Source organism: Streptomyces sp. NEAU-W12 (assembly GCF_026242095.1).
In the GTDB taxonomy this organism is placed as follows: Bacteria; Actinomycetota; Actinomycetes; order Streptomycetales; family Streptomycetaceae; genus Streptomyces.
The window spans coordinates 59066-116736 of sequence record NZ_JAPJDM010000016.1 but is presented as its reverse complement, the minus strand read 5'-3'; the positions used below and the strand labels follow the sequence as shown (position 1 = coordinate 116736).

At 72.1% G+C, this 57671-nt stretch carries 49 protein-coding genes (1 of these 49 cut by a window edge); 5 read left to right on the top strand and 44 right to left on the bottom strand.

Features of this window, described 5'->3' with window-relative positions; translation table 11 throughout:
* The 5 genes from ORI94_RS21235 to rpe all read right to left on the bottom strand — a co-directional run.
* Positions 1–1101 carry the 5' portion of an MFS transporter gene (locus tag ORI94_RS21235; RefSeq protein WP_266078055.1) on the bottom strand. The gene continues 141 nt to the left of window position 1, outside the view, so the window shows 1101 of its 1242 coding nt (coding positions 1–1101); its start codon is at positions 1099–1101; the stop codon falls past the left edge of the window.
* A gap of 129 nt (positions 1102–1230) precedes the next feature.
* The gene (locus tag ORI94_RS21230; RefSeq protein ID WP_042174027.1) at positions 1231–1683 is read right to left on the bottom strand and encodes an Lrp/AsnC family transcriptional regulator; all 453 of its coding nucleotides are present in this window, start codon (positions 1681–1683) and stop codon (positions 1231–1233) included.
* 97 nt (positions 1684–1780) lie between these two features.
* Complete coding sequence (locus ORI94_RS21225; protein WP_266078188.1) at positions 1781–3223, bottom strand: GuaB1 family IMP dehydrogenase-related protein; 1443 nt, start codon at positions 3221–3223, stop codon at positions 1781–1783.
* 526 nt (positions 3224–3749) lie between these two features.
* Complete coding sequence (locus ORI94_RS21220) at positions 3750–4796, bottom strand: sugar-binding transcriptional regulator (RefSeq protein ID WP_266078052.1); 1047 nt, start codon at positions 4794–4796, stop codon at positions 3750–3752.
* Positions 4797–4875: 79 nt separating this feature from the next.
* Entirely contained in the window at positions 4876–5562 is a 687-nt protein-coding gene (gene rpe / locus ORI94_RS21215; RefSeq protein WP_266078050.1) for a ribulose-phosphate 3-epimerase, read from the bottom strand.
* A 176-nt stretch (positions 5563–5738) separates the two neighbouring features.
* Between rpe and ORI94_RS21210 the strand changes: the two genes are divergently transcribed.
* Positions 5739–7868: an MMPL family transporter gene (locus tag ORI94_RS21210; RefSeq protein WP_266078186.1), complete on the top strand. Its 2130-nt coding sequence runs from the start codon at positions 5739–5741 to the stop codon at positions 7866–7868.
* Here ORI94_RS21210 and ORI94_RS21205 read toward each other — a convergent pair.
* Complete coding sequence (locus ORI94_RS21205; protein ID WP_266078048.1) at positions 7849–9258, bottom strand: RsmB/NOP family class I SAM-dependent RNA methyltransferase; 1410 nt, start codon at positions 9256–9258, stop codon at positions 7849–7851. The genes ORI94_RS21210 and ORI94_RS21205 overlap by 20 nt on opposite strands.
* Before the next feature lie 110 nt (positions 9259–9368).
* Complete coding sequence (gene fmt / locus ORI94_RS21200) at positions 9369–10301, bottom strand: methionyl-tRNA formyltransferase (protein WP_266078046.1); 933 nt, start codon at positions 10299–10301, stop codon at positions 9369–9371.
* Positions 10302–10693: 392 nt separating this feature from the next.
* Between fmt and ORI94_RS21195 the strand changes: the two genes are divergently transcribed.
* Positions 10694–11260, top strand: coding sequence for a hypothetical protein (locus tag ORI94_RS21195; RefSeq protein ID WP_266078043.1), 567 nt, complete (start codon positions 10694–10696; stop codon positions 11258–11260).
* 312 nt (positions 11261–11572) lie between these two features.
* Here ORI94_RS21195 and ORI94_RS21190 read toward each other — a convergent pair whose 3' ends face one another.
* The 14 genes from ORI94_RS21190 to pyrR form a co-directional block, all read right to left on the bottom strand.
* Positions 11573–13729, bottom strand: coding sequence for a primosomal protein N' (locus tag ORI94_RS21190; RefSeq protein ID WP_266078042.1), 2157 nt, complete (start codon positions 13727–13729; stop codon positions 11573–11575).
* Between the two features lie 148 nt (positions 13730–13877).
* Positions 13878–15086, bottom strand: a complete 1209-nt coding sequence (gene metK / locus ORI94_RS21185; protein ID WP_042174039.1) for a methionine adenosyltransferase — start codon at positions 15084–15086, stop codon at positions 13878–13880.
* A gap of 247 nt (positions 15087–15333) precedes the next feature.
* Positions 15334–16536: a bifunctional phosphopantothenoylcysteine decarboxylase/phosphopantothenate--cysteine ligase CoaBC gene (coaBC, locus tag ORI94_RS21180; RefSeq protein WP_266078039.1), complete on the bottom strand. Its 1203-nt coding sequence runs from the start codon at positions 16534–16536 to the stop codon at positions 15334–15336.
* A 159-nt stretch (positions 16537–16695) separates the two neighbouring features.
* Positions 16696–16968, bottom strand: a complete 273-nt coding sequence (gene rpoZ, locus ORI94_RS21175) for a DNA-directed RNA polymerase subunit omega (protein WP_028814064.1) — start codon at positions 16966–16968, stop codon at positions 16696–16698.
* 73 nt (positions 16969–17041) lie between these two features.
* On the bottom strand, positions 17042–17635 hold the full coding sequence (gene gmk / locus ORI94_RS21170; RefSeq protein WP_266078034.1) for a guanylate kinase: 594 nt from the start codon (positions 17633–17635) through the stop codon (positions 17042–17044).
* Between the two features lie 37 nt (positions 17636–17672).
* Positions 17673–17996 carry an integration host factor gene (locus ORI94_RS21165; protein WP_003977346.1) on the bottom strand — a complete coding sequence of 108 codons (324 nt, stop codon included), beginning with the start codon at positions 17994–17996 and terminating at the stop codon, positions 17673–17675.
* Between the two features lie 257 nt (positions 17997–18253).
* Positions 18254–19102: an orotidine-5'-phosphate decarboxylase gene (gene pyrF / locus ORI94_RS21160; protein ID WP_266077992.1), complete on the bottom strand. Its 849-nt coding sequence runs from the start codon at positions 19100–19102 to the stop codon at positions 18254–18256.
* Positions 19099–20205 carry a quinone-dependent dihydroorotate dehydrogenase gene (locus ORI94_RS21155; RefSeq protein WP_266077990.1) on the bottom strand — a complete coding sequence of 369 codons (1107 nt, stop codon included), beginning with the start codon at positions 20203–20205 and terminating at the stop codon, positions 19099–19101. Before ORI94_RS21155 ends, pyrF begins: the two co-directional genes overlap by 4 nt.
* A 96-nt stretch (positions 20206–20301) precedes the next feature.
* On the bottom strand, positions 20302–23625 hold the full coding sequence (carB, locus tag ORI94_RS21150) for a carbamoyl-phosphate synthase large subunit (RefSeq protein ID WP_266077987.1): 3324 nt from the start codon (positions 23623–23625) through the stop codon (positions 20302–20304).
* Positions 23618–24772, bottom strand: a complete 1155-nt coding sequence (carA, locus tag ORI94_RS21145) for a glutamine-hydrolyzing carbamoyl-phosphate synthase small subunit (RefSeq protein ID WP_266077984.1) — start codon at positions 24770–24772, stop codon at positions 23618–23620. The genes carB and carA overlap by 8 nt, the downstream gene beginning before the upstream one ends.
* Positions 24769–25350, bottom strand: a complete 582-nt coding sequence (locus tag ORI94_RS21140) for a hypothetical protein (protein ID WP_266077982.1) — start codon at positions 25348–25350, stop codon at positions 24769–24771. The genes carA and ORI94_RS21140 overlap by 4 nt, the downstream gene beginning before the upstream one ends.
* Entirely contained in the window at positions 25347–26660 is a 1314-nt protein-coding gene (locus ORI94_RS21135) for a dihydroorotase (RefSeq protein WP_266077980.1), read from the bottom strand. Before ORI94_RS21135 ends, ORI94_RS21140 begins: the two co-directional genes overlap by 4 nt.
* Before the next feature lie 4 nt (positions 26661–26664).
* On the bottom strand, positions 26665–27645 hold the full coding sequence (locus ORI94_RS21130; protein WP_266077978.1) for an aspartate carbamoyltransferase catalytic subunit: 981 nt from the start codon (positions 27643–27645) through the stop codon (positions 26665–26667).
* A 108-nt stretch (positions 27646–27753) separates the two neighbouring features.
* On the bottom strand, positions 27754–28311 hold the full coding sequence (pyrR, locus tag ORI94_RS21125) for a bifunctional pyr operon transcriptional regulator/uracil phosphoribosyltransferase PyrR (RefSeq protein WP_266077976.1): 558 nt from the start codon (positions 28309–28311) through the stop codon (positions 27754–27756).
* A 276-nt stretch (positions 28312–28587) separates the two neighbouring features.
* Here pyrR and bldD point away from each other — a divergent pair, with 276 nt between their 5' ends.
* On the top strand, positions 28588–29091 hold the full coding sequence (bldD, locus tag ORI94_RS21120; protein WP_042174065.1) for a transcriptional regulator BldD: 504 nt from the start codon (positions 28588–28590) through the stop codon (positions 29089–29091).
* A 246-nt stretch (positions 29092–29337) separates the two neighbouring features.
* On the opposite strand, the gene nusB is transcribed toward bldD, so the two are convergent.
* The 19 genes from nusB to ORI94_RS21025 all read right to left on the bottom strand — a co-directional run bounded on the left by nusB (position 29338) and on the right by ORI94_RS21025 (position 48740).
* Complete coding sequence (gene nusB / locus ORI94_RS21115) at positions 29338–29772, bottom strand: transcription antitermination factor NusB (protein WP_266077972.1); 435 nt, start codon at positions 29770–29772, stop codon at positions 29338–29340.
* 2 nt (positions 29773–29774) lie between these two features.
* A complete protein-coding gene (gene efp / locus ORI94_RS21110) occupies positions 29775–30341 on the bottom strand; it encodes an elongation factor P (protein ID WP_042174070.1) in 567 nt (188 codons plus the stop codon).
* A 57-nt stretch (positions 30342–30398) separates the two neighbouring features.
* Complete coding sequence (locus tag ORI94_RS21105) at positions 30399–31505, bottom strand: aminopeptidase P family protein (protein ID WP_266077969.1); 1107 nt, start codon at positions 31503–31505, stop codon at positions 30399–30401.
* A gap of 269 nt (positions 31506–31774) precedes the next feature.
* A complete protein-coding gene (locus ORI94_RS21100) occupies positions 31775–32620 on the bottom strand; it encodes a Pro-rich N-terminal domain-containing protein (RefSeq protein WP_266077967.1) in 846 nt (281 codons plus the stop codon).
* Between the two features lie 249 nt (positions 32621–32869).
* The gene (gene aroB / locus ORI94_RS21095) at positions 32870–33964 is read right to left on the bottom strand and encodes a 3-dehydroquinate synthase (protein ID WP_266077965.1); all 1095 of its coding nucleotides are present in this window, start codon (positions 33962–33964) and stop codon (positions 32870–32872) included.
* Positions 33961–34443: a shikimate kinase gene (locus ORI94_RS21090; protein ID WP_266078184.1), complete on the bottom strand. Its 483-nt coding sequence runs from the start codon at positions 34441–34443 to the stop codon at positions 33961–33963. Before ORI94_RS21090 ends, aroB begins: the two co-directional genes overlap by 4 nt.
* 26 nt (positions 34444–34469) lie before the next feature.
* A complete protein-coding gene (gene aroC, locus ORI94_RS21085) occupies positions 34470–35654 on the bottom strand; it encodes a chorismate synthase (RefSeq protein WP_266077964.1) in 1185 nt (394 codons plus the stop codon).
* 57 nt (positions 35655–35711) lie between these two features.
* Positions 35712–36188 (bottom strand): hypothetical protein, encoded by a 477-nt coding sequence (locus tag ORI94_RS21080; protein ID WP_266077962.1) that lies wholly within the window; start codon positions 36186–36188, stop codon positions 35712–35714.
* Positions 36189–36239: 51 nt separating this feature from the next.
* Positions 36240–37076, bottom strand: a complete 837-nt coding sequence (locus ORI94_RS21075) for a shikimate dehydrogenase (protein WP_266077960.1) — start codon at positions 37074–37076, stop codon at positions 36240–36242.
* Positions 37066–38874, bottom strand: a complete 1809-nt coding sequence (gene mltG / locus ORI94_RS21070) for an endolytic transglycosylase MltG (protein WP_266077958.1) — start codon at positions 38872–38874, stop codon at positions 37066–37068. Before mltG ends, ORI94_RS21075 begins: the two co-directional genes overlap by 11 nt.
* Before the next feature lie 124 nt (positions 38875–38998).
* Entirely contained in the window at positions 38999–39463 is a 465-nt protein-coding gene (ruvX, locus tag ORI94_RS21065; protein WP_266078182.1) for a Holliday junction resolvase RuvX, read from the bottom strand.
* Between the two features lie 35 nt (positions 39464–39498).
* Complete coding sequence (gene alaS / locus ORI94_RS21060) at positions 39499–42171, bottom strand: alanine--tRNA ligase (RefSeq protein ID WP_266077956.1); 2673 nt, start codon at positions 42169–42171, stop codon at positions 39499–39501.
* Positions 42171–42542, bottom strand: coding sequence for a hypothetical protein (locus ORI94_RS21055; protein ID WP_266077954.1), 372 nt, complete (start codon positions 42540–42542; stop codon positions 42171–42173). The genes alaS and ORI94_RS21055 overlap by 1 nt, the downstream gene beginning before the upstream one ends.
* Before the next feature lie 7 nt (positions 42543–42549).
* Positions 42550–43050 (bottom strand): DUF948 domain-containing protein, encoded by a 501-nt coding sequence (locus tag ORI94_RS21050; RefSeq protein WP_176726233.1) that lies wholly within the window; start codon positions 43048–43050, stop codon positions 42550–42552.
* 336 nt (positions 43051–43386) lie between these two features.
* The gene (gene rpsD / locus ORI94_RS21045; RefSeq protein WP_042174091.1) at positions 43387–44001 is read right to left on the bottom strand and encodes a 30S ribosomal protein S4; all 615 of its coding nucleotides are present in this window, start codon (positions 43999–44001) and stop codon (positions 43387–43389) included.
* Between the two features lie 331 nt (positions 44002–44332).
* Entirely contained in the window at positions 44333–45688 is a 1356-nt protein-coding gene (locus ORI94_RS21040) for a replication-associated recombination protein A (protein ID WP_266077950.1), read from the bottom strand.
* Between the two features lie 113 nt (positions 45689–45801).
* Positions 45802–46461, bottom strand: coding sequence for a vitamin K epoxide reductase family protein (locus ORI94_RS21035; protein WP_266077948.1), 660 nt, complete (start codon positions 46459–46461; stop codon positions 45802–45804).
* A gap of 288 nt (positions 46462–46749) precedes the next feature.
* Complete coding sequence (hisS, locus tag ORI94_RS21030; RefSeq protein WP_266077946.1) at positions 46750–48012, bottom strand: histidine--tRNA ligase; 1263 nt, start codon at positions 48010–48012, stop codon at positions 46750–46752.
* An 11-nt stretch (positions 48013–48023) separates the two neighbouring features.
* Positions 48024–48740: an MBL fold metallo-hydrolase gene (locus ORI94_RS21025; protein WP_266077944.1), complete on the bottom strand. Its 717-nt coding sequence runs from the start codon at positions 48738–48740 to the stop codon at positions 48024–48026.
* A 181-nt stretch (positions 48741–48921) separates the two neighbouring features.
* Here ORI94_RS21025 and ORI94_RS21020 point away from each other — a divergent pair, with 181 nt between their 5' ends.
* Positions 48922–49743, top strand: coding sequence for a peptidylprolyl isomerase (locus tag ORI94_RS21020; protein ID WP_266078180.1), 822 nt, complete (start codon positions 48922–48924; stop codon positions 49741–49743).
* 136 nt (positions 49744–49879) lie between these two features.
* Entirely contained in the window at positions 49880–51109 is a 1230-nt protein-coding gene (locus ORI94_RS21015) for a DUF349 domain-containing protein (protein WP_266077942.1), read from the top strand.
* A 106-nt stretch (positions 51110–51215) separates the two neighbouring features.
* Here the strand turns inward: ORI94_RS21015 and ORI94_RS21010 are convergent, their stop codons facing one another.
* The 4 genes from ORI94_RS21010 to secD all read right to left on the bottom strand — a co-directional run bounded on the left by ORI94_RS21010 (position 51216) and on the right by secD (position 57483).
* A complete protein-coding gene (locus ORI94_RS21010) occupies positions 51216–53792 on the bottom strand; it encodes a RelA/SpoT family protein (RefSeq protein ID WP_266077940.1) in 2577 nt (858 codons plus the stop codon).
* 218 nt (positions 53793–54010) lie between these two features.
* Complete coding sequence (locus ORI94_RS21005; RefSeq protein ID WP_042174106.1) at positions 54011–54559, bottom strand: adenine phosphoribosyltransferase; 549 nt, start codon at positions 54557–54559, stop codon at positions 54011–54013.
* Positions 54556–55677 (bottom strand): protein translocase subunit SecF, encoded by a 1122-nt coding sequence (gene secF / locus ORI94_RS21000; protein WP_266077937.1) that lies wholly within the window; start codon positions 55675–55677, stop codon positions 54556–54558. Before secF ends, ORI94_RS21005 begins: the two co-directional genes overlap by 4 nt.
* 3 nt (positions 55678–55680) lie before the next feature.
* Positions 55681–57483 (bottom strand): protein translocase subunit SecD, encoded by a 1803-nt coding sequence (gene secD / locus ORI94_RS20995; protein WP_266077935.1) that lies wholly within the window; start codon positions 57481–57483, stop codon positions 55681–55683.
* Positions 57484–57671 lie beyond the last annotated feature (188 nt).

Genomic DNA, 57671 nt, shown 5'->3' with positions numbered 1-57671 from the left:
GCTCTGAGAGGCGATCAGGGCGTAGCCGGCGAAGACGGCGACGGTGGCCAGCTCGGTGCCCAGGCCTGCGAGCGAGGTCAGGGTCGCCCGTCCGGTGTCCCCGATGCGCCGCTGGAGCCGTGCGTCGGCCAGCACGGTCGCCGCCTGGAGACCGCCGAAGGCGAGGGCGACCAGGATCAGCCCGGCGGGCGTACCGGCGAGCGAGCCGACGGCGAGGGCGAGTCCGGCGCCGGCGAGCAGGGCCGCGAGTCCGGTCGTGCCGAGGCGTTCGCCCTCCCCGGCCAGCAGGCTTCCGGCGGTGGCACCGGCCCAGATCAGCAGCAGGAGGTACGGGACGGTCCGGTCCGCGACGCCGGTGTCCCGCACCAGCAGCGGCGTGTACTCGTCGAGGGCGCCCCACACCGCGCCGACGGCCGGTACGAGCAGCAGGGCGCCGCGCACCGAGCGGTCGGCCCGGGCCTCGGCGAGCCCGGCGCGCAGGGTGGCGGTCCAGCCCTGCCGGGCGGCCGCCGGGTGCCGGTGCTCCGGGAACCGGAGGGCGGTGGCCGCGGTCAGCAGGCACGCCAGAATGCTGGCGGCGCCGACGGCGGTGTGGCCTCCCCGTCCGAGCACCGGGCCGGCGAGTCCCATGGCCGCCATCACGGCCACCAGGCCTGCCGCGCGGGCGCGGCCCATGATCCGGGCGTAGCGGCCGGCCGCGTCGAGCCGGTCGAGTTCGTCGTAGACCAGGGCCTCCAGTGCCCCCGAGACGAGTGCTCCGCCGACGCCCCACAGGACGAAGCCGGCCGCGAAGGCGCCGTACGAGGGCAGCAGCACCCAGAGGGCGAAACCGGCGGCGGAGAGCAGCGGGCCGAGCCACAGGAGCAGCCGGCGGGAGACGGCGTCCGCCCAGACGCCGGAGGGGACCTCCAGCAGCACGCCGGTGACCGACCAGAGGGCGAACAGGGAGGAGATCTGCCAGACGGTGAGGCCGGTGTCGCTGAACAGCAACGCGTACACCGGGTAGAGCAGCACGAAGTCCTCGAGGAACGCGTAGCCGTACAGCGTGGTCGTCAGCCGTCGGACGCGGGGGTCGTGCGCACGCGGGGGCGTGGAAGTCATGAGGCCTTCCCGTAAGGGCGGTTCGGACACCGGACGTGGAGGACGTACGGCATCCGGGGTGGCCCCCGGGAGGCGTTACCGGTGGATCAATGTCGCCAGGTCATGACCCGATGGTAGCCGGACCGGCGGTCAGGCGGGCGGTCCTGAGGAGAACCGTCGCAGCAGCGGGGACAGCACCAGCACGGACTTGGTGCGCTCGACGAAGGGCTCCCCCGCGATCCGTTCCAGGACCCGTTCGAAGTGCCGCATGTCGGCGGCGAAGACCTGGGCGACCGCGTCCGCCTCCCCGGTGACGGTGGAGGCGGACACGACCTCCTGGTAACGCTCCAGGCCACGCTGGATGGTCTCCGGGGAGGTGTTGCCGCGGCAGTGGATCTCGACGAACCCCTCGGTCTCCCAGCCGAGGGCGGCGGGGTCCACCCGTACGGTGAAGCCGGTGATGGCGCCGGTGGCGCGCAGCCGGTCCACGCGCCGCTTGACGGCGGGCGCGGACAGGCCGACGAGCTTGCCGATGTCCGCGTAGGAGCGTCGGGCGTCCTCGGCGAGGGCGTGCACGATGCGTTCGTCGAGATCGTTCAGCACTGTGTGCGGTTCACTTCGCTTCTCGAGGACTTCTGGGCGCTTCTGGGAGGGGAGGGCCGCCCGGGGGACCGGGCGGCCGCGACGGCCGGGGCCCCGGTCAGGTCCAGCTGGCGTGCAGCGGCTTGCCCTCGGCGTATCCGGCGGCGCTCTGGACGCCGACGACGGCCCTCTCGGCGAACTCCTCCAGGGAACCCGCACCCGCGTAGGTGCAGGAGGAGCGGACGCCCGCGATGACCGAGTCGATCAGGTCCTCGACACCGGGCTGGGCCGGGTCGAGGAACATGCGGGAGGTGGAGATGCCTTCCTCGAACAGCGCCTTGCGGGCCCGGTCGTACGCCGACTCCTCCGAGGTGCGGTTGCGTACGGCGCGCGCGGAGGCCATGCCGAAGGACTCCTTGTAGGGGCGGCCGTCCGCGTCGTGCTGGAGGTCGCCAGGGGACTCGAAGGTCCCGGCGAACCAGGAGCCGATCATCACGTTGGACGCGCCGGCCGCGAGCGCCATGGCCACGTCGCGCGGGTGGCGGATGCCGCCGTCGGCCCACACGTGCTTGCCGTACTTCCTGGCCTCCGCGGCGCACTCCAGGACCGCGGAGAACTGCGGCCGGCCGACGCCGGTCATCATGCGGGTGGTGCACATGGCGCCGGGGCCGACGCCGACCTTGACGATGTCGGCGCCGGCCTCGATCAGGTCGCGGACGCCGGCGGCGGAGACCACGTTGCCCGCGGCGACCGGGACCTGCGGGTCGAGGTCGCGGACCAGCTTGAGAGCGCTGATCATCGACTCCTGGTGCCCGTGCGCCGTGTCGATGACGAGCGTGTCGACGTCCGCGTCCAGCAGCTGCTGGGCCTTGCCCGCGACGTCGCCGTTGATGCCGACGGCCGCGGCGATGCGCAGCCGCCCCCGGTCGTCGGTGGCCGGCGTGTAGAGGGTGGCGCGCAGGGCCCCCTTGCGGGTGAGGATGCCGGCGAGGCGGCCGTCCTTGTCCACGGCGGGGGCGTAGCGCCGGTTGGCGCCGTCGAGGGTGTTGAAGGCCTCGCGCGGGTCCATGTCGGCGTCGACGAGCAGCAGGTCGCGGGACATGACCTCGCTGAGCTGCGTGAAGCGGTCCACACCGGTCAGGTCGGCGTCGGTGACCACACCGACCGGCCGGTGCCCGTCGTCGACGACGACGCCCGCGTTGTGCGCGCGCTTGGGCAGCAGGGCGAGCGCGTCGGCGACGGTCCGGTGCGGGGCCAGCACGATCGGGGTGTCGAGGACCAGGTGGCGGCTCTTGACCCAGGCGACGACCTCGGTGACGACCTCGATCGGGATGTCCTGCGGGATGATCACGAGTCCGCCGCGGCGGGCCACCGTCTCGGCCATGCGGCGGCCGGCGATGGCCGTCATGTTGGCGACGACGAGCGGGATGGTGGTGCCCGTGCCGTCCGGGGAGCCGAGGTCCACGTCCTGACGCGAGCCGACGGCGGAACGGTTCGGCACCATGAAGACGTCGTCGTACGTCAGGTCGTACGCGGGCTGGATGTCGTTGAGGAAACGCACGTGCTGCACATCCCAGTCGATCAGAGGTGGCCCCCGGACAGGTCAGCCAGGGGGAAGAGCACGTACCTCATTGTCCCATGAGGACCGGATCGCCCGTGCCGGTGCGATCGTCCAGGCAGCTCGGCGCGCACCTCCCGCCCGGTCTCTCCCCGGGGCGTGGGCCCGCTGGGACAGCAGCAGCCCTTCGAAGCTGCCGAAAACGGAGCCGTCCTGGTCGTACGGGAAGGGACCGCCCGTGCCGGGGGGATCCGGCGTGTACCGCGATCCGGCGTGTGCCGCGCCTCCCTGGGGAGGCCTGGCTCCCGAACGGCGGCCGTGCCGTCGGCCCGGGCGGGGGCGCGTCGTCCGCACCGGCGGGCGAGCAGCCCGCGAGGAGCGGACCGCCGGCAGCACGGGCAGGCAGGCCGGGGGCGGGCGTGACAGCACCGTACGGCGGTGCTGCCACGCCCCCGGCCGGCCGGCCCGGGGGGGGGGTGCCCCCCCCCGACCGGGGGGGCCCCCCCCCCCGCCCCCGTCCCCCGCCCGGTCAGGAACCGTCCGGGTCCGACCGGTTGAGGGCGGACCTGGGCGCGGGTCCCGCCGCCATCAGGTAGTCGGCGGCGGAGGTGTCCGTCACCAGGCTGGTGACCAGGCCGGAGCGCAGCACCGCGTCGATCGCGGGGCCCTTGCGCTGCCCGCCGGCGATCGCGACGACCTCGGGGACCTTGCGGAGCTGGTGGGTCTTGACCGTGATGCACCGCTCCCCCAGGTCCCGGCCGACCCGGCGCCCGTCGGCGTCGAAGAGGTGCGCGGACATCTCGGCGGCGACGCCCAGGGAGGCGTAGTGCTCCCGTTCCTCGTCCGAGAGCATGTCGTGCACCGTCGAGATGCCCGGCTCCCAGGAGCCGATGGAGACGCAGGCGACCGTCACCTTGTCGAAGTACTCGAAGGCCCGTGCGATACCGGTCTGGTGGCGCAGCGCCTCGGCGGTCGCCACGTCCGGGAGCAGCATCGGCGCGTAGATGGGGTGGGCGTCCCCGCCCGACACCTGCGCGGCCCGCCGTACGGCCTCCACCGAGCCGCGCTCGGCGGTCCCGGCGTCGTACACGCCCGTCAGCTGCACGACCGTGCAGGGCGCCAGCCGGTCCAGGGCCGCCGCCATGTGGATGGTGGACCGGCCCCAGGCCAGGCCCAGTACGTCTCCTTCGTTGACCAGTTCGCCGAGCAGGTCGGCGGCCACCTCTCCCAGGTTCTCGGGGTCGGGTGTCTCCGCGGCCTCGGCCGGGGACTCCACCACGACGGCGTGCCTGAGGCCGTAGCGGGCGCGCAGCGCGTCGGAGCGCTCCGCGTCCAGCTCGGCCGGCACGCGGATCTCGATGCGTACGAGATCCCGTTCGAGGGCGGTCTCCAGGACCCGGGCCACCTTGAAGCGGCTGACGCCGAACTCCTCGGCGATCTGGATCTTGGACTTGCCCTCTAGGTAGAAGCGGCGGGCCATGGCCGCCGCCTGCACCAGCTCAGCGGGTCCCATCCGCATGGCTGAACGGCCCGCCGCCGACATACCCGACACGGCGATCTCCTCACTGCTGTTCACATTCTGGATTCGCCGTTCATCCTTGCAGATCCGGCGCGGTCGATCAGCCCTGCTGGGGAGCCGTTCACGTTCTCGTGGCTCAGTGGTCGCACGCCCAGGATGCCTTGCCCGTGGCGGTCTCGGCCTGCGTGCGCAAGGCACGTACCGCCTCGGCCGGGTCCTGTGCCCCGTACACGGCGGAGCCCGCGACGAAGACATCGGCCCCGGCGTCGGCGCACTGCTCGATGGTGGACGCCGAAACGCCGCCGTCGACCTGGAGCCAGAGGTCCAGACCGTGTTTGCTGATCAACTCGCGGGTGCGGCGGATCTTCGGAAGCATGATGTCGAGGAAGGCCTGGCCCCCGAAACCCGGCTCGACCGTCATGACCAGCAGCATGTCGAGCTCGGGGAGCAGGTCCTCGTACGGTTCGATCGGCGTCGCGGGCCGCAGGGCCATGGAGGCTTTGGCCCCCTTGGCCCGGATCTCCCGGGCCAGCCGCACGGGCGCCGCGGCCGCCTCGACGTGGAAGGTGACGGAGCCGGCCCCCGCCTCGACGTACTGGGGCGCCCAGCGGTCGGGGGCCTCGATCATCAGGTGGCAGTCCAGCGGGGTGTCCGTCGCGCGGGCGAGCGACTCCACGACCGGCACACCGAGCGTGAGGTTCGGGACGAAATGGTTGTCCATGACGTCGACGTGGAGCCAGTCGGCTCCCGCGACCGCCTGCGCCTCGTCCGCGAGGCGGGCGAAGTCGGCGGAGAGAATGCTGGGGTTGATCTGCGCGGCCATGCACCAAGCCTGCCATGCCCTGCGGCGGTCGGTGCCACCGGCCGGGGACGGGCGCGGGCGTGCCGGTCCCCCGTGTCCCTGGCCGACCGGCTCCGGAGGCGGCCGTGAGCGCGACCCGCGGCGCACCCGAGGCACGTGGAGCGCCCCGGCCGCTTCCCGCGCGCGGCAAGCGCGGCATCGGGCATCTGGTCTGCGGGCGCCGCGCCAAGTGGCTGGTCCTGGCACTGTGGCTGGGGGTGCTGTTCGTGGCGGCGCCCCTCGCGCAGAAGCTGACCGACGCCCAGGACAACGACGCGGCGTCCTGGCTGCCGGGGTCCGCGGAGTCCACCCAGGTCCTGGAGATCTCCGAGGACTTCAGACCCGAGCAGATCCCCGCGATCGTGGTCTACGCGCGCGGGAGCGGTCTGACGGCCGCGGACCGGGAGCGGATCACCGAGGACGCGGCGCAGCTGAGGCAGCTGTCCGACCACGGCATCCGGGGCGCCGAGACCCGGGGCCCGGCCTACGACCGCGAGAGCGGTCCGCGGGCGGCGCAGATCCTGGTACCGGTCACGATGGACGAGCAGGGCTGGCAGCGGATCGTGCCCGCCGTCGACTCGGTACGGGACGAGGTCGGCGGGAACGACGACGGGCTCGCCGTGCACATCACGGGGCCGGGCGGCACCTCGGCCGACTTCGCCGAGGCGTTCGAGGGCATCGACTCGACGCTGCTGTTCACCGCGATGGGCGTGGTCGTCGTGATGCTGCTGCTCACCTATCGCAGCCCCACCCTCCTGCTGGTCCCGCTGCTGTCGGTGATCTGTGCCCTGTTCACCGCGCAGGCCCTGATCTATCTGCTGGCCGAGCACACCGGTCTGACGGTGAACGGACAGAGCGCCGGCATTCTCACCGTGCTGGTCTTCGGTGCGGGCACCGACTACGCGCTGCTGCTGGTCGCCCGCTACCGCGAGGAGCTGCGCCGGCACGAGGACCGGCACGGGGCGATGGCCCGGGCCCTGCACCGCGCGGGCCCCGCGGTGCTGGCCTCGGGCGCGACCGTCGTCCTGAGCATGCTGGTGCTGCTGACCGCGGAGATGAACTCCACCAGTGGCCTCGGCCCGGTCGCCGCGATCGGTGTCGCGGTGGCCCTGCTGGCCATGCTGAGCCTGTTTCCGGCGCTGCTGGTCGTCTTCGGCAGGTGGATCTTCTGGCCGGTGGTCCCGCACCACGGCGCGCCCGACCCGACGGAGCGCGGTGTGTGGGCGCGCACGGGTCACCGGATCGCGCGCCGTCCTCGCATGGTCTGGGGTGTGACGGCGGCGGTGCTGGTGGTCTGCTCGCTGGGCCTGGTCCAGCTGCGCGCCGGGGGCATCGGCAACGCGGACGCGTTCACCGGGAAGCCCGACTCGATCGTGGGGCAGGAGGTCTCCGCACGCCACTTCCCCGCGGGCAGCGGTGATCCGCTGGTCGTCGTCGGCGACCGGGTGCGGGCTGACGAGCTGCGCCGCGCGGTCGCCTCGTCGGAGGGTGTCGTGCCCGGATCCTTGGGCGTGCCGCCGGGCAGCAGGGCCCACGTCGGGGACACCGTGCGGTTCGAGGCGACCATGACCGCCCCGGCGGACAGCGAGGCGGCGAAGCAGACCGTGGAGCGGGTCCGGGACGCCGTGCACGCGGTGCCGGACGCGGACGGCCGGGTGGGCGGCGGAACGGCGGCGCTGCTGGACATGGACCGGGCGACCACGCGCGACAATCTGCTGATCATCCCGTTGGTACTGCTGGTCGTCCTGCTGGTCCTGTGCGTCCTGCTCCGCTCCCTGACCGCCCCGCTGCTGCTCGTCGGGACGGTGATCCTGTCGTTCGCCGCGGCGCTCGGCCTCAGCGCCCTGGCCTTCCGGTACGTGTTCGGCTACGCGGGCGAGTCGACGGACTTCCCGCTGTTCGTCTTCGTCTTCCTGGTGGCCCTGGGCATCGACTACAACATCTTCCTGACCACCCGGATCCGTGAGGAGGCGCGCCTGCGCGGCACCCGGCGGGGCGTGGTCACCGGGCTCGCCACCACGGGCACCGTCATCACCTCGGCGGGCCTGGTGCTGGCGGGCACCTTCGCCGCGCTCGGCACACTGCCCATGGTCGCGTTCGCCGAGATCGGCTTCGCGGTCGCCCTCGGCGTGCTGCTCGACACCTTCGTCGTGCGGTCGGTGCTGGTCACGTCCCTGTTCCTGGACGTGGGCCCCGCCGTGTGGTGGCCGCACCGGCTGGCCCGCGAGGACGGTGCCGGCGCGGCGCGCGAGCCGGCGGAGGGGAGCGTCAGCCGGTCCGCCGGATGAGTGCCAGGTACATGGCGTCGGTGCCGTGCACATGCGGCCACAGCTGGACGTCGGGGCCCTCCCCCAGCTCCGGGACGCCGGGCAGCAGCGGCCGGGCGTCGAGGAGTTCGACGTCCGGGAACTGCTTGAGGAGGTCGGCGACCACGGCCCGGGTCTCGGCCAGGTGGGGCGAGCAGGTGGCGTAGCCGACGACGCCGCCGACCCGTACGGACTCCAGGGCGGTGCGCAGCAGCCCGCGCTGCAGCGGGGCGAAGCCCTCCAGGTCGCCCGGCCGGCGCCGCCAGCGCGCCTCGGGGCGCCGGCGCAGGGCGCCGAGGCCGGTGCACGGCACGTCGACCAGGACCCGGTCGAAGGTGCCCGGCCGCCACGGCGGCCGGGTCCCGTCGGCGGCGACGACCTGGTACGGCCCGGGGTTCCCGGCCAGCGCCTTCGCGACCAGTTTGGCCCGGTGCGGCTGCTTCTCGGAGGCCAGCAGGGCGGCACCGCGCTCGGCCGCGAGCGCGGCGAGCAGCGCGGCCTTGCCGCCGGGGCCGGCGCAGCCGTCCAGCCACAGCCTGTCGGGCCCGTCCAGCGGGGCGTTGGCCAGGGCGAGCGCGACGAGCTGGCTGCCCTCGTCCTGCACGCCGGCCCTGCCGTCCGCCACGGCCGGGATCACGCCCGGCTCTCCGCCCTCGCTCAGCCGCACCGCGTACGGCGACCAGCGGCCCGGCAGGGCGGCCTCCTCGTCGAGCAGTTCCCCGGTGGTGGCCCGGCCGGGACGGGCGACGAGTGTGACCTCGGGCCGCTCGTTGTCGGCCCGCAGCAGTTCCTCGATGCCGGCGCGGCCGCCACCGAGGGAGTCCCACAGCGCGGAGACGACCCAGCGCGGGTGCGAGTGCACCACCGCGAGATGGTCCTCGGGGTCCTCGTCGTACGGCGGCGCGACCCGCTCGAGCCAGCCGTCGAGGTCGTGCTGCGCGACCTTGCGCAGGACGGCGTTGACGAACTTGGCCCGCCCGTCGCCGAGCACCACGCGCGCGAGCTCGACGGAGGCGGACACGGCGGCATGGGTCGGGATCCGGGTCCCGAGCAGCTGGTGCGCGCCGAGGCTGAGCACATCGAGGACGGGCGGGTCCACCTCGCGCAGCGGCCGGTCGACACAGGCGGCGACGACCGCGTCGTACGTCCCCTGCCGGCGCAGCGTGCCGTACACCAGCTCGGTGGCGAGCGCCGCGTCCCGTGCGTCGAAGTCACCGCCCTCACGCGCCGTGCGCAGCAGGGGCGGCAGGACGAGGTTGGCGTAGGCGTCCCGCTCGTCCACGGCCCGCAGGGCCTCGAAGGCGAGGAGGCGGACGGGGTCCTTCTTGGGCCGGCGGTAGGGCTTGCGGGGACGACGGGGCTGGTCGCTCACGAAAAAGGTGCTCCGGGTGTGGGATGAAGTGCGCGGTCCAGCGTACGTCGTCAAGGCGGTGCAAGGTCGCGTGACGCCGGGTGCCGGGCCTGGGTGCGGCAGCGTCGGCGTCAGCCGCCCAGGGTGTCCTCGGCCCCGATCCGTACCCCGCGGGCCCAGTCGGCCGCGCGCATCGGTTTCTTGCCCTGGGGTTGCACCCACAGCAGTTCCACGGCGTGCGAGCCGGTGCCGACGTACACGTTGTTCTTGCCCGCGGAAAGCCGTCCGGGAGCGAGATCCGTACGGTCGGGGGTGGGCGTGACCTGGACGAGCTTGAGCCGCTCGCCCCGGAAAGTGGTCCAGGCGCCGGGCGCGGGCGTGCAGCCGCGCACGAGGCGGTCGACGCGCAGGGCCGGGGCACTCCAGTCGACGCGGGCGTTCTCCACGGAGACCTTCGGGGCGAGGGTGATGCCGTCGGCGGGCTGCGGTACGGCCTTCAGGGTGCCGTCCTCGATCCCGTCCATGGTCGCGGCGAGCAGCCCGGCGCCGGCGAAGGCGAGCCGCGTGAGCAGGTCGCCGCTGGTGTCCGTGGGGCGGACCTCCTCGGTGACGGTGCCGTAGACCGGACCCGAGTCGAGCCCTTCCTCGATGAGGAAGGTGGACGCGCCGGTGATCTCGTCGCCCGCCATGACGGCGTGCTGCACGGGCGCCGCCCCGCGCCAGGCGGGCAGCAGCGAGAAGTGGAGGTTGACCCAGCCCCGGTCCGGGATGTCGAGGGCGGCCCGGGGCAGCAGGGCGCCGTAGGCGACGACGGGACAGCAGTCGGGGGCGATCTCGCGCAGCCGCTCGAGGAACTCCGGGTCCCGCGGCTTCACGGGTCTGAGCACCTCGATCCCGGCCTCCTGCGCCCGCTCGGCGACCGGAGAGGCGACCAGCCTGCGGCCCCGCCCGGCGGGCGCGTCGGGCCGGGTGACGACGGCGGCCACCTCGTGCCGCTCCGAGGTGAGAAGAGCGTCCAGAGCGGGAACGGCGACCTCGGGGGTACCGGCGAAGACGAGCTTCATGGGGTGGTTCGGGCCTCTCGGGCGGGGACGTTGCGGGCGGCGCACCAGTCTATGGGGGCCGGACGGCTGGGGGCGTACGGGCGGCGTGCAGGTGGCACCCGGGCGACGGTCCGGTGCGGTACGGGGAGCGAGCCGGGGATGCGCTCCGGACGGGGCCCGGGCGGGGCCGGGCGGAACCCGGGCGGGGGCCGGGCGAGGGCCGGGCGGGGACCGGGCGGGGACCGGGCGGGGGCCAGGCGCACAGTCGTTTCCCCGGGGGGCGTGTGCGGGATCCACCGCGCCCCCACCCCGTGACCCACTGAGCGAATCCGCGTTGGTCAAGAAAGAGTTGACCACACCGGGCCGCTCCGACGCGGCCCGTTCCTTTCAACGCCGGTTCGAGAGGCTTGTTCATGGCCGACCACGCAACCCACGACGCCCAGGCTCGCGCCAGCCTGCACTTGCTGGTGCGGGACATCGAGCGGGTCCGCCGGCAGGTGGACGCACTGCGCACGCTCACCGCCCAGCTCGGCAACGTCTACCGCCCGCGCCGCTCCGGCCCCTCCACGGGCTTCGTCGTCTACGGACGCGCCCCCGCCCCGACGGTCCGTCTCGCCCAGGAACTGCGGGACAGCGTCGAGACGCTGGTCACCGCGGCCGTGGACTTCGACCGCTCGCTGGGCTTCTCGTGGGACGCGGTGGGCTCCGCACTCGGCGTCACCAAGCAGGCGGTCCACCGTCGTTACGGCGCCCGCCGTACCGCCGCCGCCCAGAACCAGGCCACGGAGCCGGAGCACACCGCCGAGCCGTCGGGAACGCGCACGGTCAACGTGGGCGCCGGGGTCTCCAGCGCACCCACGGTCCCGGCCGCCCGTGCCATGCCGACGCAGCCGACGGCGGGCGTTTCGTCCCTTCGCGACGACCCGTGTCCCACGGCCTTCCCCGGCCCCACCGCCTTCCCGGGCCCGCGCAACGGCTGACCGCGCCACCCGCCCCGGCCCTCCCGGGCACGACCACCGCCCGGGAGGGCCGGACTCCACAACCGGCCCGTCCTGCCGCAGCCGTGTCAGGCAGGCCGAAACGGGCGCGCGCCGCCCGGCCCGCGGGTCGGCCCGCCGGCCGGGCAAACCGCCTGAACGACCGTCGCCGCACACGCGGCGGGCAACGGCGGGCCCCACGTCGGCACGTGTGCCTCCCCGAGGCTCGCTCCGTATGCGGCACCGGCGAGGAGCTCCCTGCTCGCCCACTCCTCCGTCCCCGACCACCGCCCCGCGTCGCCCGGCCCGTGGTTCTCAGCCGATGTCGGGCGGGTCGATCCGTACCCACACCGGTTCGTCGTCGCCGCGGGCCGTACGGGCCGCCTGGGCGGACTTCAGGACGGCGGTCAGGGCGGCCCCCCTGCCCGGGGGTACGCGGATCAGGGCCCGCTCCCAGTGGGCCCCGGGCGGCGGGCCGCCGGGGCGCCGAGGGCGGCCGACCGGCGTGACGGGCAGCGGGACGGGCCCCAGTACCTCCGCCTCCCCGGGGAGTTCGACCGCGTGGAGGAACCCGGCGACGGCCTCCGCGGGCCCCGACACGGCCGCCATCCGGGACACCGGCGGAAATCCCAGTTCGGTCCGCTCCCCCAGCTCCCGTACCGCGTGACCGACGGGGTCCCACCGCACCAGCGCCTGCACGGGCCGCAGGGTCGGCTCGGCGACCACCACGACCGTGCCGCCCTCCGCCTGCGGGCGTACCAGCGCCGCCGCGGCGATCCAGCGGCGCAACGCGTCCTCCCCGGCCCGCAGGTCGGGCCGGCTCAGCATGGCCCAGCCGTCCAGCAGCAGCGCCGCCGCGTACCCGCCCTCGGCGACCGGCTCGGCCCCCGGCGTGCTCACCACCAGCGCGGGTGCCTCGGGAACCGTGTCCAGCACGTGCTCGCGCCCGGAGGTGCGCACCGGTACGGCGGGAAAGGCCCGGCCCAGTTCCTCGGCGGTCCGGCGCGCTCCCACCACCTGGGCCCGCAGCCGGAACCCGCCGCACTCCGGGCAGTGCCAGCCGCTCTCCTCGCGCCCGCACCAGCCGCACCGCAGATCGTCGGCTCCGGGTGCCTCCATCGGCCCCGAACAGTGCCGGCACCGCGCCGGGGTGCGGCAGTTGGCGCACGCCATCCGCGGGACGTAGCCGCGCCGGGGCACCTGCACGAGCACCGGGCCGTGCCGCAGCCCCTCCCTGACGGCCTGCCAGGCGAGCGACGGCAGCCGGGCGGCGCGGGCGGCCTCGTCCCGCGCGAGATCCCCGTCCCCGACGGTCCGCACCAGCGGGGCGGCGGCCCGTACCCGGTCCCTGCCGGCGACCAGGGGCCCGGCCCAGCCCGTCTCCACCAGCTGGGCGGCCTCCACCGTGCAGCTCCAGCTCCCCAGCAGGAAAGCGCACTTGTCCTGTGCCGCCCGCAGCAGCAGCACCTCGCGCGCGTGGGGCTGCGGGGCGTGCTGTTCGCTGTGGCTGTCGTCGCCGTCGTCCCAGAGCGCGACCAGCCCGAGGTCCTGGACGGGCGCGAACATCGCCGCCCGGGTGCCGATCACGGCGCGCACGGATCCGCGGCGCACGGCCAGCCACTGCGCGTACCGCTTCTCGGGCCCGGCGTCGGCGGTCAGCACCGCGTGCCGCCCCTGGCCCAGGAGTTCGGTGAGCGCGGCGTCGACACGGGCGGCGGTCCGTCCGTCCGGCAGGACGACGAGGGCGCCGCGGCCGGAGGCCAGGGTCGCGGCGACCGCGCGGGCCAGTTCCTCGCTCCAGAGCGGTCCGGGCAGCGCGTTCCACACGGCGCGCGGGGCACGGCCGGCGGACAACTCCCGGAGGAAGCCGGGCCCCTGCTCGTAGCGGGCCCAGGAGCCCGGCTCGGGTGCCGACGGCGGTGGCGCCGGTTCGGGCGAGGGGCGCCGCTCGGCGCGGGCGCTGCGCGGCGGCACGGCGAGCTGGAGCACGTCGGCGAGGCTGCCCGCGTACCGGTCGGCGACCGCGCGGGCCAGCGCCAGCAGTTCCTCGCTCAGGACCGGCTCGGGCGACACCACCTGGGCGAGGGCGGCCAGCGGCCCCGTGTAGTCGGACTCGGCGAGCCGCTCGACCAGGAACCCGTCGATGAGCCCGCCGCCCTCGCGGCGTCCCTCGCGCACCCGGCGCCGGCCGGCCCCGAAGCGCACCCGCACCCGGACGCCCGGCTGCGCCTCGGCGTCGAGTTCCTCGGGCACGGCGTAGTCGAAGTACCGGTCGAGGTGCAGGACGCCCTTGTCGACGAGGACGCGCGCCACCGGCAGGTGTCCGGCGAGCGCGGCTCCCCGCCAGGTCCGCGGCTTGGCCCGGGGTGTGCCGGCCTTGCGCACGGTCTCCCGGATGAGCGCGAGCTGCTCGGGCGGCGCGCCCCGCGCACCGCCGTCCGCCTCTTCGCTCCCGCCGTTCTCGCTGCTCACGCCTGCATTCCTACCAAACGGCACTGACACACGACGGCCGCTGCCGCCCTGGGCGGTACGCCCGCCCCGGCCGGCGGTGCCCCGCACACGCCGGGGCCCGGAGCCCCCGAAGGGACGCCGGGCCCCGGTGGAAGGGCCGGGGCGCGGACTACAGTCCCGCCGCCTTGCGCAGCGCGTCCACGCGGTTGGTGCGCTCCCAGGTGAAGTCGGGCAGCTCACGGCCGAAGTGGCCGTAGGCGGCGGTCTGGGAGTAGATCGGCCGGAGCAGGTCCAGGTCACGGATGATGGCGGCCGGACGGAGGTCGAACACCTCGTCGATCGCCCGCTCGATCAGCTCGGTGTCGACCTTGGCCGTGCCGAAGGTCTCCACGAACAGACCGACCGGCTCGGCCTTGCCGATGGCATACGCCACCTGGACCTCGCAGCGGGCGGCCAGGCCGGCCGCGACCACGTTCTTGGCGACCCAGCGCATCGCGTACGCCGCCGAGCGGTCCACCTTGGAGGGGTCCTTGCCCGAGAAGGCGCCGCCGCCGTGCCGGGCCATGCCGCCGTACGTGTCGATGATGATCTTGCGACCGGTGAGGCCGGCGTCGCCCATCGGGCCGCCGATCTCGAAACGGCCGGTGGGGTTGACCAGCAGACGGTAGTTCTCGGTGTCCAGCTTGATGCCCTCGTCCAGCAGCGCCTTCAGCTCCGGCTCCACGACGAACTCGCGGATGTCGGGGGCGAGCAGTGACTCGAGGTCGATGTCGGAGGCGTGCTGCGAGGAGACCACGACGGTGTCGAGGCGGACGGCCTTGTCGCCGTCGTACTCGATGGTGACCTGGGTCTTTCCGTCCGGGCGCAGGTAGGGGATGGTGCCGTTCTTGCGCACGTCGGACAGACGCTTGGACAGGCGGTGCGCGAGGAAGACCGGGAGCGGCATCAACGTCGGTGTCTCGTCCGACGCGTAACCGAACATCAGTCCCTGGTCACCGGCGCCCTGGCGGTCCAGTTCGTCCTCGTCGCCCTCGACCCGGTTCTCGTACGCGGCGTCGACGCCCTGGGCGATGTCCGGGGACTGGGCGCCGATGGACACCGACACGCCGCAGGAGGCGCCGTCGAAGCCCTTCTTCGAGGAGTCGTAGCCGATTTCCAGGATCTTGTCCCGCACCAGCTGCGGGATCGGTGCGTAGGCCTTGGTCGTGACCTCGCCGGCCACGTGCACCAGGCCGGTGGTGATCAGGGTCTCGACGGCGACGCGGGAGTTCGGGTCCTCGCGGAGCAACGCGTCGAGGATGGTGTCGCTGATCTGGTCAGCGATCTTGTCGGGGTGACCTTCGGTCACGGACTCCGAGGTGAAGAGACGACGGGACACAACGCTCCCTGGGGTTGCAGCGGCTGCTGGCTGATCATTGGCGGACGGCAGGGGCTGCACCGCACACCGTCCGTGGAACAGTTTATCGGTCGCGCCTCGCCGCGGGTCTTCCCGTCTCGCCTCTCGGGAACCACGGTGACCTGCGGCACGGGCATTCTGCCCATGCCGAGGCGTGTTGGCCAGAGGCGCCACACCCCGGAGGCGAGGTTTCAGGACTCCCACGGCGCCCAAACGCACCCCGGGCCCCTCAGCCGAGGCGTCCGGCCACCAGGTCCCAGACCGTGTCGGCCAGGGCTTCCTTGGGGCCGTGCGCCACCGGCGTCTCACCGCCCTCGGCGTCCAGCACCACGGCCTCGTTCTCCTCGGAGCCGAAGGTCTTGCGCTCGCCCACCTCGTTGACCACGAGCAGGTCGCAGCCCTTGCGCTTCAGCTTGGCGCGTCCGTTGGCGAGCACGTCGTCCGTCTCCGCGGCGAAGCCGACGACCACCTGTCCGGGGCGGGCCCGGTCGGCGGAGATCTCGGCGAGGATGTCCGGGTTGCGCACCAGGGCGACGGGCTCGGGTTCCCGGCCGTCCTGCTTCTTGATCTTCCCGGCCGCGTACGCCGCGGGGCGGAAGTCGGCGACCGCGGCGGCCATGACCACCGCGTCGGCGTCGACGGCGGCCCTGAGCACTTCCTCGCGCAGTTGCACGGCGGTCCCGACGGGGACGACGTCCACCCCCGCCGGGTCGGGCAGCCCGGTGTTGGCGGCGATCAGGGTGACCCGTGCGCCCCGCGCTGCGGCGGTCCGGGCGAGCGCGTAGCCCTGCTTGCCGGAGGAGCGGTTGCCGAGGAAGCGGACGGGGTCGAGGGGTTCCCGGGTGCCGCCGGCGCTGACCACGACATGCCGGCCTGCGAGATCGGGCTCGCCGACGCCCCGGGCCAGCACCCGGCGGCAGACCTCGAAGATCTCGCCCGGCTCGGGCAGCCGGCCCTTGCCGCTGTCGGCGCCGGTGAGCCGGCCCACCGCCGGTTCGACGACGACGGTGCCGCGCCGGCGCAAGGTGGCCACGTTCTCCTGTGTGGCCGGGTGCTCCCACATCTCGGTGTGCATGGCGGGGGCGAGGACCACGGGGCAGCGGGCGGTGAGCAGGGTGTTGGTGAGGAGGTCGTCGGCCAGGCCGTGCGCCGCCTTCGCCAGCATGTCCGCGGTGGCCGGGGCGACCACGACCAGGTCGGCGTGCTGCCCGATGCGGACGTGCGGCACCTCGTGGACGTCGTCCCACACCTCGGTCGGGACAGGGTGGCCGGAGAGCGCGGACCAGGTGGCGGCGCCGACGAAGTGCAGCGCGGAGGCGGTGGGGACGACGCGGACGTCGTGCCCCGACTCCGTCAGCCTCCTGAGCAGGTCACAGGCCTTGTACGCGGCGATGCCGCCGCTGACGCCCAGAACGACCTTCGGCTTGCCCACGTCTTTCTCCGTCTCTTCCTGGAACAGGACAGCCCCGCGCCCCCACCACACCACAGGCCCGGCAGACATGCTGCCGGGCCTGTGGAAAAGTCGGCCGAAAACCGCTGGTACGACTTTCGGACATGCGACTCACTGCACTACGACGTGCCGAACTGCGACTTACTGGGCGGGGCCCTCGATGGCCTCGGAGGTCAGCAGTCCCGCGTTGATCTCACGCAGGGCGATCGAGAGCGGCTTCTCGTGGACGTGGGTGTCGACGAGGGGGCCGACGTACTCGAGGAGACCCTCGCCGAGCTGCGAGTAGTACGCGTTGATCTGGCGAGCCCGCTTGGCCGCGTAGATCACGAGGCTGTACTTCGAGTCCGTGGCCTCGAGAAGCTCGTCGATCGGCGGGTTGATGATGCCCTCGGGCGTGGAGATGGAAGAGGACACGCTCTACCTTCCGATGGATGGGAAAGAATCGGTCTGCATGATCGCTGAATGACCGTTGGGGAAACGCTGACGATCACACGACGTTCATCAAGGCTAGCAGCTCGCGGGCCACGTCCTCGACGGAGGTGTTGACCAGGGTCGTGTCGAACTCCGGCTCGGCCGCCAGCTCGGTCTTCGCGGCCTCCAGCCGCCGCTCGACCACCTCGGGCGACTCGGTGCCCCGGCCGGTGAGCCGGCGCACCAGCTCCTCCCAGGAGGGAGGGGCCAGGAAGACCAGCTGGGCCTCGGTCATGGACTCGCGGACCTGGCGGGCGCCCTGGAGGTCGATCTCCAGGAGGACGGGCAGGCCCGACTCCAGGTGTTCGAGCACCGCCGCGCGCGGTGTGCCGTAGCGGTTGCCGGCGAACTCGGCCCACTCCAGCAGTTCACCGTTGGCGATCAGCTTGTCCATCTCGTCGTCGGTGACGAAGAAGTAGTGGACCCCGTCCCGTTCACCGGGGCGCGGCTTGCGGGTCGTCGCCGACACCGAGAGCCAGACCTCGGGGTGCGCCTTGCGCATGTGCGCGACGACCGTGCTCTTGCCGACCCCCGAGGGGCCGGAGAGCACGGTCAGCCGCGGACGTACGTCCGGGGGTACGGGGGTCGTCCCCCGGGGTGTTGCAGCCATGCGGCGATTATTCCAGCAATCCCGGTGTGTCCGGGACTCAGGAGCCGGTGCTGCCGAACTCGCGCTCCAGGGAGGCGATCTGGTTCGAACCGAGACCGCGTACACGGCGGCTCTCGGAGATGCCCAGTCGCTCCATGATCTGCTTGGCGCGGACCTTGCCCACGCCCGGCAGGGACTCGAGCAGGGCGGAGACCTTCATCTTGCCGATGACGTCGTTCTCCTGGCCCTGCTTGATGACCTCGTGCAGGGAGGCGCCGGAGTGCTTGAGTCGATTCTTGACCTCGGCCCGCTCCCGGCGAGCCGCGGCGGCCTTTTCGAGCGCGGCTGCGCGCTGTTCAGGGGTAAGGGGCGGAAGAGCCACGCCTACGTCACCTCGGATGTCGAACTGTCGGATACGGACCGGTGAGGAACCTAGTCGCCCCACACCAGGGGAGCCACGAGCAACACGCTTGCCCGTTCACTCTCCGTCGGAGACTAGCGGCCAACTCCGCCGGAGTCAGCGAGAACAGCGGAAAAGTCCTGGTCAGCCTCCAGGATGGCAGACATTTACGGGCATAACGACCCTGTTTTCTTTTCGTACGCGGATCCCGGCGGTCTTCTGCGTCCCTCGTCGGAGGCTCAGACCGTCGCCAAGGCCGTCCCGATCTCCTCCGCGAACCGCTCCGTCGCGTCACGCAGCGCGACCACGTCGGCACCGTGGCGCAACACTCCCCGGCTGACGTTCGGCACGACGTTGCGCACCACCGCGCCGAAGACCGCCGGGAGGTCCGCCGCCGTGGCCCCTTGCGCGCCGATGCCGGGCGCGAGCAGCGGACCGTTGATGTCCAGGTCGTACGAGGACAGGTCGCCGAGCGTCGCGCCGACGACCGCGCCGAAGGACCCTAGAGGGCTCTCCCCCGCGTTCTCGGCGGCCAGGTGCCCGAGCACGGTCGCGCCCACGCTGCGCCCGTCGGCCCGTACCGCGTGCTGCACCTCGCCGCCCTCCGGGTTGGAGGTCAGCGCCAGGACGAACAGTCCCGTGCCGCTCTCACGGGCCAGCGCCACCGCCGGACTCAGCGAGCCGTAGCCGAGGTACGGGGAGACGGTCAGCGCGTCCGAGAACAGCGGGGAGTCCGGATGCAGGAAGGACTCGGCGTAGGCGGCCATGGTGGAGCCGATGTCGCCGCGCTTGGCGTCCATGACGACCAGCGCGCCGGCCGCCCGCGCCTGAGCGACCGTCGTCTCCAGCACCGCGACGCCGCGCGAGCCGAAACGCTCGAAGAACGCGCTCTGCGGCTTGAGGACGGCGACCCGGTCCGCGACCGCCTCGACGACCGTGCGGCTGAACCGCTCCAGGCCGGCCACGTCGTCGTTCAGGCCCCACTCGGCGAGCAGGGAGGCGTGCGGGTCGATGCCGACGCACAGCGGGCCGCGCGTGTCCATGGCCCGCCGCAGCCGCGTGCCGAAGGGGACCGGTCGTCCGCTCATGCCGTTGTCCTCACGTCGGCGCCCACCGCGTCGGCGAGCGTGGCGTACGGGCTGGCGCGCAGGCGCGCGGCGAGCCCCTTGTGGAGAGTGCGGGCCCAGAAGGGCCCCTCGTAGACGAGGGCGCTGTACCCCTGGACCAGCGTGGCGCCGGCCAGGATGCGCTGCCAGGCGTCCTCGGCGTTCTCGACACCGCCGACGCCGACCAGGGTGATCCGGTCCCCCACACGCGCGTACAGGCGGCGCAGCACCTCGAGGGAGCGTGCCTTCAGGGGGGCGCCGGACAGGCCGCCGGTCTCCTGTACGGCGGCGGGGCCGGACCGCAGGCCGAGCCCCGCGCGCGCGACGGTGGTGTTCGTGGCGATGATCCCGTCCAGACCGAGCTCCACGGCCAGGTCGGCGACCGCGTCGACGTCCTCGTCGGCGAGGTCCGGGGCGATCTTCACCAGCAGCGGCACCCGGCGGGCGGGCACGGCGCGGTCGGCGGCCTCGCGGACGGCGGTGAGCAGCGGGCGCAGATGGTCGACGGCCTGGAGGTCCCGCAGGCCGGGGGTGTTCGGCGAGGAGACGTTGACGACCAGGTAGTCGGCGTACGGCGCCAGCCGCTCGGCGGACTTCACGTAGTCGGCGACGGCCTCGGCCTCGGGCACGGCCTTGGTCTTGCCGATGTTGACGCCGACGACCGTCCTGAAGACGGGCGTGCGGGAGGCCAGGCGGGCCGCCACGGCCAGCGATCCCTCGTTGTTGAAGCCCATGCGGTTGATCAGCGCGCGGTCCGCCACCAGGCGGAACAGCCGCTTCTTCGGGTTGCCGGGCTGCGGCTCGCCGGTCACCGTGCCGATCTCGACGTGGTCGAAGCCGAGCATCGCCATGCCGTCGACGCCGACGGCGTTCTTGTCGAAGCCGGCGGCGAGACCGAAGGGACTGTGCAGGCGCAGCCCGAGGGCCTCGGTGCGCAGTTCCCGGTGGCGGGGCGCGAGCGCGGCGGCGGCGAGGGTGCGCAGGCCGGGGACGCGCGCGACGAGACGGATCCAGCGGAAGGCGAGGTGGTGGGCCCGCTCCGGATCCATCCGCTGGAACACCAGGTGGAAGAAGTACTTGTACATGGCTGTGTCCTCGTGAAAGGTCTCGTGAAGAACCTGACGAACCTGAAGGGCCTCATGAAGAGGGGGACACCGTTTCCGGTGTCCCCCTCGGGGCCGTCAGTCGCGGGCCGCTGTCAGGTGCTCCGCGTGTTCCTGGAGCGAGCGGACGCCGACCTCGCCGCGGTTGAGGGCGTCGATGCCCTGGACCGCGGCGGCGAGCGCCTGGACCGTCGTCAGGCACGGCACGGAGCGCGCCACGGCGGCCGTACGGATGTCGTAGCCGTCGAGCCGGCCGCCGGTGCCGTACGGCGTGTTGACGATGAGGTCGACCTCACCGTCGTGGATCAGCTGGACGATGGTCTTCTCGCCGTTCGGTCCGGTGCCCTCGGACTGCTTGCGCACCACGGTGGCGTTGATGCCGTTGCGCCTGAGGACCTCGGCGGTGCCGGAGGTGGCGAACAGTTCGAAGCCGTGGGCGACGAGCTCGCGCGCGGGGAAGATCATCGAGCGCTTGTCGCGGTTGGCGACGGAGATGAAGGCGCGGCCCTTGGTGGGCAGCGGCCCGTAGGCGCCCGCCTGCGACTTGGCGTACGCGGTGCCGAAGACGGAGTCGATGCCCATGACCTCGCCGGTGGAGCGCATCTCCGGGCCGAGGACCGTGTCGACGCCGCGGCCGTGGATGTCGCGGAAGCGCGACCAGGGCAGCACGGCCTCCTTGACGGAGATCGGCGCGTCGAGCGGGATGTCGCCGCCGTCGCCCCGGGCCGGGAGCAGGCCCTCCGCGCGGAGCCCGGCGACGGTCGCGCCGAGCGAGATCCGTGCGGCCGCCTTGGCCAGCGGCACCGCGGTCGCCTTCGAGGTGAAGGGGACGGTGCGCGAGGCGCGCGGGTTGGCCTCCAGGACGTAGAGGATGTCGCCGGACAGCGCGAACTGGATGTTGATCAGGCCGCGCACCCCGACGCCGCGCGCGATGGCCTCCGTGGAGGCGCGCAGCCGCTTGATGTCGAAGCCGCCCAGGGTGATCGGGGGCAGGGCGCACGCCGAGTCACCGGAGTGGATGCCGGCCTCCTCGATGTGCTCCATGACGCCGCCCAGGTAGAGCTCCTCGCCGTCGTAGAGTGCGTCGACGTCGATCTCGATGGCGTCGTCGAGGAAACGGTCGACCAGCACCGGCCGGGAGGGGCTGATCTCGGTCGACTCGGCGATGTAGGACGCGAGGCGGGTCTCGTCGTAGACGATCTCCATGCCGCGGCCGCCGAGCACGTAGGACGGACGGACGAGGACCGGGTAGCCGATCTCGTCGGCGATGGCCCTGGCCTCGGTGAAGGTGGTGGCGGTGCCGTGCTTGGGGGCCGGCAGGCCGGCCTCCTTGAGGACCTGGCCGAAGGCGCCCCGGTCCTCGGCCGCGTGGATGGCCTCCGGGGGCGTGCCGACGACCGGTACGCCGTTGTCCTTGAGGGCCTGGGCCAGGCCCAGCGGGGTCTGGCCGCCGAGCTGGACGATCACGCCCGCGACCGGTCCTGCCTGCTGCTCCGCGTGGACGATCTCCAGGACGTCCTCCAGGGTGAGCGGCTCGAAGTACAGCCGGTCGGAGGTGTCGTAGTCGGTGGAGACGGTCTCCGGGTTGCAGTTGACCATCACGGTCTCGTAGCCGCCAGGAGGACTGGGCGCGGTGCTCAGCGCGAAGGAGGCGTGGACGCAGGAGTAGTCGAACTCGATGCCCTGGCCGATGCGGTTCGGGCCGGATCCCAGGATGATCACCGCGGGCTTCTCGCGCGGGGCGACCTCGGTCTCCTCGTCGTAGGAGGAGTAGAAGTACGGCGTGTTCGCGGCGAACTCGGCGGCGCAGGTGTCGACGGTCTTGTAGACCGGGCGGACGCCGAGGGCGTGCCGGACCTCGCGGACGACGTCCTCGCGCAGGCCGCGGATCTCCGCGACCTGCTGGTCGGAGAAGCCGTGCCGCTTGGCCTCGGCGAGCAGTTCGGTGGTCAGCTCGGACGCCTCGGACAGCTCGTCGGCGATCTCCTTGATGAGGAAGAGCTGGTCGACGAACCAGGGGTCGATCTTCGTGGCGTCGAAGACCTCCTCGGGGGTGGCGCCCGCGCGGATGGCCTGCATGACGGTGTTGATGCGGCCGTCGGTCGGGCGGACGGACTCGCCCAGCAGCTCGGCCTTGTCGCCGGGCTCGCCGACGAAGGTGAACTGGCTGCCCTTCTTCTCCAGCGAGCGCAGCGCCTTCTGGAACGCCTCGGTGAAGTTGCGGCCGATGGCCATGGCCTCGCCGACCGACTTCATCGTGGTGGTGAGGGTGGAGTCGGCGCTCGGGAACTTCTCGAAGGCGAACCGCGGCGCCTTGACGACCACGTAGTCGAGGGTCGGCTCGAAGGAGGCCGGGGTCTCCTTCGTGATGTCGTTGGGGATCTCGTCGAGGGTGTAGCCGACGGCGAGCTTGGCGGCGATCTTGGCAATGGGGAAACCGGTCGCCTTGGAGGCCAGCGCCGAGGACCGTGACACGCGCGGGTTCATCTCGATGACGATCACCCGGCCGTCCTCCGGGTTCACCGCGAACTGGATGTTGCAGCCGCCGGTGTCCACGCCGACCTCGCGGATGACGGCGATGCCGATGTCCCGCAGGATCTGGTACTCGCGGTCGGTCAGGGTCATCGCGGGGGCGACGGTGATGGAGTCGCCGGTGTGCACGCCCATGGGGTCGAAGTTCTCGATGGAGCAGACGACCACGACGTTGTCGTGCTTGTCGCGCATCAGCTCCAGCTCGTACTCCTTCCAGCCGAGGATGGACTCCTCGAGGAGCACCTCGGTGGTCGGCGAGAGGGTGAGCCCCTGTCCGGCGATGCGGCGCAGCTCGTCCTCGTCGTGGGCGAAGCCGGAGCCGGCGCCGCCCATGGTGAAGGAGGGGCGGACCACGACCGGGTAGCCGCCGAGCTCGTCGACGCCGGCCAGGACCTCGTCCATGGTGTGGCAGATGACCGAACGGGCGGACTCGCCGTGTCCGATCTTCCCGTGGACGGCCTCCACGACCTCCTTGAACAGCTCGCGGTCCTCGCCCTTGTTGATGGCCTCCACGTTGGCGCCGATCAGCTCGACGCCGTACTTGTCCAGGACCCCGTTCTCGGTCAGCGAGATCGCGGTGTTCAGGGCCGTCTGACCGCCCAGGGTGGGCAGCAGGGCGTCCGGCCGCTCCTTGGCGATGATCTTCTCGACGAACTCGGGGGTGATCGGTTCGACGTAGGTGGCGTCGGCGATCTCCGGATCGGTCATGATCGTCGCCGGGTTGGAGTTGACCAGGACGACCCGCAGGCCCTCGGCCTTCAGCACCCGGCACGCCTGGGTGCCGGAGTAGTCGAACTCGGCGGCCTGGCCGATGACGATCGGGCCGGAGCCGATGACCAGGACGGACTGGATATCGGTGCGCTTAGGCACGCTGGCCCTCCATCAGGGAAACGAAGCGGTCGAACAGGTAGGCGGCGTCGTGCGGGCCCGCTGCCGCTTCCGGGTGGTACTGGACGCTGAAGGCCGGCCGGTCGAGCAGCCGGAGCCCTTCCACCACGTTGTCGTTGAGGCAGACGTGGGACACCTCGGCACGACCGAACGGGGTGTCGGAGACCTTGTCGAGGGGGGCGTCGACGGCGAAGCCGTGGTTGTGCGCGGTGACCTCGACCTTGCCCGTGGTGCGGTCCTGGACGGGCTGGTTGATGCCGCGGTGGCCGTACTTCAGCTTGTAGGTGCCGAAGCCGAGGGCGCGGCCGAGGATCTGGTTGCCGAAGCAGATCCCGAACAGCGGGGTGCCGCGCTCCAGGACGGACCGCATCACGGAGACGGGGTGGTCGGCGGTGGCGGGATCACCGGGTCCGTTGGAGAAGAACACGCCGTCGGGGTTGAGGGCGTGGACGTCGTCGGCGGTCGCGGTGGCGGGCAGGACGTGCACCTCGATGCCGCGCTCGGCCATCCGGTGCGGGGTCATGCCCTTGATACCGAGGTCGACGGCGGCGACGGTGAACCGTTTCTCGCCGACGGCGGGGACGACGTACGGCTCGGTGGTGGCGACCTCGGCGGCGAGGTCGGCGCCCTTCATCCCGGGCGTTTCCCGGACCTCGGCCAGCAGTGCGGCGTCGTCGCGTACGGCGTCGCCGCTGAAGATGCCGACGCGCATGGCGCCCCGCTCGCGCAGGTGCCGGGTGAGGGCGCGGGTGTCGATGCCGCTGATGCCGACGACCCCCTGGGCGGCGAGTTCCTCGTCCAGGGAGCGGCGGGAGCGCCAGTTGGACGGCACGCGCGCGGGGTCGCGCACGACGTAGCCGGCGACCCAGATCCGCCGGGACTCGGGGTCCTCGTCGTTGACGCCGGTGTTGCCGACGTGCGGGGCGGTCATGACCACGACCTGGCGGTGGTAGGACGGGTCGGTGAGGGTCTCCTGGTAGCCGGTCATGCCGGTGGAGAACACCGCTTCGCCGAAGGTCTCCCCCACTGCCCCGTAGGCGCGGCCGCGGAAGATCCGGCCGTCCTCCAGGACGAGTACGGCGGGAAGCACCTTCTCGCGAGAGGCGGTTCCCCGGGTGGAGGTTGTCATCGTTCGGCGCCTTCCGTCATGACGTCTGTGACGTCCGTCTTGCTCATGGAGTTGATGGCCTCGACCCACTCGGTGTGCTCGGCCGCCCGGTCGAAGCGGAAGCCGGAGTCGATCAGCCGCTCGCCGTGCGCCCAGGTGACGACCAGCAGTCCGCCCTCGGTGAGCACCTTGCCGGCGATGCCCTTGTCGAGCCGGGCCCCGCGCAGCGCGTCGGCCGGCACGAAGAAGTCGCCGGCTCCGGGGCGTACGGCGTCCAGGCCCGCGTCGGTGAGGGTGACCTCCGCGCGGCTACGGGTGCCCAGGCCGTGCGCCACGATGCGGTCGAGCCACTGACCGGCGGTGGTGGAGCCGTGGTAGCGGCCGCTCGCGCTGAGTCTCGCCCGGCCGGGAGCGTCCGGGGCCGTGGGCAGTTCGGGCAGGTCGCCCTGGAGGGTGCCGCGCCACTTCCAGCCCTCGCGCATCAGCCAGTAGACGAGCGCGACGAAGAGGGCGAGTCCGACCACCCAGCCGATCCGGGCGGCCCAGTCGGTCACTTCCGCCGATTCCTTCTCGGCGGCCAGCAGGATTACAGGTGTCACGTGAGCTTCCCGTCGATGAGCGTGGCCGTGCCCCGGAGCCAGGTGTGCGTGACACGGCCCGGCAGCTCACGGCCCTCGTAGGGGGTGTTGCGGCTGCGCGAGGCGAAGCCCGCGGGGTCCACGGAACCACGGTATGCCGTGTCGACGAGCGTGAGGTTGGCGGGCTCACCTGCCGAGACGGGCCGGCCGTGGCCCTCGGCCCGTCCGATGCGCGCGGGAGCGAAGGACATCCGGTCCGCGACCCCGGCCCAGTCCAGCAGCCCCGTGTCCACCATGGTCTCCTGGACCACCGACAGCGCCGTCTCCAGGCCGACCATGCCCATGGCCGCGGCGGCCCACTCGCAGTCCTTGTCCTCGTGCGGGTGCGGGGCGTGGTCGGTGGCGACGATGTCGATCGTGCCGTCGGCGAGCGCCCCGCGCAGCGCGTGGACGTCCCGCTCGGTGCGCAGCGGCGGGTTGACCTTGTAGACCGGGTTGTAGGAACGCACCAGCTCGTCGGTGAGGAGCAGGTGGTGCGGGGTGACCTCGGCGGTGACGTCGATACCGCGGGACTTGGCCCAGCGGACGATCTCGACGCTGCCCGCGGTCGACAGGTGGCAGATGTGGACGCGGGAGCCGACGTGCTCGGCGAGCAGCACGTCCCGGGCGATGATCGACTCCTCGGCGACGGCCGGCCAGCCGCCCAGCCCCAGCTCGGCCGAGACGACGCCCTCGTTCATCTGGGCGCCCTCGGTCAGCCGGGGCTCCTGGGCGTGCTGGGCGACGACCCCGTCGAAGGCCTTCACGTACTCCAGGGCGCGCCGCATGATCACGGCGTCGTGGACGCACTTGCCGTCGTCGGAGAAGACGGTGACGCCGGCTGCGGACTCGTGCATGGCGCCCAGTTCGGCGAGCGTGCTGCCCTCCAGGCCGACGGTGACGGCGCCGACGGGGCGTACGTCGCAGTAGCCGTGCTCCTTGCCGAGCCGCCAGACCTGCTCGACGACGCCGGCGGTGTCGGCGACGGGGAAGGTGTTGGCCATGGCGAACACGGCGGTGTAGCCCCCGCTCGCCGCCGCGCGGGTGCCGGTCAGCACGGTCTCGGAGTCCTCGCGGCCGGGCTCGCGCAGATGGGTGTGCAGGTCGACCAGGCCGGGCAGCAGCACCTTGCCGTGGGCCTCGACGACGGTCACCTCCTGTGCGTCTCCGGCCGGGCCGGTGCCCTCGGCGCTCAGCCCGGTGCCGACGGCCGCGACGGTCCCGCCGTCGATCAGCACGTCCTGCGGGTCGCCGCCGAGCACCTTCGCACCGCGGATCAGGGTCTTGCTCATCGTGTTACTTCTCCTCCGTGGTGCGGGCGGGTGTGACGGCGGGTTCGTTGCCCCCGAGCAGCAGGTACAGGACGGCCATCCGGATGGAGACCCCGTTGGTGACCTGCTCGACGACGGTGCAGCGCTCGGAGTCGGCCACCTCGGCGGTGATCTCCATGCCGCGGACCATGGGGCCGGGGTGCATCACGATCGCGTGCTCGGGCGTCCTCCGCATGCGTTCGCCGTCGAGGCCGTAGCGCCGTGAGTACTCGCGTTCGGTCGGGAAGAACGCGGCCTTCATCCGCTCGCGCTGCACCCGCAGCATCATCACGGCGTCGGACTTGGGCAGGGTGCGGTCGAGGTCGTAGGAGACCTCGCAGGGCCAGGCCTCGACGCCGACCGGCAGCAGGGTCGGCGGGGCGACGAGGGTGACCTCCGCGCCGAGGGTGTGCAGCAGGTCGACGTTGGAGCGGGCGACCCGGCTGTGCAGGACGTCGCCGACGAGCGTGACGCGCCGTCCGGAGAGGTCCTGGCCGATCCCGGCGTCCCGGCCGACGAGCCGGCGCCGCATGGTGAAGGCGTCGAGCAGGGCCTGGGTGGGGTGCTGGTGGGTGCCGTCGCCGGCGTTGATGACGTGCGCGTCGATCCAGCCGGAGGTGGCCAGCCGGTACGGGGCCCCGGAGGCGCCGTGCCGGATGACGACGGCGTCGACGCCCATGGCCTCCAGGGTCTGGGCGGTGTCCTTGAGGGACTCGCCCTTGGAGACGCTGGAGCCCTTGGCGGTGAAGTTGATGACGTCCGCGGACAGCCGCTTCTCGGCGGCCTCGAAGGAGATCCTGGTCCGGGTGGAGTCCTCGAAGAAGAGGTTGACGACGGTCCGGCCGCGCAGGGTCGGAAGTTTCTTGATCGGCCGGTCGGCGACCCGGGCCATCTCCTCGGCGGTGTCGAGGATCAGGACGGCGTCGTCGCGGGTGAGGTCGGCGGCCGAGATGAGATGACGCTGCATCTGTCAGGCTCCGTAGGGCAGTTCAATCGGAAGAACGGGACAATCCGGGCAGCCGGGCGCAGGGCGGCGCCCCGGGCCGGCGCGCGCGGGTGGAGCGCGCCCGGATCGCTACGGGGAGGGCTGCTTGGCACCGAGCAGCACGGTGTCGCGACCGTCCTCCTCGGCGAGCAGGACCTTGACCGTCTCCCGCAACGACGTGGGGAGGTTCTTGCCGACGTAGTCGGCGCGGATGGGCAGTTCGCGGTGGCCGCGGTCGACGAGGACGGCGAGCTGCACCGCGCGCGGGCGCCCGATGTCGTTCAGCGCGTCGAGGGCCGCGCGGATGGTGCGCCCGGAGAAGAGCACGTCGTCGACCAGGACGACCAGGCGGCCGTCGAGGCCGTCGCCGGGGATCTCGGTGCGGGCCAGCGCGCGCGGGGGGTGCATGCGCAGGTCGTCGCGGTACATGGTGATGTCGAGCGAGCCGACCGGGACCTTGCGCTCGGTGACCTGCTCGAGCTTGGCGGCGAGCCGCTGGGCGAGGAAGACCCCCCGGGTCGGAATGCCGAGGAGCACCACGTCGTCGGCGCCCTTGGCGCGCTCGACGATCTCGTGGGCGATGCGGGTCAGTACCCGCGCGATGTCGGGGCCCTCGAGAACGGGCCGCGCATCGGAGTGCGTGTCCATGTGAACGGACCTCCTTCTCCGCCTCACGGGACGGACCTTAAAGGACGTCGGATGTACAGCGGCCACGCTACCAGGCCGGGGAGCGACACCCCCGGTACCCCCTCCCGCCGACGACGGTCAGCCCTTCGGCTCAACGGTTCCGGCCGGTCCCGGAAGAGTCGGTGTGGACCGTTCGGCTTGACGGGCGAGAGTAACTCTGCGTAACCTCACAGTGAGTTACCAGCCGCGCGGGCCGGAAACCATGCCGGCCGCGTCGACACAGTGCCGGGGAGCTATATGTCCAGCGAATACGCCAAACAGCTCGGGGCCAAGCTCCGCGCGATCCGCACCCAGCAGGGCCTTTCCCTCCACGGTGTCGAGGAGAAGTCCCAGGGCCGCTGGAAGGCGGTCGTGGTCGGTTCGTACGAGCGCGGCGACCGCGCAGTGACCGTGCAGCGTCTTGCCGAGCTGGCGGACTTCTACGGCGTTCCGGTGCAGGAACTGCTTCCGGGCACCACGCCGGGCGGCGCCGCCGAGCCGCCGCCGAAGCTGGTCCTCGACCTGGAGCGGCTGGCCACGGTGCCGCCGGAGAAGGCCGGCCCGCTGCAGCGGTACGCGGCGACGATCCAGTCCCAGCGCGGCGACTACAACGGCAAGGTGCTCTCGATCCGCCAGGACGACCTGCGCACGCTCGCCGTGATCTACGACCAGTCGCCCTCGGTTCTCACCGAGCAGCTGATCAGCTGGGGTGTGCTGGACGCGGACGCGCGCCGCGCGGTCGCCTCGCACGACGAGGGCTGATCGCACCACCGCCCGAGCAGAAACGTACCGCCGGGGTGCCCCGACCTGCAGAGGCCGGGGCCCCCCGGGGGCGGTGGTCCGGCGGCGGGCCGCCGGGCCCCGGCGGCCGCCCGGGGGGGCCCCGCCCACGCCCGGGGGCCCGGACGGGCCCGGGCACACCCGGACACGCCGGAGGGCCCGCAGCGGTCGTGCTGCGGGCCCTCCGGCGTGTCTGTGCCGGCCCGTGGCCTGCGCGCCGGCGTCGGCTCAGGCCCCGTCGCGGCGCAGCGAGGGCTTGAGCTCCTTGAACCGGCCGAGGAGGCCGTTGACGAACGAGGGCGACTCGTCCGTGGAGAACTCCTTCGCCAGCTGCACCATCTCGTCGAGCACGACGGCGTCCGGGGTCTCGTCGACCCAGACCAGCTCGTAGGCGCCGAGACGCAGGATGTTGCGGTCGACGACCGGCATACGGTCCAGGGTCCAGCCGACCGAGTACTGGGCGATCAGCTCGTCGATGCGCGTCGCGTGCTGCGCGTACCCCTCGACCAGCTGCATCGTGTACTCGCTCACCGGCGGCTGCCGGGTGTCGGACCGGGAGTGCCGGACCCAGTCCGCGAGGACCGTCAGGACGTCGGCGCCGCGCTGGTCGCCTTCGAAGAGGATCTGGAAGGCGCGCTTGCGGGCCGTGTTGCGGGCAGCCACGGTTAGCTGTTCACCCGGCCGAGGTAGTCGCTCGTGCGGGTGTCGACCTTGATCTTCTCACCGGTGGTGATGAAGAGCGGGACCTGGATCTGGTGCCCGGTCTCCAGGGTGGCCGGCTTGGTGCCGCCGGTGGAGCGGTCGCCCTGGACGCCCGGCTCGGTCTCGGCGATGGTCAGCTCGACGGCGGCCGGAAGCTCGACGAAGAGCACCTCGCCCTCGTGCTGCGCGACGGTGGCCTCGAAACCCTCGATGAGGAAGTTGGCGGCGTCGCCGACGGCCTTGCGGTCGACGTGCAGCTGGTCGTAGGTCTCCATGTCCATGAAGACGAAGTAGTCGCCGTCCATGTAGGAGAACTGCATGTCCCGCTTGTCGACGGTGGCCGTTTCGACCTTCACACCGGCGTTGAAGGTCTTGTCGACGGTCTTGCCGGAGAGCACGTTCTTGAGCTTGGTGCGCACGAAAGCCGGGCCCTTGCCGGGCTTGACGTGCTGGAACTCGACGACGGACCAGAGCTGGCCACCGTCGAGCTTGAGCACCATGCCGTTCTTGAGGTCGTTCGTGGAAGCCACGTTGCGCAATCTCCTGGACTGACGTGAGACGACTCGGGGCCGGCACTCGGCGCGAAGCTAGAGCGCCAGCAGTTCCTTGGTCGTGATGGTGAGTAGCTCGGGTCCGCCGTCCGCCTCGGGGCGTACGACGAGCGTGTCATCGATCCGGACGCCGCCCCGGCCCGGGAGGTGGACCCCCGGTTCGACGGTGACCGGCACACAAGCGTCCAGTTTACCCATGGCTCCGGGGGACAATTGAGGGTCCTCGTCGATTTCGAGTCCGACCCCGTGTCCGGTGAGCGCCGGAAGGGCCGCAGCGTACCCCGCGCTGTCCAGTACCTGGCGGGCCGCGTGGTCCACGTCACGGCAGGCGGTGCCGGGCACGAGGGACTCCCGGCCGGCCCGCTGAGCGGTGAAGACGAGGTCGTACAGCTCGATCTGCCAGTCCGCGGGAGCGGTGCCGATGACGAACGTGCGGCCGATCTCGCAACGGTACCCGCGGTAGGTGGCGCCGAGACAGACGGAGAGGAAGTCGCCCTCCTCCACCCGCCGGTCGGTGGGCCGGTGACCGGGCCGCCCGGCGTTCGGGCCGGTGGCGACGGAGGTGGCGAAGGCGGGACCGTCGGCGCCGTGGTCGACCAGGCGGCGCTCCAGTTCCAGTGCGAGATGGCGTTCGGTGCGGCCGACGAGGATGGACTCCAGCAGCTCTCCGAGGGCCTGGTCGGCGATCTCCGCGCTGATGCGCAGACAGGAGATCTCCTCCTCGTCCTTGACCACCCGGAGCTGTTCGACGGCGCTGCCGACGCCTGCCAGGCGCAGTCCGGGGGCGGCCGAACGGAGGGCTCGGTGCCGGATCACGGTGAGGTGGTGCTCCTCGACGGCGAGGGAGTCGGCGCCTCCGGTGGCGGCGAACCCGGCGGCCGCGACGGCGGGATCGCCCCCGGAGTCGGGCACGACGTGCACCCGCAGCGCCTCGTCGGGCCGGGTCGGCGGGAAACGGTCGTCGGGCGGCCCGGCGCACAGCAGGAGGTCCTCGGCGGGGCCCAGCAGCAGCACGGCGCCTTCGGGGGCGGCGCCCGCGAGATAGCGCACATTGGCGGGCCGGGTGACCAGCGCCGCCGCGCTGCCTCCCGCGTTGCAGCATTCCCTCAGCCGCCTCCGGCGGAGCGCGTACACCTCAGACATGTCACGAGCCTATGAGCGGTGGCCGAAAACCGCCGTTCGAGAGGTCCGAGTGGGCGGCAGTGTACGGCTCCGCGCGGCGGTGTCCCGGGCAGATCCGGGGCGGGCCGTCGGCCCCGTGTGCGGTATCGGCGCTCGTGGCCCGCCGGGGCCGCTGCTGCCGTGTCCGGCGAAAGCGGGGGCGGCACGCCGGCCGGTCGCACGGCTGGGCTGCCCGGTGCGGGGCGGCTGGGCGGCAGGGCTGTCGCGCCGAGGCGGTCGCCGCCGGTGGCTCACCAGGACGGCGGGCTGGCGATGGACCTGGCGAGGACGTCGTCCAGGACGGCGGCCGTTTCCGGTATGCCGAGCTGGGAGTTGTCGATGATCGGGAGACCCGAGCCGTACCAGCCGGCCATGCGGCCGTGGATGCGGGCCACCTCCTCGTCGCCGAGGCGGCGGTTGCCGGACCGTTCGGCGTTGCGCTCCAGGACGATGTCCAGACCGGGCAGCAGCACGACCGGCAGCAGGCCCGGCCCCACGTGTCGTTTCCAGCCACCGAGGCCGACGACCGGGCGGTCGGGGAAGACCGCGTCGTCGAGGATGCAGGAGATCCCGTTGGCGAGGAAGTTGCGCGCGGCGAAGCCGCAGGTGCGGCGCGCCAGGCGGTACTGCGCCTCCGAGTGGTCGTTCCACCCGGTCTGCGGGTCGGCGAAACCGGACCGCACCCACTCGCGTACGTCGTCCAGGCTGATGTGCGCGGTCGGCACCCGGCGGCGGTCCGCCCAGTACTTGGCGACGCTGGTCTTCCCGGCGCCCGCGGGGCCTATGAGCAGGACCGCGAGGGTCGTACCGGCCGGGTCGGGGGCCGCGGGGGCCTGCGGGACGCTGGGCATGGCGACGGGGCCGCCCGGCGGCAGCGGCAGATGCCCGGTGGTGTCCGGCGGCGGATGCGGGACGCCCGCGGGCTGCGGCGTCGGTCCGGGCGGGGGCGCGGGGTAGCCGGGGGCCGGCGGCGGCGCGGGCACCGGGACGGACCCCTGGCGCGGTCCCGGATGGTGTGCGGCCGGTGACCAGCCGTCGGCCGGTCCGTGCCCCGGTCGGTGGGGCGGCGGCAGCGGAGAACCCCCTGCGTGCTGCATCCGGTGCCACTCCGTCTCGGTCTGCTGGGCTCGGTTCGCTCGCCGCAGGCGACAAGCACTGACGGCAGGGGGATCCCCCCGCGCTCTCCGACAGCCTAGAGCGTCGGAGCGACTGTTCGAACGAGTACCGCCCCTGCCGTTGTCCGGTGAACGGCCGAAGGCGGCCCTGAGTGCCCCGACCGCCGGGCCGGTTCGCCGACTGCCCGGCGGGGCCGGGGGGCCTGCCCGAAGGAGCAGGCCCCCCGGGTGTTACTCCGCCACTTCCCCGTACGCGGCGAGCAGCACCGCCGGATCCGGGCCTTCCAGCACGGTGGGCCTGGCGAGGCCGTCGAGGACGACGAAGCGCAGCAGGTCGCCGCGGGACTTCTTGTCGACCCTCATGTTCTCCAGCAGCCTGGGCCACTGGTCGTGGCGGTAGCGCAGGGGCAGCCCGACCGATTCGAGGACGGCGCGGTGCCGGTCGGCGGTGGCGTCGTCCAGCCGGCCGGCGAGCCGGCCGAGCTCGGCGGCGAAGTGCATGCCCACCGACACCGCCGCGCCGTGGCGCCACTTGTAACGCTCGTTCTTCTCGATGGCGTGGCCGAGCGTGTGACCGTAGTTGAGGATCTCCCGGCGGCCCGCCTCCTTGAGATCGGAGGAGACGACGTCGGCCTTGACCCGGATCGAGCGCTCGATGAGCTCGGCGGTGTGCGGGCCCGCCGGGGTGCGTGCGGCCTGCGGGTCGGCCTCGATGAGATCGAGGATGACCGGATCGGCGATGAAGCCGGCCTTGATGACCTCCGCCAGCCCGGAGACGTAGTCGTTGGTCTGGAGGGAGTCCAGGGCGGCGAGGTCGCACAGGACCCCGGCGGGCGGGTGGAAGGCGCCCACCAGGTTCTTGCCCTCGGCGGTGTTGATGCCGGTCTTGCCCCCGACGGCCGCGTCGACCATGGCCAGCACGGTGGTCGGCACCGCGATCCAGCGCACCCCGCGCAGCCAGGTGGCGGCCACGAACCCGGCCAGGTCGGTGCTGGCGCCGCCGCCCACGCCGACGATGACGTCGGTCCGGGTGAACCCGGACTGGCCGAGTGCCTTCCAGCAGTAGGCGGCGACCTCCGCGGTCTTGGCCTCCTCCGCGTTGGGCACCTGGATGGCGACGGCCTCGTAGCCCTGCTCGGCGAGATCGGCGCGGAGCGCCTCGCCGGTCTCGGCCAGGGCCTCGGGGTGGACGACCGCGACCCGCTTGGTGCCGGTCCCGATCAGCCCGCCGAGCTCGCCCAGGAGCCGCCGGCCCACCAGGACCTCGTACGGGTCGGTGCCCGCGGTACCGCCGATGTGGATCCGCGTCACTGCCTCGCTGCTCATGCCTGCTTCAACTCCAGTGCGTCCAGGGTGGAGGCGGTGACCTCCTCGGGCGTGCGGCCATCCGTGGCCACGACGGCCGTGGCCACCTCCTCGTACAGGTGGCGCCGGGCCTCCATCAGCTCGCGCCACTGCTTGCGCGGGTTGACGGCGAGCAGCGGCCGGGCGGCGCCCAGGCCGGTGCGCCTGACCGCCTCCTCGACGTCCATCGACAGGTAGACGACCCGCTGCCCGGCGAGCAGCGCGCGCGTGTCGACGTCGAGGACGGCGCCGCCGCCCAGGGCCAGGACACCCTCGTGCTCGGCGAGCGCGGCGCGCACCGCCTGCTTCTCGAGCACGCGGAAGGCGCTCTCGCCCTCGTCCACGAAGATCTCGGCGATGCTGCGGCCCTCGGCGGCGACGATGTCGTCGTCGGTGTCCCGGTAGCCGACACCCAGCCGCTCGGCAAGCAGGTGTCCGACGGTGGACTTGCCGACGCCCATCGGGCCGACCAGCACGATCAGCGGGGTCACCGGATGGCCAGGTTCTCGAGGTAGGACGTCACGTTGCGGCGGGTCTCGGGGACACTGTCACCGCCGAACTTCTCCGCGACCGCGTCCGCGAGGACCAGGGCGACCATGGCCTCGGCGACGATCCCGGCCGCCGGTACGGCGCACACGTCGGAGCGCTGGTGGTGGGCGGCGGTCTCCTCGCCGGTGACGACGTCCACGGTCCTCAGCGCCCGCGGCACGGTCGCGATCGGCTTCATCGCGGCCCGCACCCGCAGCAGCTCACCGGTGCTCAGGCCGCCCTCGGTGCCACCGGAGCGGCCCGAGGCGCGCCTGAGGCCCTCGTCGGTGGCGACGATCTCGTCGTGCGCCTTCGAGCCGGGCACCCGCGCCAGGTCGAAGCCGTCGCCGACCTCCACGCCCTTGATCGCCTGGATGCCCATGAGGGCGGCGGCCAGCCGGGCGTCGAGCCGCCGGTCCCAGTGCACGTGCGAACCGAGCCCGACCGGTACGCCGTACGCCAGCACCTCGACGACTCCGCCGAGGGTGTCGCCGTCCTTGTGGGCCTGGTCGATCTCCGCGACCATCGCCTTCGAGGCGTCCGGGTCCAGGCAGCGCACCGGGTCCTCGTCCAGCCGCTCCACGTCGGCCGGGGCCGGGTACACGCCGTAGGGGGCCTTCGCGGCCGCGAGCTCCACGACGTGGGAGACGATCTCGACGCCGGCCGTCTCCTTCAGGTACGAGCGGGCCACGGCGCCCAGCGCCACCCGGGCCGCGGTCTCCCGCGCGGAGGCCCGTTCCAGCACCGGGCGGGCCTCGTCGAAGCCGTACTTCTGCATGCCGGCGAGGTCGGCGTGGCCGGGGCGCGGGCGGGTCAGCGGGGCGTTGCGGGCGAGGCCGGCCAGCACCTCGGGGTCGACCGGGTCGGCCGCCATGACCTGGTCCCACTTAGGCCACTCGGTGTTGCCCACCATGACCGCGACCGGGGAGCCGAGGGTGAGGCCGTGCCGGACGCCGCCGAGGAAGGTGACCTCGTCCCGCTCGAACTTCATCCGGGCACCGCGACCGTAGCCCAGCCGCCGCCTCGCGAGATGGTCCGCCACCATGTCCGTGGTGATCGGGACGCCGGCGGGAAGGCCCTCCAGCGTCGCGACGAGTGCGGGACCGTGGGACTCCCCCGCGGTCAGCCAGCGCAACCTGCTCAACGGTGCTCCTCCATGCTCGCGCCCGGTACTGCCCTGCGCACGCGCCGTCGCGTACGGCTACGGCGCGACGGGGTGCGCGGCCCCGGCCCGCCACGTCCGATCCTCCCACGTCCGGATGGCGTGTCCGGTCGCCGGTCCATCAGTCGGACGAGCGGTGAGGGGCGGCAGGCCCACCGGCGCCGGGGCACAGCGGTACCGGCTGCCCGGGTGCGCGGGCCCCGGGCAGCCGGTCACCGCTGTGCCCCGCGGTGACCTGCGCGGGGGGCGGGCGCCACGGCCCGGCCGGCCGGGCTGCGGCGCGTACCGGCCCAGGTGGTCGGCTCCGCCGCCCTGTCCGTACGGGGCCGCGTGGACCGGCCGGCCCGCCCGGGTGGCGCACCGGTGTGCGCTCCTGCGCTCGGTCCTGCCGGCCCAGGAGGCGACGACGAGAACGACCAGGGCCGGCACCGTGATCTGCACCCGGTCGGGCAGGAAGCCCCGTACGGACTCGAAGATCCGAGCCTTCCAGGACGCCAGTGGCGTGCCTGCGGACATGAACGCGTGTCCCTCCCCCGGTTCCGTCCCCCTGCGGAACCGGACGGGATCCTATCGGGCCGCGAGCGCCCGCTCCCCCGCTTTTCGCATGGCGTCCAGCGGGGCCGGTGCACGCCCCGTCATCTGCTCGACCTGGAGCACCGCCTGGTGCACCAGCAGGTCGAGCCCGCCGACCACCGCACCGCCGTATGCCGACCAGCGGGCCGCGAGGGCGGTCGGCCAGGGGTCGTAGAGGACGTCGAAGAGGGCCGCCGGGCGTTCGGGAACGGCTCGGGCGAGGGTGTCGGTGACGCCCGCCGGGGTGGTGGTGACCACCAGCGGAGCGTGCAGGGCCCGTTCGGCGTCGTCCCAGTCGGCGATGCGCACCGCCACGTCCAGGCGCTCGGCCCACTGCCGCATCTCGGCGCCTCGCGCGGCGCTGCGCACGTAGACGACGACCTCGCCGGCGCAGATCCGGGAGAGCGCGGCGAGCGCGGACGACGCGGTGGCCCCGGCACCGAGGATCGCGGCGGTGTCCACCTTGTCGATGCCGTGCTCGCGCAGGGCGGCGACCATGCCGGGGATGTCGGTGTTGTCGCCGGTCCGGCGGCCGTCCTCGGTGAAAACGACGGTGTTGACCGCGTCGACCGAGGCCGCGGTCTCGCTGATCCCGTCCAGCAGCGGGATCACCGCCCGCTTCAGCGGCATGGTCAGCGACAGTCCGGCCCAGTCGTCCCCGAGCTTCTCGAAGAAGCCCGGCAGGGCTTGCTCGTCGACGTCGAAGCGGTCGTACGTCCGGCCCTCCAGGCCCAGCTCCGCATAGGCGGTGCGGTGCAGCACCGGGGAGAGGGAGTGGGTGATCGGGGAGCCCAGGACCGCCGCACGTAGCGCCCCGGCCCTAGCTGGCATTGAACTTGTCCTTCAGCTTCAGGAAGTCGTCGTGCGTCCTGGCGAATTCTGTCTTGTTCACGCCGTCGGTGGCCACGAAATAGATCCAGCCCTCCTCGGTGGGATCCAACGCCGCTTGAAGAGCGTCTTTGCCGGGGTTGCCGATGGGTCCGGGTGGCAGACCCTTGTTGGTGTAGGTGTTGTACGGGTCCTTGTTGCTGTTGATCTCGGACTCGCTGATGTCGATGTTGCTCTCGCCCTTCAGGTAGTTGAAGGTCGAGTCGAACTGGAGCAGCTGGTTCGTCTCGGTGTTGGTGGGCTTGAGGCGGTTGTAGATGACCTCGGACATCTTGCGGAAGTCGTCGTGGGTCTTGCCTTCGGCCTGCACCAGGCTCGCGACCGTGACCAGTTCCCACGGCCCTTCGAGACCGAGACTCCCGGCCTTCTCCTCGAACTGCAGTTCCTCGTACGTGTCGGCGGCCCGGCCCACCATCTCCTTGAGCACCGCCTCGGGTTTCGCGCCCTTGCCCACCGCATAGCTGGACGGGTAGAGGAAGCCCTCCAGCGGGTCCTTGACGTCCTCGTCGTTCACGGCCCAGTCGGGCAGGCCGAGCTTCTCCCACTCCTTCTCGGCAACCTTCGCGGTGGTGCCGTCCTCGACCTCGAGGCGTTCGTCGATGAGCTTGTAGATCTCGGCGTTGCGCTTGCCCTCTGCGATGATCAGGTTGTTGCGGCTCTTCGGGCTGAGCATCAGCTCGACCGCGCTCTCGGCCGACATCTCCAGCTCGAGCGTGTACACGCCGTCCTGGATCGTCTTGCCCTGCGGATTGCCGGCCTGGGCCGCGACGAAGGCGTCGACGCTCTTGACGACGCCTTCCTTCTTGAGCACCTGGCCGATGGCGTATCCGCCGGACCCCTTGGGGATCGTGACGGTCACCTGCTCGCCGTTGCCGTCACCCGCGAAGTCCGGGGCGCTGCCGAGACGATCCTTGACGAACTGCCAGCCGATATAGCTCACACCGGCCGCACCGCCGCCGAGGACCAGCACCACCACGAGGCAGGCGAGCCCACTGCGCCGCTTCTTTTCCTTGGCGCCCTTACCGCCCCTGGCGCCTTTGCCCCGGCGGTCGCCGCGACCGCCCGGCTCGTCGTCCTCGTCCTGGTCGTCGCCCGAGAAGAAGGCGTGTTCGCCCTGGTCCGGCCCCGGGTCCCAGTCGGTCCGCGACTCCGGTTCCGCGTCCTGCTCCCGCTGCCGGCCGGGCTCGGCGCCGCGCCGGGCGGGCGGCTCCGGCGGCGGATAGGCGTCGGGGGTCGCGTAGTAGTCGGACTGCTGGTCGCCGTACGTCCCGCCCTGCTGACCGTACGGGTCCGTGGGACCGGCCGCCGCGTACGGGTCCTGCGGGTGGGCGGGGGCTCCGGTCTGCCAGCCGCCCGTGTCGTACTGCTGCTGGTCCGGATGCTGCTGGTTCGGATGCTGCTCGTCCGGGTGCTGCCGGTCCGGGTGCTGTGCCTGCTGGGGGGCGTACTGCTGGCCGTACTGCTGCTCGCCGTACTGCTGCTGGTCGTACTGCTGGTGACCTTGCTGCTGGTCGTACTGCGCGTACTGCTGCTGTCCGTACCCGCCCTGCTGCTCGGCGGTGCCCCAGTCGCCGTACTGCTGCTGCGGCTGCTGCGGGTAGTGCTGCGCCTGGCCGTCGTAAGAGGGCTGCTGACCCTGCTGGGCCTGCTGGCCCTGCTGCCCTGTCCACCCGCCGTCCCCGTACAACGGGTCGTCCGGATGCCACGGTGCGGAGCCTTGGCCCCGGCCATACTCAGTCATCGATCCCCTAGAGCCGCGAGGCGGCGGTCACGCGGCTGTGGGGGTGGCCGACGTCCGTTCCGCCTCTCTTTAGCGGCGGCTGTTCGAACGCCACCGCATCGCGCGGAACGTTACCGTACCGCGATCAGCTCACCACTTCGACGCCCTCACCGGGTGCGTTGCCTGACACCCGTTCGGATTCGAGGGCCTGCTGGAGGATGACCACGGCGGCGGCCTGGTCGATGACGGAGCGTCCCTTCCTGGACTTCACACCGGAGGCGCGCAGCCCCTGGCTCGCCGTCACCGTCGTCATGCGCTCGTCGACGAGGCGCACGGACACCGGCGCGATCCCGCGGGCCAGTTCCCGCGCGAAGCCGCGGACCTTGACCGCGGCGGGGCCCTCGCCCCCCTTGAGGGAACGAGGGAGGCCTACGACGACCTCGATCGGCTCGTACTCCTCGACGAGCTGCCGAAGGCGCCGGTGAGCCGCCGGGACGTCCCGGCCGGGAACCGTCTCGACCGGGGTGGCGAGGATCCCGTCGGGGTCGCACGAGGCGACCCCGATCCGGGCGTCCCCGACGTCGATCGCGAGCCGGCGGCCGCGGCGCATCGCCGGGCCGCCCGACGGGTCAGGCATCGAGTCGCTCACTCGGCCGTGTCCGCCACGAGCCGCTCGACGGCGTCGACGGCGTCGCCGACGGCGGCCGCGTTCTGGCCACCGCCCTGGGCGACGTCCGGCTTGCCGCCACCGCCGCCGCCGAGGGTCTTGGCGGCCGCGCGGACCAGGTCACCGGCCTTGAGACCGCGCTCGCGGGCGGCCTCGTTGGTGGCGATGACGGTGAGGGGCTTGCCGCCCACGGTGGTGAACAGGGCGACGACGGCGGCCCGGCCGCCCTGGATGCGGCCGCGTACGTCGAGGACCAGCTTGCGCAGGTCGTCGGCGGTGGTGCCGTCCGGGACCCGGCCGGTGACCACGGCGATGCCGCGGATGTCCTTGGCGGAGGCGGCGAGACCGGCGGCGGCCTGCAGCACCTTCTCGGCGCGGAACTTCTCGATCTCCTTCTCCGCGTCCTTGAGCTTGCCGAGCATGGCGGAGACCTTCTCCGGGAGCTCCTCCGGGCGCCCCTTGATCAGCTCCTGGAGCTGGGCGACGACGGTGTGCTCGCGGGCGAGGAAGTTGTAGGCGTCCACACCGACCAGTGCCTCGATGCGGCGCACACCGGAGCCGATGGAGGACTCGCCGAGCAGCTTGACCAGGCCGAGCTGGGCGGTGTTGTGCACGTGGGTGCCGCCGCACAGCTCCTTGGAGAAGTCGCCGATGGTCACCACACGCACGCGCTCGCCGTACTTCTCGCCGAACTCGGCGATGGCACCCTGCTTCTTGGCCTCGTCGATGCCCATGACGTCGGCACGGACGTCCAGGTCGCGGGCGAGCACCTCGTTGATCTTCTGCTCGACGTCGGTCATCACGGCCGTCGGAACGGCGGACGGCGAACCGAAGTCGAAGCGGAAGCGGCCGGGCTGGTTCTCGGAACCGGCCTGGGCGGCCGTCGGGCCGAGGGCGTCGCGCAGGGCCTGGTGGGTGAGGTGGGTGGCCGAGTGGGCGCGGGCGATGGCCGTGCGGCGGCGCTCGTCGATGGAGGCGTGGGCCTTGGCGCCGAGGGTGACCTCGCCGACCTGGACGACGCCCTTGTGGACGTACACGCCCGGCACAGGCTTCTGGCAGTCACGGACCTCGATGACGGCACCGGAGTCGGCCCTGATCCGCCCGGTGTCACCGATCTGGCCGCCGCCCTCGGCGTAGAACGGGGTGCGGTCGAGGACGATCTCCACCTCGTCGCCCTCGGCGGCGGCCGGTGAGGAGACGCCGTCGACCAGGATGCCCACGACGGTGGACTCGCCCTCGGTGGCGGTGTAGCCGGTGAAGTCGGTGGCACCGGCCCGGTCGGCGATCTCACGGTAGGCGCCGAGGTCGGCGTGGCCGGTCTTCTTGGTCCGCGCGTCGGCCTTGGCCCGTTCCCGCTGTTCCTTCATGAGCCGGCGGAAGCCGTCCTCGTCCACGGACAGGCCCTGCTCGGCGGCCATCTCCAGGGTGAGGTCGATCGGGAAGCCCCAGGTGTCGTGCAGCAGGAAGGCCCGGTCGCCGGACAGGACGGTGCCACCGGACTGCTTGGTCTCGGTGACGGCGGTGTCGAGGATGTTGGTGCCGGCCTTCAGCGTCTTGAGGAAGGCGTTCTCCTCGGCGACGGCGACCTTCTCGATCCGCTCGCGGTCGGTGATCAGTTCGGGGTACTGCTGCCCCATCATGCCGATGACGACGTCGACCAGGTCCTTGACGACCGGGCCGGTGGCACCGAGGAGGCGCATGTTGCGGATGGCGCGGCGCATGATGCGGCGCAGCACGTAGCCGCGGCCCTCGTTGCCCGGGGTGACGCCGTCGCCGATGAGCATGACCGAGGTGCGCATGTGGTCGGTGACCACGCGCAGCGAGACGTCCGAGTCCTCGGCGTCGCCGTAGCGGACCCCGGTCAGGGCGGTGGCCCTGTCGATGACGGCCATGGAGGTGTCGATCTCGTACAGGTTCTGCACGTCCTGCAGAACCATGGCGAGCCGCTCGAGGCCGAGACCGGTGTCGATGTTCTGGCTCGGCAGGTCCCCGAGGATCTCGAAGTTGTCCTTGCCGATGCCCTCGCCCCGCTCGTACTGCATGAAGACGAGGTTCCAGATCTCCACGTACCGCTCGTCGTTGACGGCGGGGCCGCCCTCGGCGCCGAACTCGGGGCCGCGGTCGTAGTTGATCTCGGAGCAGGGACCGCAGGGGCCGGGGACGCCCATGGACCAGTAGTTGTCCTTCATGCCCAGGCGCTGGATGCGCTCCTCGGGCACGCCGACGACGTCGCGCCAGATGCGCTCGGCCTCGTCGTCGTCCTTGTAGACGGTGATCCACAGGCGCTCGGGGTCGAGGCCGTAGCCGCCCTTGTCCTGGGGGCTGGTGAGCAGCTCCCAGGCGAGCTTGACGGCGCCTTCCTTGAAGTAGTCGCCGAAGGAGAAGTTGCCGCACATCTGGAAGAACGTGCCGTGCCGGGTGGTCTTGCCGACCTCTTCGATGTCCGGCGTGCGGACGCACTTCTGGACGCTGGTGGCGCGCGCGAAGGGCGGCTTGACCTCGCCCAGGAAGTAGGGCTTGAAGGGCACCATGCCGGCCGGGACGAGGAGCAGAGTCGGGTCGTCCGCGATGAGCGACGCCGAAGGGACGACGGTGTGCCCGCGCTCCTCGAAGAAGCTCAGCCAGCGGCGGCGGATCTCGGCCGACTCCATCAGTGGTCCTCATTCCGGTTGTACGGGTTCGTCAGGTACGCCGAGCCCTCGGCGTACCGCGGGTTGGTCTTCGGGCTGTTGCGGTTCTCGAGGGCGGCGTACCGGCCGGACCGCGGGAGTTCCCGGTCGACGGGGGCGCCGAGGCCGAGGGCGTCGCCGAGTTCGGCCTCGCGCCGGGCCATGTGGTCGCGGACGTCGAGGGCGAAGTCCGCCGCCCGGTCCTTGATGCGGCCGCCGGTCTCGATCGCCTTGTTCGCCGCGGTCGCGGCGAGGCTCTCGGGCGTCAGCTGCCTCAGTTTCCGGTTGACCTTGGTGGTGGCCCACACACCTGCGGCGACGCCGGTGCTGAACCAGAACGTACGGCGGAACATCGCTGGGTCAGTCCTTCTTTCCCCGGGTGCGCCTCGCCCGCCGCGTGCCCGGGACGGTGCGGCCCACGATCACGGTGCGGCCCGGCGCCTTCGCGGGCTCGGTCCTGTCGGACGCCTGCCTGGCGGACGCGTCCTCCTTACGGCCGCCGACGGCCCGGCGCACGCCGTAGCCGAAGGCGGCGACCTTGACCAGCGGGCCGCCGAAGGTGGAGGCGACGGTGGTCGACAGGGCGGAGGCGTTGGAAGTGACCTCCTGGACGTCGGAGGCGATCGCGTCGACCCGCTCGATCTGGGTCTGCGCGGAGCGCACCGCGGTGGAGGCGTCGGCCAACAGCGGGACGGCCTGGTCGGTCACGTCCGCCACGAGCCTGGTGGTCGCCCGGAGCGTCTGGGCCAGCCTCGCCAGCGCGACGGCGAGGAAGGAGACCAGGATCGCCCAGAACACGGCCACCAGGATTCCGGCCACCTCTCCACCGGACACTGTGCGCACCTGCTCCCTGAGAGACATGCCTGAACATCGAGAGAATCGTGCACCGAGCCTATCGCGCCGCCGGCAGGACTCCGTACCGGATTAACGCCCGGCGCGGGGACGCGGCCCGGCCGGGACGAGGCGGTGCGCCGGGCGCCGCACGGGGCCGGGACCGGAGCCGCGGCGGCCGCTTCGGCACCGGGCACGACCGTGCGCAGGCGGCTGCCGGGGCGGCCACGCAGCAGCCCGCCCGGCGGGGGCCCCCGCGCGGGGGGGGGCGGCGGGGGGGGGGCCCCCGCCCCCCCCCCCGCGGGGGGCCCCCGGGGGGGGGGGGGGCCCCCCCGGGCGGGCTGGGGTACCGCGTGCCTGCCGGGGTCAGCGGGCGTAGTACTCGACGACGAGCTGCTCGTCGCAGATCACCGGGATCTCCTTGCGGTTCGGCTCACGGTCCAGGCGGAACGCCAGGGACTTGAGGTTCACCTGGAGGTAGCGCGGGGTCTCGCCGTCGGGGGCGAAGCCACCCTCGCGGGCGATCGTGAACAGCGTCTTGTCCTTGCTGCGCTCACGGACCTGCACGACGTCGTCCGGGCGGACGCGGAAGGAGGGCTTGTCGACCTTCTTGCCGTTGACCTGGATGTGGCCGTGGGTGACCATCTGGCGGGCCTGGTAGATCGTGCGGGCGATGCCCGAACGCAGGACCAGGGCGTCGAGGCGGCGCTCGAGCTCGATGACGAGCGCTTCACCGGTCTTGAGCGACGTCTTGGCGGCACGCTCGTACGCGCGGACGAGCTGGCGCTCGCTGACGTCGTACTGGGCGCGCAGACGCTGCTTCTCCAGCAGACGGACCTTGTAGTCCGAGTTCTGCTTGCGGCCGCGGCCGTGCTCGCCCGGCGGGTAGGGGCGGGCCTCGAAGTACTTGACGGCCTTCGGGGTCAGCGCGATACCGAGGGCACGCGACTTCTTGACCTTGGGGCGGGACTGATTCGCCACTGTCTCTTTCACCTTCGTTTTGTCGGCTCACCAGGGTTAGGGGAGGTCGCATCCGCAGCCGGGGAAACCCCGCGGGTCCGTGACGGACCTGCCGGGCAGCCGTTCCCCTGGTCTGGGCACATACGTGCAGCACGCGAGTGGCCCACCGGCCGGTCCCGGACGTCCGGGTGGTGGTGGGCTGCCCGCGACACCGTTCGACGGTGCGCGACGCTCCTGGATTCCCTGCCCCCGGGGGGGCGGGTCTCCGGCTGGATGTCCCGCTCTGGTGGTGCCGGTTTCCCTTGCGGGTATCCGGACGCGGGACGCAGCTTCGGCAGATTCTACAGGGTGCTCACGGCTGCTTCCGACCGAGGTGCTTCCTGGTCCACTCCACCGCGTCGGCGTACCGCGCCTCGGCGCCGTGCCGGGTGGGTTCGTAGTACGCGCGGTCCTTGAGGGCGTCCGGGGCGTACTGCTGCTGGGCTATGCCCTCGGAGAGGTCGTGCGGGTACACGTACCCCTGGGCGTGGCCCAGCTTGGCCGCGCCCTGGTAGTGCCCGTCGCGCAGGTGGGCCGGCACGGGCCCGGCCAGTCCCTTGCGGACGTCGTCGAGGGCGGCGCCGATCGCGGTGGTGGCCGCGTTGGACTTGGGGGCGAGGGCGAGGGCGATGGTGGCGTGGCTGAGGGTGAGGGCCGCCTCCGGGAAGCCGATCATGGCGACGGCCTGGGCGGCGGCGACCGCGGTCTGCAGGGCGTGCGGGTCGGCGAGGCCGATGTCCTCGCTGGCGGAGATCATCAGGCGGCGGGCGATGAAGCGGGGGTCCTCACCGGCCTCGATCATCCGGGCGAGGTAGTGCAGGGCGGCATCCACGTCGGAGCCGCGAATGGACTTGATCAGAGCGCTGGCGACGTCGTAGTGCTGGTCTCCGGAACGGTCGTACTTCACTGCGGCCCGGTCGACCGTCTCCTCCAGGGTGGCCAGGGAGATCTCCGTCTCGCCCTTGTCCAGCGCGGCCCCCGCCGCGGCCTCCAGGGCGGTCAGGGCGCGGCGGGCGTCCCCGCCGGCGATGCGCACCAGGTGGCTGCCGGTGTCCTCGGGGAGGGTGAGGGCGCCTTTCAGGCCCCGCTCGTCGCCGAGCGCGCGGTGGAGCAGGTCCCGGATGTCGTCGTCGGTGAGGGGTTCGAGGGTGAGCAGGAGCGAGCGGGACAGCAGCGGGGAGATGACCGAGAAGTAGGGGTTCTCGGTGGTCGCGGCGATCAGCGTGACCCAGCGGTTCTCGACCGCGGGGAGCAGGGAGTCCTGCTGCGCCTTGCTGAAGCGGTGGATCTCGTCGAGGAAGAGGACGGTCTCCTTGCCGTACCCGCCCGAGGCGCGGCGGGCGCCGTCGATGACCGCGCGGACCTCCTTGACGCCCGCGGTGATCGCCGACAGTTCGACGAAACGCCGGTCGGTGGCCTGGGAGACGACGTGGGCCAGGGTCGTCTTGCCGGTGCCGGGCGGCCCCCACAGGAACACCGAGGACGGGCCCGCGGGGCCAAAGGCGCCCTCGCCGACCAGCCGGCGCAGGGGCGAGCCGGGCTTCAGCAGATGCTGCTGGCCCACCACCTCGTCGAGGGTGCGCGGGCGCATCCGGACGGCGAGGGGGCTGCCGGTCGGGTCCTTCTCCTGGCGTTCTTCGGCTGCGGCGGTGAACAGGTCGGGCTCCACACCGAAACCCTAAAGGACCGCACCGACAGCGCGGCTCGCGCGGTCGGTGCGGTCCTTGCGGCCCCGGGGCCGGTGCGGTTCCTGCGGCCCCGGGGCCGGTGCGGCCGGGGCGGTCAGCTGGTCCAGAACTCCCACCAGCGGGTCAGGATCAGCATGCCGATGATGCCGATGTGCAGCACGGGCATGACCCAGGTGAACTCGCCGAAGAAGCTCTTCAGCCAGCCAGGGGCGGGCAGGAAGCCCTTGCGGACGTTGAACGACGTGACGTACCAGAACATGATGATGGTGGCGACCCAGGCCAGGCAGCACCACAGGCACAGGGCGTTGATCCGGTACAGGGACTGGACCGTCAGCCAGGCGCAGAAGACGACACCGAAGAGGGTGCCCGCGTTGAGGGTGAGCCAGTACCAGCGCGGGAAGCGTGCCCCGGCGAGCAGGCTCATGCCCACGCAGACGACGATGCCGTAGGTCACGAGGCCCAGCATCGGGTTGGGAAAGCCGAAGACGCTCGCCTGGTCGCTCTCCATGACGCTGCCGCAGGAGACCACCGGGTTGAGGCTGCAGCCGGGAACGAAGGTCTCGCCCCTGACCTTGGCCTCGAGCAGTTTGAACTTGTCCAGTGTGATGATCCACGCGGCCAGGACACCGGCGGCGCCGGTGACGACCAGCAGCAGGGCGAACGCACGGCCGGCGCCCTCGCGCGGCGGCCCGGCGGCGGGCCCCGGAGCGGGATCGGGCTCGGTGGAAACGTCCTTCACTGTCGTCTTGCTCATCACGCCGATTCCGTCACTGGAGAGTGTGGACCTGCTTCGGGCAGGGTCATTGTGCCGCACGTGACCGTGGGTTCACCGCCCACTGGCCATAAGACCGTACGGACAGTCACCGCAGGTGTACGGTTTCGGCCGCAGTATGTGCTCCGGCCGTACATACACTCCAGCCTAAGTCCCCGGGCGGGGGAATCGACGTCCGGGGAATTGACACGGCGACGCCACCGACGACGAAGGCGCCGGGGCCTCTGGGGCACACCGGCGCCTTCGTGCGCGTCAGGGCGAGGACGGGAGTCAGCCGAGCCGGGCCTCCAGCTCGGCCACGATCTCGTTGACGCCCACCGCGGTCTGCTCGCCGGACTCCATGTCCTTGAGCTGGACGACTCCCTCGGCGAGATCGCGCTCGCCGAGCACCAGGGCGTAGCGCGCGCCCGAGCGGTTGGCCGCCTTCATCGCCGCCTTCAGGCCCCTGCCGCCGTAGGCGAAGTCGGCGGCGACGCCGTTCTTGCGCAGTTCGGTGACCTTGGCGAACAGCACCCGGCGGGCCTCCTCGCCGAGCGGGACGGCGAACACGCTGGTGGTGGCCGGGAGTTCGAGCTCGACGCCCTCCGCCTCCAGGGCCAGCACGGTGCGGTCGACGCCGAGCGCCCAGCCGACGGACGGCAGCGCGGGTCCGCCGATCATCTCCGAGAGACCGTCGTAGCGGCCGCCGCCGCCCACCGCGGACTGGGAGCCCAGACCGTCGTGGACGAACTCGAAGGTGGTGCGCGTGTAGTAGTCCAGTCCCCGCACCAGCCTGGGGTCGTCCTCGTAGGCGACGCCGGCGGCCGTGACCAGCTCGCGGACCTCCTCGTGGTACGCCTTGCAGGCGTCGCACAGGTAGTCACGCAGCAGCGGGGCGCCGGTCAGCTGCTTCTGCACCGTCTCGCGCTTGTCGTCCAGGACGCGCAGCGGGTTGATCTCCGCGCGGCGCAGGGTGTCCTCGTCCAGGTCGAGACCGCGCAGGAAGTCCTGGAGCGCGGCCCGGTAGACGGGACGGCACTCCTTGTCGCCCAGGGAGTTCAGCAGGATGCGGAACGCGCTGAGTCCCAGGGAGCGGTACGCCTGGTCGGCCAGGATGATCAGCTCGGCGTCGAGCGCCGGGTCCTCGGCCCCGATCGCCTCCGCTCCGACCTGGGAGAAGTGACGGTAGCGGCCTTTCTGGGGTCGCTCGTAGCGGTAGTACGAGCCGGAGTACCAGAGCTTGACCGGGAGGTTGCCCGCCTTGTGCAGGTTGGCCTCGAGGGCCGCGCGCAGCACGGAGGCCGTGCCCTCGGGCCGCAGGGCGAGGCGGTCGCCGCCCTTGGTCTCGAAGGCGTACATCTCCTTGGTGACGATGTCGGTGGACTCACCGACACCGCGCGCGAACAGCTCGACGTTCTCGAAGCCGGGCGTCTCGATGTAGCCGTAGCCGGAGCCGCGCAGCGGAGCGGCGATGGCCTCGCGGACGGCGAGGTACTTGGCGCTGTCCGGCGGGATCAGGTCGTAGGTGCCCTTGGGGGCCTTGAAGGTGCTCACGGAAGGTCTTGTCACATTCCTCGTCGGGGGGCGCCGGCGGCGCCGCGTCCTTGGCGGTCCGCCGCCACCTGCCGCAGATACGGGTTGGTGGCGCGCTCCTGGCCGATGGTCGTCCGGGGGCCGTGTCCGGACAGCACCACGGTCGGGTCGTCGAGCGGCAGGCACACGCGGGCCAGCGAGTCGAGCAGGTCGGCCATGTCACCGCCGGGCAGGTCGGTGCGTCCGACGGAGCCGGCGAACAGCAGGTCGCCCGAGAAGAGCACCGGCGGGATGTCCGCCGCCTCGGGCAGGCCGAAGGTCACCGACCCCTTGGTATGGCCCGGTGCGTGCGCGACCGTCAGCTGCAGCCCGGCCAGGTCGAGCTCGGCTCCGTCGGCCAGCTCCTTGACGTCGGCCGGTTCCCCGACGCTCAGCTCGCCCATGAGCGGCATGCCGATGGTGCGGCCGATGCCCTTCTCGGGGTCGCTCATCATGTACCGGTCGTCGGGGTGGATCCAGGCCGGTACGTCGTGCGCGCCGCACACGGGGACGACCGAGGCCACGTGGTCGATGTGGCCGTGGGTGAGGACGACGGCGACGGGCTTCAGCCGGTGCTTGCGGACCGCCTCCTCGACTCCGGGGGCGGCCTGGTGGCCGGGGTCGATGATCACGCACTCCTCACCGGCGGCGGGGGCGACGAGATAACAGTTCGTCCCCCAGGCCCCGGCGGGGAACCCGGCAATGAGCACGTTCGTCCTTCGTTGTGTCGGTACGGGAGACTTGCCACGGGACTCGCGCCCGTGGTCAGAGCCTACCGGCGCTGCCGTTTCCTCAGCCAACCCATATACGGTACGGGGCACACGCAGTCAGTCGGCCCGCCGCCCGCACGCGTATATCGGTCGGCACACGAGAGGCATGAGGAGTAACCCGGTGGTCAGCCAGGAGCAGCGGCGGCGTCAGCTCGCCCGGGAGAAGTTCTTGCGGCAGCAGCAGCGGCGTACCGAGGCACGCCGCAAGTCGCGGATCCGCAACTCGGTGATCGCGTCCGCCCTCGGTGTGGTCCTGGTCGGCAGCCTCGGGCTGTACACGGCCGGGGCGTTCGACCAGGACGAGGGCAGGTCCGACGCGAGTGCGGAGGTCACGCCCAGCGCCGAGGCGCCGAGCAGGGCGCCCGATCCGTGCGAGAAGCCGGCGGAGGGCAAGGTCGCCTCGAAGACCTGGAAGAAGGAGCCGGCGATGTCCATCGACGAGTCGGCGAAGTACACGATGACGCTCGACACGACCTGCGGCACGATCGACATGGAGCTGAAGGCGTCGGCGGCCCCGCACACCGTCAACTCGTTCGCGTTCCTCGCCGGTGAGGGCTACTTCGACCACAGCACGTGCCACCGGCTCACCACCAACGGCATCTACGTGCTGCAGTGCGGTGACCCGACGGGCACCGGCACCGGCGGCCCCGGCTACACGATTCCGGACGAGAACCTGAAGGACAAGAGCCTCAAGGACGACACCTACCCGGCGGGCACCGTCGCCATGGCGAACACCGGGCAGAAGGACAGCGGCGGCAGCCAGTTCTTCCTGGTGTACGAGGACAGCCCGCTCCCGCCGAGCTACACGCCGTTCGGCACCGTCTCGGCGGACGGCCTGAAGGTCCTGAAGAAGATCGCCGAGGCCGGCGACAGCACCGGAGCGGGTGACGGAGCCCCCAACGCGACGGTCGTCATCGACAAGGCGACCGTCAGCAAATCCTGACCGTCTCACTGCGGAATTTCGGTCGCGCGGGATGCGGACAGGCATCCCGTCGGTCGCCTAGATTGACCGTGACGAAAACTGTGGACGATGCCCGGGGGCAGCAGATCCCCCGCAGGCATCATGTGGAGGAGGCGCTGTGAGCAGCGACCCGTGGGGCCGCGTCGACGAGACGGGGACCGTGTACGTGCGTACGGCCGACGGAGAGCAGGTCGTCGGTTCCTGGCAGGCGGGCTCCCCCGAGGAGGCTCTGGCCTACTTCGAGCGCAAGTACGAGGGCCTGGTTGTGGAGATCGGCCTCCTCGAGAAGCGGGTGAAGACCACCGACCTGTCCTCGAAGGACGCCATGGCGGCGATCGGGCACCTGCGCGAGCAGGTCGACGCCCATCACGCGGTCGGTGACCTGGCCGCCCTGCGGGTGCGGCTGGACAAGCTCGTGGAGCTGGTGGAGACCCGGCGCGAGGAGCGCAGGGCGCAGCGGGCGAAGCAGTCCGACGAGGCGCGCCAGGCCAAGGAGGCGCTGGTCGCCGAGGCGGAGGAGCTGGCGGGGTCGGACCAGTGGCGGGCGGCCGGTGAGCGGCTGCGGGCGCTGGTGGACACCTGGAAGGGCCTGCCGCGGCTGGACCGCAAGTCCGACGACGAGCTGTGGCACCGCTTCTCGCACGCGCGGTCGGCGTTCTCCAAGCGGCGCAAGCAGCACTTCGCGCACCTGGACGCGCAGCGCGAGGAGGCCCGCAAGACCAAGGAACGTCTGGTCGCCGAGGCCGAGGCGCTGTCGAAGTCGACGGACTGGGGTGCGACGGCGGCGCGCTACCGGGACCTGATGTCGGAGTGGAAGGCCGCGGGCCGTGCCCAGCGTGAGCACGAGGAGGACCTGTGGAACCGCTTCCGCGGCGCCCAGGACGTCTTCTTCGCCGCTCGCGGCTCGGTCTTCGCCGAGCGTGACGCGGAGCAGACGGAGAATCTCAAGCTCAAGGAGGAGCTGGCCGGGGAGGCGGAGAAGCTCCTGCCGATCACGGATCTGAAGGCCGCCCGCGCCGCGTTCCGCGCGCTCAACGAGCGGTGGGAGGCCATCGGCCATGTGCCGCGGGACGCCCGGCCGAAGGTCGAGGGCCGGATGCACACCGTCGAGCGGGCCATGCAGGAGGCCGAGGAGGCCGAATGGCGCCGGACCAACCCGGAGGCACGCGCGCGGGCCGAGGGCCTGACCGGTCAGCTCCAGGCAGCCGTGGACAAGCTGAAGGGCCAGATCGAGCAGGCACGGGCGCAGGGCAACGACGCCAGGGCCCGGAAGCTCGAGCGTGAGCTGGAGGGCCGCCAGGCACTCCTGGACCAGGCTCTGAAGGGGCTGCAGGAGTTCGGCGGCTGAGGACCGCCGTCACCGTCACGGCCACCGCGAGGTCAGAGGGGCTCCCGTACCGCGTGTGCGGGAGCCCCTCTGTCGTGCCGTGTCGTGCGCCGGGGCCGGACGGCCCCTACGTCCGGTTGCGGGCCGAGGTCACCCTGTACACGTCGTAGACGCCCTCCACGCCCCGTACCGCCTTCAGGACGTGCCCGAGGTGCTTCGGGTCGCCCATCTCGAAGGTGAAGCGGGAGGTGGCGACGCGGTCGCGGGAGGTCTGGACGGCCGCGGAGAGGATGTTGACGTGCTGGTCGGACAGCACACGGGTGACGTCCGAGAGCAGCCGGGAGCGGTCCAGTGCCTCGACCTGGATGGCGACGAGGAACACCGAGGACTGGGAGGGCGCCCACTCGACCTCGAGGATGCGCTCGGGCTCACGGGACAGCGAGTCGATGTTCACGCAGTCGTTGCGGTGGACGGAGACGCCGTTGCCACGGGTGACGAAGCCGATGACCGGGTCGCCGGGGACCGGTGTGCAGCAGCGGGCCAGCTTGACCCAGACGTCGTCGACGCCCTTGACGACGACCCCGGGATCGGCGTTGGAACGGCGCTTGCGTCCCCGGCCGCGGGCCGGCGGCACCGACTCGTCGATCTCCTCGGTGGCCGCCTCCTCGCCGCCGAGGGCCTGCACCAGCTTCTGGACGATGTTCTGCGCGGCGACATGGCCCTCGCCGATCGCCGCGTACAGCGCGGAGATGTCCGAGTAGCGCATCTCGTGCGCGAGGGTGACCAGCGAGTCGCCGGTGAGGATGCGCTGGATCGGCAGGTTCTGCTTGCGCATCGCGCGGACGATGGCGTCCTTGCCCTGCTCGATCGCCTCGTCCCGGCGCTCCTTGGAGAACCAGGCGCGGATCTTGTTGCGGGCACGCGGTGACTTGACGAAGCCGAGCCAGTCCCGGGAGGGGCCCGCGCCGGCCGCCTTGGAGGTGAAGACCTCCACCAGGTCGCCGTTGTCCAGGGTCGACTCGAGCGGTACGAGCCGGCCGTTGACCCGGGCCCCTATGGTGCGGTGGCCGACCTCGGTGTGGACCGCGTAGGCGAAGTCGACCGGGGTGGCTCCGGCGGGGAGCGCGATGACGTCGCCCTTGGGGGTGAAGACGAAGACCTCGTTGCGGGACAGGTCGAAGCGCAGGGACTCCAGGAACTCGCCGGGGTCCTCGGTCTCCTTCTGCCAGTCGAGCAGCTGCCGCAGCCACGCCATGTCGTTGACGGCGGCGGATTCCTTGTCGGCCTTGCCGTACCTGCCCGGGGCGACGTCGGTGCGCACCTTCGAGGCGCCGGCGACGGCCTCCTGCTTGTACTTCCAGTGCGCGGCGATGCCGTACTCGGCGCGGCGGTGCATGTCGAACGTGCGGATCTGCAGCTCGACCGGCTTGCCGCCGGGGCCGATGACCGTCGTGTGCAGCGACTGGTACATGTTGAACTTGGGCATCGCGATGTAGTCCTTGAACCGGCCGGGGACCGGATTCCACCGCGCGTGCACCGTGCCGAGGGCCGCGTAGCAGTCGCGGACGGTGTCCACCAGGACGCGGATGCCCACCAGGTCGTAGATCTCCGCGAAGTCCCTGCCGCGGACGATCATCTTCTGGTAGACGCTGTAGTAGTGCTTGGGACGGCCGGTGACGGTCGCCTTGATGCGGGCCGCGCGCAGGTCCTGCTGGACCTCGTCGGTCACGATCGCCAGGTACTCGTCGCGCTTGGGGGCGCGCTCGGCGACCAGGCGGACGATCTCGTCGTACATCTTGGGGTAGAGGATCGCGAAGGCGAGGTCCTCCAGCTCCCACTTGATGGTGTTCATGCCCAGCCGGTGGGCGAGCGGCGCGTAGATCTCCAGGGTCTCGCGCGCCTTCTTCTCCTGCTTGTCGCGCTTGAGGTAGCGCATGGTGCGCATGTTGTGCAGGCGGTCGGCGAGCTTGATGACCAGGACACGGGGGTCCTTGGCCATGGCGACGACCATCTTGCGCACGGTCTCGGCCTGCGCGGCCTCGCCGAACTTGACCTTGTCCAGTTTGGTGACGCCGTCGACCAGCAGGGCGACGGTGTCGCCGAAGTCCCGGCGGAGCTGTTCCAGCCCGTACTCGGTGTCCTCCACCGTGTCGTGCAGCAGGCCGGCCATCAGGGTGGCCGGGTCCATGCCCAGCTCGGCGAGGATGGTGGTGACGGCGAGCGGGTGTGTGATGTACGGGTCGCCGCTCTTGCGCTTCTGGCCGCGGTGCCAGCGCTCGGCGACCTGGTAGGCGCTCTCGATCTGGCGGAGCGTGGAGTTCTCGATCTTGGGGTCGTTGCCGCGCACTATCCGCAGCAGCGGCTCCAGCACCGGGTTGTACGGGTTGGCGCGCTGGACACCGAGCCGGGCGAGCCGGGCGCGGACGCGGTTGGAGGAGCCGGAACGGGACGGCTGCCCGCTGTTGGGGCGGACCGCGGGGGCGGAGCGGTCGGGCGACGGAGGTCCCCCCGCGCGGGCGGGGCCGGAAGTGGGGGACGGCTTGGGGCGTGGCTGCTCGGGCTTCTCGGCGGCGGCGGCCTGGGCGTGCTGGACCGGCCCGCGCGGGTCGTTCTTCGCGTGGGGCGTGCTCGGCACGGGCTTGGCCGCGGCAGCCGAGCCGGACTCGGGCTTGTCTGCGGTCAGGTGCTGGGCCTCGTCTGCCAAGAGGACTCCTCGTACGCGGTCCGGGTCCCCAGGTCAGGTTCCGGAGCCCCCATGGTAGCCATCCCGGGTCGGCGGATCTCCTTCGGACCGGTGTCCGGACCGTTTCCCGGTGAAACGCACGGGGCGGGCACCGGATTCCCCCGGTGCCCGCCCGCGCGGTGTCCGTCACGCCCGTCCCGCCTCGTGCGGAGCCGGGGAACGGCGTTCCGGGCCGCTCGTCAGATCGTGAGCAGTGCCTCCAGCGGAGCGCCGGCCAGGGCCGGTTCCACGCGCGCCCGGCCACCCAGGAAGCCGAGCTCCATGAGCACGGCCAGGCCCACGACCTCGGCGCCCGCCCTGCGGATGAGCTGGACCGACGCCTCGGCGGTGCCGCCGGTGGCGAGCACGTCGTCGATCACCAGGACGCGGTCGCCGGCGGCGAGGTCCTCGGCGTGCACCTCGATCTCGGCGGAGCCGTACTCCAGGTCGTACGCCTGGCTGAGCGTGGCTCCGGGGAGCTTGCCCGCCTTGCGTACGGGGATGAAGCCGAGGCCGGCGCGGACGGCGACCGGGGCGCCGAGGATGAAACCGCGGGCCTCCAGGCCGACGACCTTGGTCGCGCCGGTGCGTCCGGCGATCTCCGCGAGGGCGTCGCTGAGGGCGCCGAACGCCGCCGGGTCGGCCAGGAGCGGGGTGATGTCCTTGAACATCACGCCCGGCTCCGGGTAGTCCGCCACGTCCCGGATGCGGCTCAGCAGCAGTGCGGAGACATCGGTGAGTTCGGTCATCGGCGCTTTCCCGAAGGTCGGCCGCGGCCGTGGCCGCGGGAGGCGGACTGGTCGCGGGGGCCGACGACGACGGCAGCGGCGTCGTCCGGCCCGTCGTCGTGGCCGTCGCCGGGTACCCGGGCCCGACTCGGCTCGTCGTCCGTTCCGGTGCCCTGGGCGCGCTTGGCCAGGACGCGCTTCTTCAGGGACTTCAGCGACGGCTCGAGTTCCTTGAGGTCGGCGACGAGCGGGGTGGCGATGAAGATCGACGAGTAGGCGCCGGCGGCGAGGCCGACGAACAGGGACAGCGAGATGTCGTTCAGCATGCCGGCGCCGAGGACACCGCCACCGATGAACAGCAGGCCCGCCACCGGCAGCAGCGCGACCACCGTGGTGTTGACGGAACGGACCAGGGTGCCGTTGATGGAGCGGTTGGCGATCTCGCTGTAGGTCCAGCGGGACTGCTTGGTGATGTCCCTGGTCTGTTCCTTGAGGCTGTCGAACACCACGACCGTGTCGTAGAGCGAATAGCCGAGGATGGTCAGCAGACCGATCACCGTGCCCGGTGTGACCTCGAAGCCCACGAGGGCGTAGACGCCGACGGTGATGGTGATGTCGTGGATCAGCGCGATGAACGCGGCGAGGGCCATGCGCCACTCGAAGGCGATCGCCAGATAGATCACGACCAGGACCAGGAAGATGCCGAGACCCTGCCAGGCCTTGTTGGCGATCTGTTCGCCCCAGCTGGGTCCGACCAGGTCGGCGTTGATCTGCTCCGCCTCGACGCCCAGGTCCTCGGAGAGCGCCGTCTTGATCCTGTCCGAGGTGCTGGTGTCGATGGCCGCGATCTGGATGCGCAGGCTGCCGTCACCGAGCTTCTGGACGATGGCGTCGTGGCCGGAGGCCTCTTCCGCGTACTCCTCGGCCTGGGAGACCGAGGCGCTCATGTTCTTCGGGGTGGTGAAGACCGCCCCGCCCTGGAACTCGATGCCCATGTGCAGGCCGCGTACCGCCAGGCCGGCGATGGCCAGGACGGTGATCAGGATGGAGACGCCGTACCAGAGCTTGCGGTTCTTGATGAAGTCGTAGCCGACCTCACCGTGGTGCAGCCGGGCGCCGAGCTGACCGAGCTTCGACATCTCTCACGCCTCCTTCGTCTGGGCGGGGGCGGGGGCGGAGGGTCGGCGGGTGCGGCGGATCGGGGGCTTCGCCCCGAGCGCCTTCGGGTCCAGGCCCGACCACTTGTGGCCGCCGGCGAAGAACTTCCGGCGGGCCATCAGGGTCAGGAGCGGCTTGGTGAACAGGAACACCACCACGACGTCGAGCAGCGTGGTCAGGCCGAGCGTGAACGCGAAGCCCTGGACCTTGCCGACGGAGACGACGAAGAGCACCGCGGCGGCGAGGAAGGACACGAAGTCGGAGACCAGGATGGTGCGCCGGGCGCGCGGCCAGGCACGCTCCACGGCGGTGCGCAGGACGCGTCCCTCCCGGATCTCGTCCCGCACCCGTTCGAAGTACACGATGAACGAGTCCGCCGTGATGCCGATCGCGACGATGGCGCCGCAGACGGCCGGGAGGTTCAGCGCGAAGCCGATGGCCGGGCCGAGCAGCGCCATGATCACGTAGGTGAGGGAGGCGGACACCAGCAGCGAGATGATGGCGATGAACGACAGACCGCGGTAGTAGAGCAGCAGGTACAGGACGACCAGGGCGATGCCGATCGCGCCGGCGATCAGGCCGGCCTCGAGCTGCTCGCCGCCGAGCGCGGCGGTGACGGTGGTGACGCTGTCCTCGCGGAACGTCAGCGGCAGGGCGCCGTAGGACAGCATGTTGGCGAGTTCCTCGGACGACTTCTGGGTGAAGTTGCCGGAGATCTCCGCGTTGCCGCCGGTGAGGGCCTGGCTGACGTACGGGTCGGAGACGACCTCGTTGTCCAGGACGATGGCGAACTGGTTCTGCGGGGACGGGTTCTGGGCGAGCCGGCCGGTGACGTCGGCGAACTTCTTGCTGCCCTCGTCCGTGAAGTCCATGGTGACGGTCCAGCCGGCACCGGTCTGCGTGTTGAGGATCGCCTGGGCGTCGTCGACGTCCGTGCCGTCGACGGCGGCGGGGCCGAGGATGTACTTCTGCCACTGGCCCTGGGAGTTCTGGCCGCAGGCCACGGTCGAGTCGGTGGCCTTGGTGCCGTCACCGGCGGTGGCGCGGACGCTCGCCTTGGTGCAGTCGAGCGCGGCGTACTGGGCCTGGAGCTCGTTGTCGGTCTCGGCGGCGCCGTCCGCCGCGGGTGCGGAGGGGCTGGCCCCGGCCTCGGCCGAACCACTGGCGGTCGCGGACGGGGTGGGGTCGGCCCTCAGGGCCTCGGTGACCGCACGGCCCTGGGTGGTGGCGCTCGCCGACGGGCTGGTGGAGGCGGGCAAGGACCCCTCGTCGGTGGTCTTGTCCGCGGCCTCCTCGCTCGCGCCGTCGGTGGCCTTGTCGCCCTCGTCCTCGGCGGATGTGTCACCGGTGGCGCTCGGCGTGGGAGCGGCACCGCCCGCGGCGAGCTCGGTGGCGACGACCGGACGGAAGTAGAGTTTGGCGGTGGTGCCGACCTGTTCCCGGGCCTGTTCGGAGTTGGTGCCCTTGGGAATGTTGACGATGATGTTGCGGTCGCCCTGCGTCTGGACCTCGGCCTCGGAGACACCGAGGCCGTTGACGCGACGCTCCATGATGGAGACCGCGGTCGCCATGTTGGTCGGGTTGATCGCGGATTCCTGGCCGGCCTCGGGGACGGCCGCCAGCGTGATGCTGGTGCCGCCGGCGAGGTCGATGCCCAGACGCGGAGTGGTGTGCCCCGAGGCGAACATTCCCCCGGTGAGCGCCACGATGGCGATCAGGATCAGGGCCAGCGAGCGCCACGGTTTGCTCGTGGCGCTCGCGTTGCGTCCCTTTTTGAGTGCTGCCACCTTCTCGTACTCCCTCTCGGGCCGCCTCGCGCTCGGTCGAAGGGCGGGCGGCCATGACATGGTCTCGGGGTGCCGCGCGAGCTGGGCATGTCCCGGGGTGGGGGGGGCCGGGGGGCCCGCCCCCCCCCCCCCCCCCCCCACCCCCCCCGCCCCCCCCCGCCCGCGCGCAGGCCGCGCGGCCGGCCCCG

Bases quoted from the DNA above. Each gene is read 5' to 3' on its own strand.
- rpe (WP_266078050.1), bottom strand. From the start codon at position 5,562: ATGGCCGCGCAGATCAACCCCAGCATTCTCTCCGCCGACTTCGCCCGC.
- fmt (WP_266078046.1), bottom strand. From the start codon at position 10,301: ATGAAGCTCGTCTTCGCCGGTACCCCCGAGGTCGCCGTTCCCGCTCTG.
- ORI94_RS21195 (WP_266078043.1), top strand. From the start codon at position 10,694: ATGGCCGACCACGCAACCCACGACGCCCAGGCTCGCGCCAGCCTGCAC.
- gmk (WP_266078034.1), bottom strand. From the start codon at position 17,635: ATGGCTGCAACACCCCGGGGGACGACCCCCGTACCCCCGGACGTACGT.
- pyrF (WP_266077992.1), bottom strand. From the start codon at position 19,102: ATGAGCGGACGACCGGTCCCCTTCGGCACGCGGCTGCGGCGGGCCATG.
- ORI94_RS21155 (WP_266077990.1), bottom strand. From the start codon at position 20,205: ATGTACAAGTACTTCTTCCACCTGGTGTTCCAGCGGATGGATCCGGAG.
- carA (WP_266077984.1), bottom strand. From the start codon at position 24,772: ATGACAACCTCCACCCGGGGAACCGCCTCTCGCGAGAAGGTGCTTCCC.
- ORI94_RS21135 (WP_266077980.1), bottom strand. From the start codon at position 26,660: ATGAGCAAGACCCTGATCCGCGGTGCGAAGGTGCTCGGCGGCGACCCG.
- ORI94_RS21130 (WP_266077978.1), bottom strand. From the start codon at position 27,645: ATGCAGCGTCATCTCATCTCGGCCGCCGACCTCACCCGCGACGACGCC.
- pyrR (WP_266077976.1), bottom strand. From the start codon at position 28,311: ATGGACACGCACTCCGATGCGCGGCCCGTTCTCGAGGGCCCCGACATC.
- bldD (WP_042174065.1), top strand. From the start codon at position 28,588: ATGTCCAGCGAATACGCCAAACAGCTCGGGGCCAAGCTCCGCGCGATC.
- ORI94_RS21105 (WP_266077969.1), bottom strand. From the start codon at position 31,505: ATGTCTGAGGTGTACGCGCTCCGCCGGAGGCGGCTGAGGGAATGCTGC.
- ORI94_RS21100 (WP_266077967.1), bottom strand. From the start codon at position 32,620: ATGCAGCACGCAGGGGGTTCTCCGCTGCCGCCGCCCCACCGACCGGGG.
- aroB (WP_266077965.1), bottom strand. From the start codon at position 33,964: ATGAGCAGCGAGGCAGTGACGCGGATCCACATCGGCGGTACCGCGGGC.
- ORI94_RS21090 (WP_266078184.1), bottom strand. From the start codon at position 34,443: ATGGGCGTCGGCAAGTCCACCGTCGGACACCTGCTTGCCGAGCGGCTG.
- ORI94_RS21080 (WP_266077962.1), bottom strand. From the start codon at position 36,188: ATGTCCGCAGGCACGCCACTGGCGTCCTGGAAGGCTCGGATCTTCGAG.
- ORI94_RS21075 (WP_266077960.1), bottom strand. From the start codon at position 37,076: ATGCCAGCTAGGGCCGGGGCGCTACGTGCGGCGGTCCTGGGCTCCCCG.
- mltG (WP_266077958.1), bottom strand. From the start codon at position 38,874: ATGACTGAGTATGGCCGGGGCCAAGGCTCCGCACCGTGGCATCCGGAC.
- ruvX (WP_266078182.1), bottom strand. From the start codon at position 39,463: ATGCGCCGCGGCCGCCGGCTCGCGATCGACGTCGGGGACGCCCGGATC.
- alaS (WP_266077956.1), bottom strand. From the start codon at position 42,171: ATGGAGTCGGCCGAGATCCGCCGCCGCTGGCTGAGCTTCTTCGAGGAG.
- ORI94_RS21055 (WP_266077954.1), bottom strand. From the start codon at position 42,542: ATGTTCCGCCGTACGTTCTGGTTCAGCACCGGCGTCGCCGCAGGTGTG.
- ORI94_RS21050 (WP_176726233.1), bottom strand. From the start codon at position 43,050: ATGTCTCTCAGGGAGCAGGTGCGCACAGTGTCCGGTGGAGAGGTGGCC.
- ORI94_RS21035 (WP_266077948.1), bottom strand. From the start codon at position 46,461: ATGAGCAAGACGACAGTGAAGGACGTTTCCACCGAGCCCGATCCCGCT.
- ORI94_RS21005 (WP_042174106.1), bottom strand. From the start codon at position 54,559: ATGACCGAACTCACCGATGTCTCCGCACTGCTGCTGAGCCGCATCCGG.
- secF (WP_266077937.1), bottom strand. From the start codon at position 55,677: ATGTCGAAGCTCGGTCAGCTCGGCGCCCGGCTGCACCACGGTGAGGTC.